47 protein-coding genes, 2 tRNA genes and 1 pseudogene (2 of these 50 cut by a window edge) are annotated in these 57,671 nt (G+C 72.4%); 11 read left to right on the top strand and 39 right to left on the bottom strand.

All coding sequences use genetic code 11. From position 1 onward, the window contains the following. Together ACFZAM_RS19355 and ACFZAM_RS19360 are read right to left on the bottom strand one after the other, a co-directional pair. Positions 1-254: the beginning of a ribonuclease Z gene (locus tag ACFZAM_RS19355; RefSeq protein WP_391047504.1), read on the bottom strand. The gene continues 652 nt to the left of window position 1, outside the view; the window shows 254 of its 906 coding nt (coding positions 1-254); the start codon lies at positions 252-254; its stop codon lies off the left edge, out of view. A gap of 10 nt (positions 255-264) precedes the next feature. Next, positions 265-621, bottom strand: coding sequence for a histidine triad nucleotide-binding protein (locus tag ACFZAM_RS19360; RefSeq protein WP_355344491.1), 357 nt, complete (start codon positions 619-621; stop codon positions 265-267). A 624-nt stretch (positions 622-1,245) separates the two neighbouring features. Between ACFZAM_RS19360 and ACFZAM_RS19365 the strand changes: the two genes are divergently transcribed. Both ACFZAM_RS19365 and ACFZAM_RS19370 read left to right on the top strand, forming a co-directional pair. Then, a complete protein-coding gene (locus tag ACFZAM_RS19365) occupies positions 1,246-2,271 on the top strand; it encodes a hypothetical protein (protein ID WP_391047508.1) in 1,026 nt (341 codons plus the stop codon). 74 nt (positions 2,272-2,345) lie between these two features. Next, positions 2,346-3,023, top strand: a complete 678-nt coding sequence (locus ACFZAM_RS19370; protein ID WP_391047510.1) for a hypothetical protein — start codon at positions 2,346-2,348, stop codon at positions 3,021-3,023. 6 nt (positions 3,024-3,029) lie between these two features. On the opposite strand, the pseudogene ACFZAM_RS19375 reads toward ACFZAM_RS19370, so the two are convergent. The 8 genes and pseudogenes from ACFZAM_RS19375 to hrcA form a co-directional block, all read right to left on the bottom strand. Continuing rightward, positions 3,030-3,797: pseudogene (locus ACFZAM_RS19375) on the bottom strand (transposase); the annotation flags it as partial. 192 nt (positions 3,798-3,989) lie between these two features. Then, on the bottom strand, positions 3,990-4,517 hold the full coding sequence (locus ACFZAM_RS19380) for an NUDIX domain-containing protein (protein WP_391047512.1): 528 nt from the start codon (positions 4,515-4,517) through the stop codon (positions 3,990-3,992). A 324-nt stretch (positions 4,518-4,841) separates the two neighbouring features. Beyond that, on the bottom strand, positions 4,842-8,180 hold the full coding sequence (locus ACFZAM_RS19385; RefSeq protein ID WP_391047515.1) for a S41 family peptidase: 3,339 nt from the start codon (positions 8,178-8,180) through the stop codon (positions 4,842-4,844). 22 nt (positions 8,181-8,202) lie between these two features. Continuing rightward, complete coding sequence (locus tag ACFZAM_RS19390; protein ID WP_355344473.1) at positions 8,203-8,547, bottom strand: hypothetical protein; 345 nt, start codon at positions 8,545-8,547, stop codon at positions 8,203-8,205. Positions 8,548-8,684: 137 nt separating this feature from the next. Then, the gene (locus tag ACFZAM_RS19395) at positions 8,685-9,419 is read right to left on the bottom strand and encodes a 16S rRNA (uracil(1498)-N(3))-methyltransferase (protein ID WP_391047518.1); all 735 of its coding nucleotides are present in this window, start codon (positions 9,417-9,419) and stop codon (positions 8,685-8,687) included. After that, positions 9,416-10,489 carry a nitronate monooxygenase gene (locus ACFZAM_RS19400; protein ID WP_391047520.1) on the bottom strand — a complete coding sequence of 358 codons (1,074 nt, stop codon included), beginning with the start codon at positions 10,487-10,489 and terminating at the stop codon, positions 9,416-9,418. The genes ACFZAM_RS19395 and ACFZAM_RS19400 overlap by 4 nt, the downstream gene beginning before the upstream one ends. A 271-nt stretch (positions 10,490-10,760) precedes the next feature. After that, positions 10,761-11,894: a molecular chaperone DnaJ gene (gene dnaJ / locus ACFZAM_RS19405; protein ID WP_355348854.1), complete on the bottom strand. Its 1,134-nt coding sequence runs from the start codon at positions 11,892-11,894 to the stop codon at positions 10,761-10,763. Beyond that, a complete protein-coding gene (hrcA, locus tag ACFZAM_RS19410) occupies positions 11,895-12,911 on the bottom strand; it encodes a heat-inducible transcriptional repressor HrcA (RefSeq protein ID WP_355348857.1) in 1,017 nt (338 codons plus the stop codon). Between the two features lie 263 nt (positions 12,912-13,174). On the opposite strand from hrcA, the gene ACFZAM_RS19415 reads away from it, so the two are divergent. Continuing rightward, the gene (locus ACFZAM_RS19415) at positions 13,175-13,927 is read left to right on the top strand and encodes an MBL fold metallo-hydrolase (protein ID WP_391047523.1); all 753 of its coding nucleotides are present in this window, start codon (positions 13,175-13,177) and stop codon (positions 13,925-13,927) included. Positions 13,928-13,950: 23 nt separating this feature from the next. Beyond that, positions 13,951-14,775, top strand: a complete 825-nt coding sequence (locus ACFZAM_RS19420; RefSeq protein ID WP_391047525.1) for a DUF3097 family protein — start codon at positions 13,951-13,953, stop codon at positions 14,773-14,775. 21 nt (positions 14,776-14,796) lie between these two features. On the opposite strand, the gene hemW is transcribed toward ACFZAM_RS19420, so the two are convergent. The 4 genes from hemW to lepA form a co-directional block, all read right to left on the bottom strand. Continuing rightward, positions 14,797-16,029: a radical SAM family heme chaperone HemW gene (gene hemW, locus ACFZAM_RS19425; RefSeq protein ID WP_355348866.1), complete on the bottom strand. Its 1,233-nt coding sequence runs from the start codon at positions 16,027-16,029 to the stop codon at positions 14,797-14,799. A 147-nt stretch (positions 16,030-16,176) separates the two neighbouring features. Further along, on the bottom strand, positions 16,177-18,093 hold the full coding sequence (locus tag ACFZAM_RS19430) for a SpoIIE family protein phosphatase (RefSeq protein ID WP_391047527.1): 1,917 nt from the start codon (positions 18,091-18,093) through the stop codon (positions 16,177-16,179). A gap of 161 nt (positions 18,094-18,254) precedes the next feature. Next, positions 18,255-20,138: an AMP-dependent synthetase/ligase gene (locus tag ACFZAM_RS19435; protein ID WP_355348869.1), complete on the bottom strand. Its 1,884-nt coding sequence runs from the start codon at positions 20,136-20,138 to the stop codon at positions 18,255-18,257. Between the two features lie 174 nt (positions 20,139-20,312). Continuing rightward, complete coding sequence (gene lepA / locus ACFZAM_RS19440; protein ID WP_355348872.1) at positions 20,313-22,184, bottom strand: translation elongation factor 4; 1,872 nt, start codon at positions 22,182-22,184, stop codon at positions 20,313-20,315. Between the two features lie 251 nt (positions 22,185-22,435). Between lepA and rpsT the strand changes: the two genes are divergently transcribed. Further along, positions 22,436-22,696, top strand: a complete 261-nt coding sequence (rpsT, locus tag ACFZAM_RS19445; RefSeq protein WP_188280821.1) for a 30S ribosomal protein S20 — start codon at positions 22,436-22,438, stop codon at positions 22,694-22,696. Positions 22,697-22,980: 284 nt separating this feature from the next. Here the strand turns inward: rpsT and holA are convergent, their stop codons facing one another. Further along, positions 22,981-23,967, bottom strand: coding sequence for a DNA polymerase III subunit delta (gene holA / locus ACFZAM_RS19450; RefSeq protein WP_391047531.1), 987 nt, complete (start codon positions 23,965-23,967; stop codon positions 22,981-22,983). Between the two features lie 60 nt (positions 23,968-24,027). Here holA and ACFZAM_RS19455 point away from each other — a divergent pair, with 60 nt between their 5' ends. Beyond that, entirely contained in the window at positions 24,028-24,267 is a 240-nt protein-coding gene (locus ACFZAM_RS19455) for a hypothetical protein (RefSeq protein WP_391047534.1), read from the top strand. A 75-nt stretch (positions 24,268-24,342) separates the two neighbouring features. Here ACFZAM_RS19455 and ACFZAM_RS19460 read toward each other — a convergent pair whose 3' ends face one another. The 10 genes from ACFZAM_RS19460 to ACFZAM_RS19505 all read right to left on the bottom strand — a co-directional run bounded on the left by ACFZAM_RS19460 (position 24,343) and on the right by ACFZAM_RS19505 (position 39,469). Next, positions 24,343-25,647, bottom strand: a complete 1,305-nt coding sequence (locus tag ACFZAM_RS19460; RefSeq protein ID WP_355348882.1) for an MFS transporter — start codon at positions 25,645-25,647, stop codon at positions 24,343-24,345. After that, positions 25,644-26,276, bottom strand: coding sequence for a helix-turn-helix domain-containing protein (locus ACFZAM_RS19465; protein ID WP_391047537.1), 633 nt, complete (start codon positions 26,274-26,276; stop codon positions 25,644-25,646). The genes ACFZAM_RS19460 and ACFZAM_RS19465 overlap by 4 nt, the downstream gene beginning before the upstream one ends. A 58-nt stretch (positions 26,277-26,334) precedes the next feature. Next, a complete protein-coding gene (locus tag ACFZAM_RS19470; RefSeq protein ID WP_391047539.1) occupies positions 26,335-28,848 on the bottom strand; it encodes a ComEC/Rec2 family competence protein in 2,514 nt (837 codons plus the stop codon). Next, positions 28,845-29,828, bottom strand: coding sequence for a helix-hairpin-helix domain-containing protein (locus ACFZAM_RS19475; protein WP_391047541.1), 984 nt, complete (start codon positions 29,826-29,828; stop codon positions 28,845-28,847). The genes ACFZAM_RS19470 and ACFZAM_RS19475 overlap by 4 nt, the downstream gene beginning before the upstream one ends. A 246-nt stretch (positions 29,829-30,074) precedes the next feature. Then, entirely contained in the window at positions 30,075-30,920 is an 846-nt protein-coding gene (locus ACFZAM_RS19480) for a DegV family protein (RefSeq protein ID WP_355348894.1), read from the bottom strand. Between the two features lie 328 nt (positions 30,921-31,248). After that, positions 31,249-31,815 carry a hypothetical protein gene (locus ACFZAM_RS19485; protein ID WP_391047544.1) on the bottom strand — a complete coding sequence of 189 codons (567 nt, stop codon included), beginning with the start codon at positions 31,813-31,815 and terminating at the stop codon, positions 31,249-31,251. Positions 31,816-31,976: 161 nt separating this feature from the next. Continuing rightward, positions 31,977-34,844, bottom strand: a complete 2,868-nt coding sequence (leuS, locus tag ACFZAM_RS19490) for a leucine--tRNA ligase (protein ID WP_391047546.1) — start codon at positions 34,842-34,844, stop codon at positions 31,977-31,979. A gap of 364 nt (positions 34,845-35,208) precedes the next feature. After that, a complete protein-coding gene (locus ACFZAM_RS19495; protein WP_355348903.1) occupies positions 35,209-37,176 on the bottom strand; it encodes a S53 family peptidase in 1,968 nt (655 codons plus the stop codon). A 217-nt stretch (positions 37,177-37,393) separates the two neighbouring features. Next, on the bottom strand, positions 37,394-39,181 hold the full coding sequence (locus ACFZAM_RS19500; RefSeq protein ID WP_391047549.1) for a hypothetical protein: 1,788 nt from the start codon (positions 39,179-39,181) through the stop codon (positions 37,394-37,396). A 215-nt stretch (positions 39,182-39,396) separates the two neighbouring features. After that, positions 39,397-39,469 (bottom strand) — tRNA-Ala (locus ACFZAM_RS19505). Between the two features lie 133 nt (positions 39,470-39,602). Between ACFZAM_RS19505 and ACFZAM_RS19510 the strand changes: the two genes are divergently transcribed. Both ACFZAM_RS19510 and ACFZAM_RS19515 read left to right on the top strand, forming a co-directional pair. Continuing rightward, the gene (locus tag ACFZAM_RS19510) at positions 39,603-40,973 is read left to right on the top strand and encodes a glycosyltransferase 87 family protein (RefSeq protein ID WP_391047550.1); all 1,371 of its coding nucleotides are present in this window, start codon (positions 39,603-39,605) and stop codon (positions 40,971-40,973) included. A gap of 87 nt (positions 40,974-41,060) precedes the next feature. After that, entirely contained in the window at positions 41,061-42,158 is a 1,098-nt protein-coding gene (locus tag ACFZAM_RS19515; RefSeq protein WP_391047552.1) for an alkene reductase, read from the top strand. Here the strand turns inward: ACFZAM_RS19515 and ACFZAM_RS19520 are convergent. Then, entirely contained in the window at positions 42,110-42,805 is a 696-nt protein-coding gene (locus ACFZAM_RS19520; protein WP_391047553.1) for a hypothetical protein, read from the bottom strand. The genes ACFZAM_RS19515 and ACFZAM_RS19520 overlap by 49 nt on opposite strands. Before the next feature lie 64 nt (positions 42,806-42,869). Between ACFZAM_RS19520 and ACFZAM_RS19525 the strand changes: the two genes are divergently transcribed. After that, the gene (locus tag ACFZAM_RS19525; protein WP_391047555.1) at positions 42,870-43,064 is read left to right on the top strand and encodes a hypothetical protein; all 195 of its coding nucleotides are present in this window, start codon (positions 42,870-42,872) and stop codon (positions 43,062-43,064) included. Positions 43,065-43,251: 187 nt separating this feature from the next. On the opposite strand, the gene ACFZAM_RS19530 is transcribed toward ACFZAM_RS19525, so the two are convergent. The 6 genes from ACFZAM_RS19530 to ACFZAM_RS19555 form a co-directional block, all read right to left on the bottom strand. Then, positions 43,252-43,324: transfer RNA gene (locus tag ACFZAM_RS19530), tRNA-Ala, on the bottom strand. A 148-nt stretch (positions 43,325-43,472) separates the two neighbouring features. Then, on the bottom strand, positions 43,473-44,126 hold the full coding sequence (locus ACFZAM_RS19535) for a histidine phosphatase family protein (RefSeq protein ID WP_355348981.1): 654 nt from the start codon (positions 44,124-44,126) through the stop codon (positions 43,473-43,475). After that, positions 44,123-44,557 (bottom strand): ribosome silencing factor, encoded by a 435-nt coding sequence (gene rsfS, locus ACFZAM_RS19540; RefSeq protein ID WP_355348921.1) that lies wholly within the window; start codon positions 44,555-44,557, stop codon positions 44,123-44,125. The genes ACFZAM_RS19535 and rsfS overlap by 4 nt, the downstream gene beginning before the upstream one ends. Positions 44,558-44,745: 188 nt before the next feature. Further along, complete coding sequence (locus tag ACFZAM_RS19545; RefSeq protein ID WP_391047558.1) at positions 44,746-46,746, bottom strand: LytR C-terminal domain-containing protein; 2,001 nt, start codon at positions 46,744-46,746, stop codon at positions 44,746-44,748. A gap of 31 nt (positions 46,747-46,777) precedes the next feature. Continuing rightward, a complete protein-coding gene (gene nadD / locus ACFZAM_RS19550; protein WP_355348927.1) occupies positions 46,778-47,380 on the bottom strand; it encodes a nicotinate-nucleotide adenylyltransferase in 603 nt (200 codons plus the stop codon). A gap of 2 nt (positions 47,381-47,382) precedes the next feature. Continuing rightward, on the bottom strand, positions 47,383-47,529 hold the full coding sequence (locus ACFZAM_RS19555) for a hypothetical protein (RefSeq protein WP_355348984.1): 147 nt from the start codon (positions 47,527-47,529) through the stop codon (positions 47,383-47,385). Between the two features lie 144 nt (positions 47,530-47,673). Between ACFZAM_RS19555 and ACFZAM_RS19560 the strand changes: the two genes are divergently transcribed. After that, a complete protein-coding gene (locus ACFZAM_RS19560) occupies positions 47,674-48,807 on the top strand; it encodes a M48 family metallopeptidase (RefSeq protein ID WP_355348930.1) in 1,134 nt (377 codons plus the stop codon). On the opposite strand, the gene ACFZAM_RS19565 is transcribed toward ACFZAM_RS19560, so the two are convergent. From ACFZAM_RS19565 to galE, 6 genes are all read right to left on the bottom strand, one after another. Next, positions 48,701-49,999: a hypothetical protein gene (locus ACFZAM_RS19565; protein WP_391047561.1), complete on the bottom strand. Its 1,299-nt coding sequence runs from the start codon at positions 49,997-49,999 to the stop codon at positions 48,701-48,703. The genes ACFZAM_RS19560 and ACFZAM_RS19565 overlap by 107 nt on opposite strands. Positions 50,000-50,065: 66 nt before the next feature. Further along, positions 50,066-50,500 carry a hypothetical protein gene (locus tag ACFZAM_RS19570; RefSeq protein ID WP_188283116.1) on the bottom strand — a complete coding sequence of 145 codons (435 nt, stop codon included), beginning with the start codon at positions 50,498-50,500 and terminating at the stop codon, positions 50,066-50,068. A gap of 93 nt (positions 50,501-50,593) precedes the next feature. After that, the gene (locus ACFZAM_RS19575) at positions 50,594-51,889 is read right to left on the bottom strand and encodes a glutamate-5-semialdehyde dehydrogenase (RefSeq protein ID WP_355348936.1); all 1,296 of its coding nucleotides are present in this window, start codon (positions 51,887-51,889) and stop codon (positions 50,594-50,596) included. Positions 51,890-51,958: 69 nt separating this feature from the next. Beyond that, the gene (locus ACFZAM_RS19580; protein ID WP_355348939.1) at positions 51,959-52,429 is read right to left on the bottom strand and encodes a hypothetical protein; all 471 of its coding nucleotides are present in this window, start codon (positions 52,427-52,429) and stop codon (positions 51,959-51,961) included. A gap of 183 nt (positions 52,430-52,612) precedes the next feature. After that, positions 52,613-53,773, bottom strand: a complete 1,161-nt coding sequence (gene proB, locus ACFZAM_RS19585) for a glutamate 5-kinase (protein WP_355348942.1) — start codon at positions 53,771-53,773, stop codon at positions 52,613-52,615. Between the two features lie 131 nt (positions 53,774-53,904). Further along, positions 53,905-54,879, bottom strand: coding sequence for a UDP-glucose 4-epimerase GalE (gene galE / locus ACFZAM_RS19590; RefSeq protein WP_355348945.1), 975 nt, complete (start codon positions 54,877-54,879; stop codon positions 53,905-53,907). Between the two features lie 160 nt (positions 54,880-55,039). Between galE and ACFZAM_RS19595 the strand changes: the two genes are divergently transcribed. Next, entirely contained in the window at positions 55,040-56,737 is a 1,698-nt protein-coding gene (locus ACFZAM_RS19595) for an FG-GAP-like repeat-containing protein (protein WP_391047564.1), read from the top strand. Between the two features lie 98 nt (positions 56,738-56,835). Here ACFZAM_RS19595 and ACFZAM_RS19600 read toward each other — a convergent pair whose 3' ends face one another. Next, positions 56,836-57,671 carry the 3' portion of a PIG-L family deacetylase gene (locus ACFZAM_RS19600; protein ID WP_391047566.1) on the bottom strand. Its footprint extends 1,327 nt past the window's final position, so the window shows 836 of its 2,163 coding nt (coding positions 1,328-2,163); its start codon lies beyond the right edge, outside the window — the gene reads right to left on this strand; its stop codon occupies positions 56,836-56,838.

Consider the following 57,671-nt stretch of genomic DNA (forward strand, 5'->3'; position numbering starts at 1 on the left):
GGGACGCGGTCGAGGCTGATCCGCTGGAGCACACCCGCCAGGCCCAGCGAGTGGTCGCCGTGGAAGTGCGTGACGCAGATCCTGGTGAGGTCGTGGGCCGCGACGCCCGCGTGCAGCATCTGCCGCTGGGTGCCCTCGCCGGGATCGAAGAGGATCGCCTCGCCGTCCCAGCGCAGGACGTACCCGTTGTGATTGCGGTGCCGGGTCGGCACCTGGCTGGCGGTGCCGAGGACGACCAGTTCGCGTACCGACAAAGGCCGGACCTCAGACCAGCCGCTGGAGGTCGCGCCCGCCGAGCACGTGGGCGTGCGCGTGGAAGACGGTCTGTCCGGCGCCGGGGCCGGTGTTGAAGACGATCCGGTAGCCCGTCGTGTCGACCTTCTCCTGCGCCGCGACCTCGCCCGCCTCGCGCAGCACGTCGGCGGCCACCAGGGGTTCGGCCGCCGCCAGGGCGGCGCCGTCCGGGTAGTGCACGCGGGGGATCACCAGGACGTGGGTCGGGGCCTGGGGGCTGATGTCGCGGAAGGCGACGGTGGTCTCGGTCTCACGCACGATCGTCGCGGGGATTTCGCCGGCCACGATCTTGCAGAACAGGCAGTTTGCCTGCGGCTCTCCCGCCATGGTGGCGGCCCCCTTTTCGTACGGATACGGGTCGTGTGCATGCTATCCGCCGCTTGCGGGTCGCCGCTGTGCGGCTTGTCTTTCCCGCCCGCCCGCCCACCCGTGCGGGTGCTTTCTTCGTCTGCGGGTGCCGCTTGTGCCTGGTCGGTCCCGGCCCGGGGCACCTCCTCGGGCGACGAACCTGCGGCCACCTGCGCCTGCTTCTGCCCCTGCCCGTTCGTCCCCCTGCGGGGGCACCCCGCACCGACCCCTCCGGTACGTCGGCGCCCGCCTGTCCGGTGGGGGTTGCCGGGGAGGGGGGTGGGCGGGCTCGGGCACGTCGGCGTCCAACGGTCCGGCGGGGGTGGGCCGAGGGGGTGGGTGGGATCCCGAGCTCTGTGGATGCAGCTCCCGGCCGGGTTTGCGGCGCGTCAAGGTTTCTCATAGCACCCGAATGGAAGTGGTACGTGGCGACGAATCACGCGCGCAAGACGGACATCCACGCGGCGATCGTGGACCTGTTCGCGGGCCATCTTCCGGCGGCGGACCGGCGGTAGGGCTTCTCCCAGGTGGCGCCCGTGCCGGAGCTCTTCGCGGGGCGGGCCACGAAGGCCGTTGTCAGAGGAGATTGGCAAGATTGCGGCCATGAATGTCACTCCCGTCACTCCGCCACGGCCGATCGACGTTGTCGCGGTCTTTCCCGAACTGGCCCCACTGGCCCGCACGGCGACCCGCCTGCACCCCCGTCCCGGTGCGCCGACGCGGCACGACAGCTCGATCGGCGGGCCGCTGCTGTGGCCCGCCGACGAGCCGTGGCCGTACTGCGAGGAACCGCATGTGGTGGACGGCGTCAACCCGGTCCGGTCCCCGGCGGATCTGCGGCAGGAACGCCGGATCTTCGCCGGCGCGTACGGCCGGGACCTGAACGCCGAGGAACGGGAAGCCCTTGAACGGATCCGGCCCCCTCGGACGCGTCCAGTGTGGCTGGCGGTCCAGTCGTACGACGGCCCCATAGAGATGCTGCCCGTCGCGCAACTGTACGCACGCGACGTGCCCGATCTGCGGCCGCCGGAGGGCAAGGACCTTCTGCAGGTGCTGTGGTGCCCCTTCGATCATCCGATCATGCCCAGGACCCTGCTCGTCTGGCGTTCGGCAGCCGCTGTCACCGACGTCCTCGACACGCCCCCCGAGCCGCCCGCAGTGCAGTTCGACGGCTATCTGCCGGAGCCGTGCGTGCTCGAACCGGAGCAGATCACCGAGTATCCCGACCATCTGGAGCTGAGCGAAGAACTGCGGGAGCGGATCAGGCAGTGGGACGTGCCGCAGGCGGCGGAGGAGGACATGGACCCGGACACGTACTACGACTGCGCGCTGTCCAACGCACCCGGCTGGAAGGTCGGCGGCTGGCCCGCCTGGGACTCCACCGACCCCGACCCGGAACGCTGCTCCGAGTGCGGTACCCGTATGGAGGTCCTGATGACCGTCGCCACGTTCGAGGAAGGGGACGACGCCGGGAACAGCTGGTCTCCGCACCCCCACCCCGGTGCCGGACCGTGCCCGGGCCACCGCGGCTACAACGCGACCGGGGTCCAGATAGGCAGCGGCTACCGGCAGCATCTGTTCGTCTGCACGGCGAATGCCGAGCATCCGCACATCGAGTTGATGACGTAGCCCGCCCGCAGTGTGCTGCCGGTGCGTCACAGTGGGGGCATACCAAGCGGGCCCCGTAATGGCAGGCTGCGGTCGTGAGAATCGCGAGAGACGACCAGCCAAGGCCGCTGTCGACATGCTGGCTCTACTGGATCGCCGTACCGACCGGGGACCAAGCGGGAGTCATTGCGTCCCTGGGCCTCACCCGGCCCGTACCCGTAACGTTCGCCGAGGCCGAGGCTGTCATCGACGAGGACGGCCACGGAGAGGCCGAGGACAATCCGGACGGACTGGCCCGGGTGTACGTGAGCCCCGAGATCGAGGGATGGACTCTGGTGATCGGCCCGTGGTGCGATCCGTGCAACACCGACAGAAGTGACGAGGTCCTGCGCCTGTGCGTCGACCTCAGCTCCCGCTACGGAGGGGCGCAGGCGTACTACTTCGGTATACAGAACGACGGCTCGGCCTGGCTGATCGCAGAGCACGGGGTGGTGGTGCGGCGCTACTGCGAGACCGGCCAGGTCGACGACGGACTCCTCACACTGGGGGAACCGCTTGTGCAGGAACGGGCGGAGCGGGAGCGGATGGGTCTGCCGCCCGTCTGGGAGGAGAGCGCGCGCAACGGTGATGCCGAGGAGGAGTGGAAGTGGCGTGCCTTCGACATGGCCGACGAGATCGCCTCGGCCCTGGGCGTCAATCCGCTCACGCTGACTGAGTCGATGCGCGTGCACGGCGTCGGTGTTCTTGCGGAGACACCTACTCCAGTGCGCTGAGCGAGTTCAGCATTTCGCCGCGGTCCTTCTCCGTTTGGTGCCCTTCTCGTGGTGGGCAGGGCGGGCGTACGCCTCGCCGGTGGCCAGGACTCTGCCCACCTCGTAGCGGGCGGCGGGCCGCTGGTTCTTCGATCCCAGAGACAGGCCGGGCCCGGGGCGGGTGGGTTTCGGCGCCCGCGCTGGCGAGGGGGACTTCGTGCGGAGGTTCGGAACCAGCGTCGGACGCGGGCGGGGGTGAGCTTGTTCGGTTCCGCCAGCTTCTCCCAGGGGTGGCGGAGGTCGGCGACGAGCGGGCGGGCGAGGCGGAGCTGGGTGTGGGCGGCGATCATCAGCCAGGTCCAGCGGTCGGCCGCCGCCGAGTCGCAGGCGCGGACGCGTCCAGCCGAGCGTCTGCTTGAGCAGGCGGAAGGTGTGCTCCAGGTCGAACCTCCGCAGGAACGACTGCCAGCAGCGGTCCACGTCGTTCGGGGCGGCGCCGGTGCGCGACCACCAGAGCCAGACCGGCCGGTTCACCCCGCCGCCGGGCAGCTCCTCGACGGCCAGCCGGATCACCGTGCCTTCGAGGAGCGGCAGCTCGCCGTCGTGGTCCAGCCAGGCCGCACGGCGGGTCAGGCGCGGGTGGAGGCGGTCCCAGGCCCGGGCGATGGCCGTGCCGTAGCGGCGGGTGGAGGTGGTGGTGACCGCTTGCTCATCACCCCAGGTGGCGGGGTTACCGAAGACGAACTCGCCACCGTGCTTGGGCGGCCGACCGCCGGCCGGGTTCGCCGCCGCGAACGCGTTCCTTCCACGACGGTCGGTAGACGAACGTGGGCACATCCTGAAGGTGCCCCACCGGCCCATGCCTGCGTTTCGTCACTCGGTAAGGCCCATTTCGTCGGTACCTCTGGGTGGGGTCCGGGCCCTGCGCGACTGGCCGTCCGCCCAGGGCAGGCGAGGGGTGCGGGCCGGGCGGGGAGGGGTGGAGGGTTATGAGGGAGGACGGGGAACGGGTGGGGGTGTCGGGGTCCAGCCGTGGAGGGAGATTGCCAGGCCGCCGTCGAGGTAGCAGCGGAGGGCGAGGTCGGTGGACGGGACCATGGGGGTGGGGAGGTCGGTGACGGGCCTCCAGCGGACCTGGCTGTGCTTGCCGGGCTCGCGGTTCTCCGGCTGGCCGTGCCAGGTGCGGGTGGCGAAGACCACGGTGAGGAATCCGGCCGGGGACTCCACGCCCCACGCGCCGTGCACGACGTGAGCGAGAGCCAGATCGCCGGGGTCGACGGTGAGGCCGGTCTCCTCGTACAGCTCGCGCACGGCCGTGGCGGTGACCGGCTCCCCCGGGTCGCTCTTGCCGACCGGGAGGTCCCACATGCCCTGGCCGAATTTGGACCGCTCACCGCGCTGGAGCAGCAGGACCCGGTCGGCAACGGTGTCGTGGACGATGACGGCCGCGACGAGCAACGTCATGGAGTCGACAGCGGGCGGCAGCGCCGGGGGTCGGTCTCCAGGCTGGGACATCGAGGTTCCCTTCGTACGGACCGGCACGAACAGATGAGGCGTACGGGGACCTCGGGTCCTCCACTCCTGGGCCCCCCTCCCCCGGCAACCCCCACCGGACAGGCGGACGCCGACGTACCGGAAGGGGACGGGCCGGGGTGCCCCCGCAGAAATGCGGTGACAAGAACGGCACCGGATACACGGGTACCAGGTAGCCGCATTTCGAGGAGGTGCCCCGGACCGGCACCGACCCAGGCACAAGCGGCACCCGCAGACGACAAAACACCCGCACGGGTGGGCGGGCGGGCACAACCAGGCCCGAAGGGCCAACCACCGCCGACCCGATCAACCGCCCATACCCGGCAGCGCCGGCGGCCTCTTGGCCGGAGACTCCTCCAGCGCGGCAAGCGCCATGCCCACGGCAGTGTCAAGCTGCGGATCCCGCCCGCCAACCGAATCCTGCGGAGCGTGAACGACCTCGACGTCCGGATCAACCCCATGGTTCTCGACGCCCCAGCCGTACCCCTCCAACCAGAAGGCGTACTTCGGCTGCGTGACAGCCGTCCCGTCGACCAGGTGGTACCGGTTGTCGATGCCGATGACCCCGCCCCAGGTGCGGGTACCGACCACAGGCCCGATGCCGAGAGCCCGAATCGCGGCGTTGACGATATCCCCGTCGGACCCGGAGAACTCGTTGGCGACAGCCACAATCGGCCCCCGCGGGGCATCCTGCGGATAGCTGACCGGGTGCGCGTCGCGCGGCAGGTCCCAGCCGACGACCCGACGCGCCAGCTTCTCCACGACGAGCTGCGACGTATGGCCGCCGCGGTTCTCGCGGACGTCCACGACCAGGCCCTCGCGGGCGACCTCGACGCGCAGGTCGCGGTGGAGCTGCGCCCAGCCGCTGCCGACCATGTCGGGCACGTGCAGATAGCCCAGCCGCCCGCCGGACGCGCGGTGGACGTGGGCGCGGCGGCCGGCGACCCAGTCGTGGTAGCGCAGCGGTTCCTCGTCGGCGAGCGGTACGGCCACGACATGGCGTACGGGGCCGCCCGCGGCGGGGGCGACGGTCAGTTCCACCGGCTTGCCCGCGGTGCCGACCAGCAGCGGTCCCGGTCCCGTCACCGGGTCGACGCGGTGGCCGTCCACCGCCAGCAGGAGGTCGCCCGCGCGGACGGCGACGCCCGGCGCGGCCAGCGGGGAGCGGGCGTACGGATCGGAGGACTCGCCGGGCAGCACCCGGTCGATCCGCCAACCGCCGTCCTCCGTACGGGAGATGTCCGCGCCGAGCAGACCCTGCCGGTGCAGCGGGTCGAAGTGGCCGCCGGACGGGATGACGTAGGCGTGCGAGGTGCCCAGCTCGCCGTGCAGCTCCCACAGCAGGTCGATCAGGTCGTCGTGGGTGGCGATCCGGTCGAGCAGCGGCCGGTAGCGCTCGCCCGCCGCCGCCCAGTCGACGCCGCCCATGTCGGCGCGCCAGAAGTTGTCGCGCATGAGCCGGTGCGTCTCGTCGTACATCTGCCGCCACTCGTCCTGCGGGCGGACGGTGACCCGGACCCGGGTCAGGTCGACGGTGACGGAGCCGCCGGACTCGTCGTCCGCGTCGGACTTGCTGTCGGCGGGCGTGATCCGCAGCCGCGATCCGTTGGTGAGCAGCACCTTGGCGCCGTCGCCGGTGACCGCGAAAGCGTCGGCGTCGTCGGCGATCTCCTCGATACGGAGCTGCGCCAGGTCGTACCGCTCCAGCACGGTGCTAGGCGGCTGGGCGTCCGGGGTGGCCAGGGCCGCGCCGAGCGCGCCGACCAGCGGGTGGCGCAGCCACAGCACACCGCCCTTGGCGGCGCGCAGCCCCGAGTAGTGCCCGGCCTCGACGGGGAAGGGCACGATCCGGTCGGCCAGGCCCTCCAGGTCGACGCGGGTGACGGGCGTACGCGGCCGGTCGTCCTTCTTGCCCTCGCCGCCGCTCTCCTTCCCCGCGCCGTCCTGCTCCTCCTTGGCCGGGCCGTCCTGGTCGTCCTCGTCGGCGTCGTACGGGCGGCCGTGGCGCTGCGGGCCGAACGGCGAGGGCGTCGTCGCGCACAGCGTGATCAGGTGCGGGCGGCAGGCGTTGGGGAAGGACAGGTCGAAAACGTGCGCGTCGTAGACCGGGTCGAAGGCGCGCTCGGACAGGAACGCCAGGTGGCGGCCGTCGGCGGTGAAGGCGGGCGCGAAGTCGTTGAACCGCAGCGGGGTCGCGTCGGCCACCGACAGGTCGGCGGTAGCGGCGATCTTCACCTGCCGCAGTTCGCCGGGGCCCGGCTGCGACCAGGCGAGCCAGGCCGAGTCGGGCGAGAAGGCGAGGCCGGACGCGTCGCCCGAGTCGCCCGCGATCACCTCGCGCACCTCGCCGGTCTGCGTCTCGACCAGCAGCACCCGGCCGTCGTGCGAGGCGACGGCGATGCGGTGCCCGTCCGGCGAGACCTCCATGTGCAGCACCCGGCCCAGGCGGCCCGCGGCGAGCCTGCGCGGCGCGGCGCCGGCCGGCAGGCCGACGGCGGGGGCGACCTCCAGGGCGTCCTCGCCGTCCGCGTCAGTGACCCACACCACCTGCTGCTCGCCGTCGGCGCCGCCCTGCCCGAACACCCGCGGCAGCCGGGTACGGACGCCGGGGTCGGCCGCCAACGCCCGCGCCGGGCCGCCGCGGTGGGTCAGCCAGTGCGTGGTGCCGCGGATCTCCAGGGCGCTGCCCCGGCCGGTGTGGTCGGGGCGCGCGTCCCCGAGGTACCGGGCGGCGCGTACGGGGTACGGCCGCAGGTCGGCGCGCTGGCCGCCGAGGCGTACCTCGATCTCGCGCGGTGCCGCGTCGGCGTCGGTCAGGTCGTCCAGCAGGTGGACGCGGCCCCCGGCCATGTACGCCACGCGGGCACCGTCGGTGGCGGCCTGCCGGGCGTAGAAGCCGTCGATGCCGTCCGCGGGGGTGTGGCGGCGCAGGCCGGTGCCGTCGGGCAGGCTCGAATAGAGCGCTCCGGCGCCCTCGTGGTCGGACAGGAACGCGATGCGGTCGCCGACCCACATCGGGCACTCGATGTTGCCGTCGAGGTCCTGGTGCACCCGCTCGAAGGCGCCGTCGCCCGCGCGGTCGATCCACAACTTGCCCGCCGTGCCACCGCGGTAGCGCTTCCAGTGCGCGGCCTCCCTGCTCATCGTCGGCGACTGGATCAGCACCGCGCCGTCCGGGCCGTACGCGAGATCGCCCACCGGACCGTACGGCAGGGTCCGCGCGGGCCCGCCGTCCAGCGGCACCGCCCGCGCCCATGTCCGCCGCGAGGACGCCTCGCCGTACGGCGTGACCGCGACCAGCTCGCCGTCCGGCGTCCACGTCCGCACGGCCGTCCGTACGTTGCCCCAGTACGTCAACCGGCTGGCCTGGCCGCCCTCCAGGGGCGCGGCGTGCACCTCGGGCGCCCCGTCCCTGGTCGACGTCCACGCCACCCACTCGCCGTCGGGCGAGACCCTGGGCCGTCCGACCGGCATGTTGTCCGCGCTCACCCGCCACGCCCGGCCGCCGTCCAGCGGCGCGACCCACACATCGTCCTCGGCGGCGAACGCGAGCAAGTCGCCGTGCGGGTGCGGGTGTCGGAGGTAGGAGGGCTGCGGCGCGCTCGGGCGCGGCTGCCGCGTCACGTGCTGGTCGTGGTCGGTCACCACGCCAGCCTAGCGACGGCGATCATGTCTTCGCCGAGCAGTTTCCGAGACCTCGTACGTCGAAGACGGTCTTCTTTCCGACCACCGCGGTCAGGTGGCCCTGGACGCACTTGTCGTCCAACTGCTTGGTCACCGTGCCCTTTACGGTGATCTTCTCGTCGTGGTCGGTCCGGCCGAGGCAGTCGACGTCGTCCTCGGTCCTGCCCGTCGTCGCGCTGCACGACAGCCAACTCACGTCAACGTTGTCCTTCTTGAGCGCCCGCGTCGCCAACTGGTCGGTCGTCGCCGACACCGCGCTCGCCCCCAGCCCGTCCGCCGGGTCGCATCCGCTGATCGTCATCGCCATGAGGGCTGCCGTCACGGCCATCCCCCCGGCTCCCCATGTCCCCATTCGTCCCATCCCCCCAACCTCCGCCCGCGACCGCCCTCCCGTAAATCCCCCGAAGGCAGGACCTTCCCCTTACGGGTGGCTGCCCCGCCCGTAAGGCCGGGTGGGTCGGAAGGTCAGGACCAGCGGCCGGTGCGGGCGAGGAGGACGGAGGCGGCGGCCACCCCGGCGGTGGAGGTGCGCAGGACGGTGGGGCCCAGGCGGTAGGCGGTGGCGGCGAGCGTGGCGATCTCCTCGGCGGAGACCCCGCCTTCCGGCCCGACGACGAGCACGACGGACCCGGACGCGGGCAGCGCGGCGGAGGCCAGCGCGGCCGAGCCCTCCTCATGGAGGACCCCGGCGAATTCGGCGCCGGCCAACAGCCCGGCGACCTGACGGGTCGTCATCAGGTCCGCCACGGAGGGAAATCGCAGGCGCCGCGCCTGCTTGGCGGCCTCCCGCGCGGTGGACCGCCACTTCGCCAGGGCCTTGGCGCCCCGGTCACCGCGCCACTGGGTGACACAGCGGGCCGCCGCCCAGGGAACGACGGCGTCGACCCCGGCCTCCGTCATGGTCTCGACGGCCAGCTCCCCGCGGTCCCCCTTGGGCAGCGCCTGGACGACGGTGATCCGCACGGCGGGCTCGGGTTCGACCCGCGTCTCGCGTACCTCGACGTCGAGCACGTCCTTGCCGGAGACGGCGGCGACCACCCCGTACGCACCGCGCCCGCCCCCGTCCGTGAGGACGATCGCCTCGCCGGGCGTGAGGCGGCGCACGGAGACCGCGTGCCGCCCCTCGGGCCCGGTGAGGGTGACGGTGGACGGGGAGCCGTCCAGCGCGGCGGGTTCGACCAGGAAGACGGGGGCCGTCATGCGAGCGCCTCCCGGGCGGCGTGGAGTTCTTCGACGAGGAGTTCGACCAGGCGCCCGGCGGAGACGTCACGGGCCAGCCGGTGACCCTGACCGGCCCACAGGGCCATGCCCTGCGGATCGCCCGCCGCGGCGGCGGCCTTGCGCAGCCCGGAGGTGAGGTGGTGGATCTGCGGGTATCCGGGCGGCGCGTACGGCCCGTGCTCGCGGATGAAGCGGTTGAGCAGTCCGCGCGCGGGCCGCCCGGAGAAGGCACGGGTCAGTTCGGTGCGGGCGAAGACCGGATCGGTGACGGCCCGCTTGTGCAGCGGACTCGCCCCGGACTCCGGGCAGACCAGGAACGCCGTGCCGAGCTGCGCCGCGTCCGCGCCCGCCGCGAGCACCGCCGCGACCTGCCCGCCGCGCATCAGCCCGCCCGCCGCGATCAGCGGCAGCTGCACGGCCTCGCGTACTTGCGGCACCAGCGACAGCAGCCCGAAACCCGCGCCGTCGAGCTGCGGGTCGTCGCGGTGGGTGCCCTGGTGGCCGCCCGCCTCCACGCCCTGGACGCACACCGCGTCCGCCCCCGACCACTGGGCGGCCAGCGCCTCGGACGGCGAGGTGACCGTCACGACGGTGTACGTACCGGCCTTCGCGAAGGCGTCGAGCACCGAGCGCTCCGGGCACCCGAAGGTGAAGCTCACCATCGGCACCGGGTCCTCCAGCAGGATCGCGACCTTCGCGTCGTACGCGTCGTCGGTCCCGCTGTCCGGGTCGCCCAGCGGCGTCCCGTACCAGGCGGACTCCCCCGCCAGCTGCTCGGCGTACACCGCGACCGCGGACGGATCGGCCGTCGCGGGCTGCGGCATGAAGAGATTCACCCCGAACGGGTGCGAGCTGAGATGCCGGACCTGCCGGATCTCCTCGTACATCGCCTCGGAGGTCTTGTACCCGGCGGCCAGAAAGCCCAGGCCGCCCGCCGCCCCCACGGCCGCGGCGAGCTGCGGATTCGACGCGCCTCCGGCCATCGGCGCCTGAATGATCGGATACGCCGAGAACGACGAGAGATCGGTCAACGCGGACATGACGTTCATCGTGCCATGCCACCTCCCGGCGAGGTGCGGTACCCCGTGCGGGGCGCGGCCCCCGCGTCCGCCTCACGTGAGGCGGTGCCTCGTTTTTCAGGGGCGCGGGGAACCGCGCGACAAGCCCCCGCCGGGCCGGTGGTCCGAGGACATACCGATCCGCCTCTCTGGGGCCGGTGGTGACCCGCGGGAGCCATTCGGCCGGTCCGCGGTTCCCCGCGCCCCTGAAAAGACCGGCTCACCCCCCGAAGGGAGCACCCTCGTGCGGAGCGCGGGCCCGCTACCGCCCGTTGAAGGCGTCCTTCAGCCGGGAGAAGAGGCCCTGCTGGCCCGGCGCGAACTGCCCCAGGGGCCGCTCCTCGCCGCGCAGCACGGCGAGCTGCCGCAGCAGATTCTCCTGCTCGGCGTCGAGCTTGCTGGGGGTGAGGACTTCGACGTGCACGACGAGGTCGCCGCGCCCGCCGCCGCGCAGGTGCGTGACACCGCGCTGGTGGAGCGGGATGGACTGGCCGGACTGCGTGCCGGGCCTGATGTCGATCTCCTCCAGGCCGTCCAGCGTCTCCAGCGGGCACTTGGTGCCGAGGGACGCGGCCGTCATCGGGATGGTGACCGTGCAGTGCAGGTCGTCGCCGCGCCGCTGGAAGACCGGGTGCGGGACCTCGCGGATCTCGACGTAGAGGTCACCGGCCGGGCCGCCGCCGGGGCCGACCTCGCCCTCGCCCGCGAGCTGGATACGTGTGCCGTTGTCGACACCCGCGGGGATCTTGACGGTGAGCGTACGGCGGGAGCGGACCCGGCCGTCGCCCGCGCACTCGGGGCAGGGGGTGGGCACGACGGTGCCGAAGCCCTGGCACTGCGGGCAGGGCCTGGACGTCATGACCTGGCCGAGGAAGGACCGGGTGACCTGGGAGACCTCGCCGCGACCGCGGCACATGTCGCAGGTCTGCGCGGCGGTGCCGGGCGCGGCCCCCTCGCCGTTGCAGGTGCCGCAGGTCACGGCGGTGTCGACCTGGATGTCCTTGGTGGTGCCGAACGCGGCCTCGTCCAGCTCGATCTCCAGCCGGATCATCGCGTCCTGGCCGCGCCGGGTGCGCGAGCGCGGCCCGCGCTGCTGCGACTGCCCGAAGAAGGCGTCCATGATGTCGCTGAAGTTGCCGAAGCCCGCGCCGAAGCCGCCCGCGCCGCCTCCGCCACCGGCGGCCAGCGGATCGCCGCCGAGGTCGTAGACCTGCTTCTTCTGCGGGTCGGAGAGCACCTCGTAGGCGGCGTTGATCTCCTTGAACCGCTCCTGCGTCTTGGGGTCCGGATTGACGTCCGGGTGCAGCTCGCGGGCGAGCCGGCGGAACGCCTTCTTGATCTCGTCCGGGCCTGCGTCGCGGCGCACGCCGAGAACGGCGTAGTAGTCCGTGGCCACTTACGACTCCGCCAGGATCTGTCCGACGTAACGTGCCACTGCGCGTACCGCTCCCATCGTTCCGGGGTAGTCCATGCGGGTCGGTCCGACCACGCCGAGTTTGGCGACTGCCTCGTCGCCCGAACCGTAGCCGACCGCCACCACCGAAGTGGAATTGAGCCCCTCGTGAAAATTCTCATGACCGATCCGTACGGTCATGCCCGAATCCTTGGCCTCGCCGAGCAGTTTGAGGAGCACCATCTGCTCTTCGAGGGCTTCGAGCACCGGCCGGATCGTCAGCGGGAAGTCGTGGTTGAACCGGGTGAGATTCGCCGCGCCGCCGAGCATGATCCGCTCCTCGGTCTCCTCGACGAGCGTTTCAAGGAGCGTGGCGAGCACGGCGGTGACCGCGGGGCGGTCGTCCGGGTCGAAGCCGTCCGGCAGGTCCTGGACCAGCGGGGGCACGTCCGCGAAGCGGCGGCCGACGACCCGGCTGTTGAGCCGGGCGCGCAGGTCGCCGAGCACGGTCTCGCCGATCGGCGCGGAGCAGTCGATGAGCCGCTGTTCGACGCGGCCGGTGTCGGTGATCAGCACGAGCATCACGCGGGCGGGCGCCAGCGGCAGCAGTTCCACGTGCCGGACCGACGAGCGGGTCAGCGACGGGTACTGCACGACGGCGACCTGCCGGGTGAGCTGCGCGAGCAGCCGTACCGTACGGCCCACGACGTCGTCGAGGTCGACCGCGCCGTCCAGGAAGTTCTGGATCGCGCGGCGCTCGGCCGACGACAGCGGTTTGACGCCCGCGAGCTTGTCGACGAAGAGCCGGTAGCCCTTGTCGGTGGGAATGCGGCCAGCGCTGGTGTGCGGCTGGGCGATGTATCCCTCGTCCTCCAGGACCGCCATGTCGTTGCGCACGGTGGCGGGCGAGACGCCCAGCCGGTGCCGTTCGGTGAGCGCCTTGGAGCCGACCGGCTCCTCGGTCCCGACATAGTCCTGGACGATGGCACGCAGCACTTCGAGCCTGCGTTCGCTCAGCATCGCGCACCTCCAGCCGTATGGCCTCGTCCGTCTACCGGTCCTTAAAACCGCCCTGGCCTGGCACTCCTGCGTTTCGAGTGCCAGCCGCCCCGCAGCAAGTGTACGGCGAGGTAGCGAGGGCGAGGCAAGGGCACCGTACGGGTGGGCGAAGTGTGGCGGGATGGGCGGCGGTACGAGGCGACGGAGCGGCGGTCGGCGACGGGCGGCAGGGGACGGCGGCGGACGACGGGCGGCGCGGGCGCGGCGGCGATAGCGTCGGTCACGTGAGATCTGCGGAACCGGCGGAGCCGGTGGAGGGCACGGGGTGGGAGCAGCTGGCTCCCGGTGTCGCGCGGCGGCGGCTGCCGCATCTGGATGTGACCATCGGACTGGTGGTCGGCGACGACGGTGTGCTGCTGGTCGACACCGGCTCCACGCTGCGGGAGGGCGCCGAGCTGCGGGCCCAGGTCGAGGCGCTGACCGGCAGGACCGTCACCCATGTCGCGCTCACCCACGGCCATTTCGACCACGTCTTCGGCACGGCGGCCTTCCCCGGCGCCGAGGTGTACGGGCAGACGTCGCTGGCCGCGCTGCTGCGGCGCGAGCGGGAGGCGCTGCGCGAGTCGGCGGTCGCCTTCGGCACCGACCCGGCGGAGGCGGCGCGGGCCGCCGAGGCCCTGGTGCTGCCCGGCCACCCGGTCAGCGGTGAGTACGCCCTGGACCTGGGCCGCGACCGTCCGGTGCTGCTGGTCCACCCCGGCCCCGGCCACACCCGCAACGACCTGGTGGTGGTCGTGCCGGGCGCCACCCCGAGCGATCCCGCCGTGGTCTTCTGCGGCGACCTGGTCGAGGAGTCGGGCGAGCCGCAGGCCGACGACGACGCGGCGCCCGACCGCTGGCCCGGCACCCTGGACGCGCTGCTCGCCCTCGGCGGCGAGACGGCCCGTTACGTGCCCGGCCACGGCGCGGTGGTCGACGCCCGCTTCGTACGGGCCCAGCGCGACGCGCTGGCGGCCCGCTTCGGGTCCGTCGCGTAGCCGCCCTGGTTACGATCTCCCTCATGCGCAGCAGGAGTTACGACGACCCCGACCTCACTCCCCCGTGGAAGCGGAGTACGCCCGCGCCCGAGGTGGCCGCGGAGCGGGATCTGGTGGTCGAGGAGGTCGGCACCGGTTTCTGCGGGGCCGTGGTGCGGGTGGAGAAGACCGCCGAGGGGCTGACGGTCACGCTGGAGGACCGCTTCGGCAAGCACCGCGTCTTCCCGATGGAGCCGCGCGGCTTCCTCATCGACGGCAAGCAGGTCACCCTCGTCCGCCCGCAGGCGCCGGGCCCGCGCGGGCCCCTGCTGTCCGCCTCCGGCTCGATCGCGGTCACCGGCGCGAAGGCGCGGGTGGCGCGCGCCGGACGGATCTACGTCGAGGGCCGGCACGACGCCGAGCTGGTCGAACGCGTCTGGGGGCACGACCTGCGCGTCGAGGGCGTCGTGGTCGAGTACCTGGAGGGGGTGGACGACCTCCCGGCCATCGTCGAGTCCTTCTCGCCGGGGCCCGACGCCCGCCTGGGCGTCCTGGTCGACCACCTGGTGCCGGGCTCCAAGGAGTCCCGTATCGCGGCGGCGGTCACCGGGGCGGACGTCCTGATCGTCGGCCACCCCTATATCGACGTGTGGGAGGCCGTGAAGCCGTCCTCCGTCGGCATCCGCGAGTGGCCGCGCGTCCCGCGCGGCGAGGACTGGAAGACGGGGGTCTGCCGCAGCCTCGGCTGGAACATGACGACGGGTGAGGCGTGGCAGCGGATCCTGGCCTCGGTCCACACCTACAAGGACCTCCAGCCGGAGCTGCTGGGCGCGGTGGAGCACTTGATCGACTTCGTGGCGGCGCCGTAAGGAGCCGCCCCGGGGCGGCTCCTAGTCGACCAGGTCCCTGACGACGGCGTCGGCCAGGAGTCGGCCGCGCAGGGTGAGGACGGCGCGGCCGTCCGCGTAAGGACCGGCCTCCAGGAGGCCGTCCGTTACCGCGCGGGCGGCGGCGCGGGCGCCCTCCTCGGCGAGGAGGTCGAGGGGGCAGCCGTCGGCGAGGCGCAGTTCCAGCAGGACGCGCTCGACGCGGCGGTCCTCCGCGGTGAGGATCTCCCGCCCGGCGCCGGGTGAGCGTCCTTCGCCGAGGGCCTGCGCGTAGGCGCCGGGGTGCTTGACGTTCCACCAGCGCACGCCGCCGACGTGGCTGTGGGCGCCGGGCCCCGCGCCCCACCAGTCGGCGCCGGTCCAGTACAGCTCGTTGTGGGTGCAGCGCCCGGCGGGGGTGGTGGCCCAGTTGGAGACCTCGTACCAGGTGAAGCCCGCGGCGGCCAGCCGCTCGTCCGCGATGAGGTAGCGGTCGGCGTGCACGTCGTCGTCGGTCATGGGCACCTCGCCGCGCCGGATCCGCCGGGCGAGCTGCGTGCCCTCCTCGACGATCAGCGCGTACGCGGACACGTGGTCGGGACCCGCGGCGACGGCCGCGTCCAGGGAGGCGCGCCAGTCGTCGTCGGACTCCCCCGGCGTGCCGTAGATCAGGTCGAGGTTGACGTGCTCGAATCCGGCGGCGCGCGCCTCGGCGACGCATGCCTCGGGCCGCCCAGGGGTATGGGTGCGGTCCAGCACCTTCAGTACGTGCTGCCGCGCGCTCTGCATCCCGAACGACACACGGTTGAAGCCGCCCGCGCGCAGTTCCGCGAGGTAGCCGGGGTCGACGGACTCCGGGTTGGCCTCCGTGGTGATCTCGGCGCCGTCAGCGAGGCCGAATTCGTCGCGGATCGCGGCCAGGGCGCGGACGAGGTCGGCGGCGGGCAGCAGCGTCGGGGTGCCGCCGCCGACGAAGACCGTCTCGACCGGGCGCGGGTCGTCGCCCAGGACCTTCCTGGCCAGCCGGATCTCGTCGGTGAGCACGTCCGCGTAGTTCTCGCGGGAGGCCAGGGCGCCGCCCGAGCCGCGCAATTCGGTGGCGGTGTAGGTGTTGAAGTCGCAGTAGCCGCAGCGCGTCGCGCAGTACGGCACGTGCAGGTAGAAGCCGAGCGGCCGGTCCGCCGCCCCGTCGAGCGCGTGCGCGGGCAGCGTCCCGTCCGCGGGCACGGGCTCACCATCAGGCAGTACGGAAGGCATCTGTCCAGTATCCGGTACGCGCGAGGTGCCCGAATCCGCGCGGTCGCCGGCCTCGCTCGGGTCGCGGTCCCGGCCTCGCTCGGGTCGCGGCCCCGGTCCCGCTCGGGTCCCGGTCCCGGTCCCGCTCGGATGCCGGTCCCGGCGCGCTCACCTCGCCTGGAGGACCAGCAGCGCCAGGTCGTCGGCGGGCGGCGCGTCGTCGTACTCGTGGACCGCGCGCCGGATGCGTTCCGCGACGGCGACGGCGTTCAGCCCCACACAGCCGCCGAGCGCCGCCGCCAGGCCGTCGTCGTCGTCGAACTGCCGGTGCCCGCGGCGGCGTTCGGTGACGCCGTCGGTGACGCACAGCAGTGTCTCGCCGGGGGTGAGGTCGAAGGACTCGCAGTCGTACCGTGTGTCGTCGCCGATGCCGAGCAGCATCTGCGGGCTCGCGGCCTCGCGTACCCGCCCGTCCGGGGTGAGGACCAGCGGCAGCGGGTGGCCTGCCGAGGCGAGCGTGCAGCGGGCGCCGCGGCCTGTGGCGTACGGCACGATCTCGCCGTAGAGCAGCGACAGGAAGCGGGCCTGGCCGCCCTCCCAGTCGCCGGTCTCGCCGATCAGGGCGGTGGCGGCCTCGTCGGCGAGCGCCTTGTTGAGGCGGTCGAGGACGTCGGGGACGCCGTAGCCCTCGCGGGCCAGCAGCCGCAGGACCGGGCGGGCGATGCCGGTCAGCGAGGCGGCCTCGGGGCCGTTGCCGCAGACGTCGCCGAGGGCGAAGCACCAGCGGCCGTCGCCCGCGGGGAACAGGTCGTAGAAGTCGCCGCCGACCCAGTCGCCGGCCGTGGGCTCGTACACCACGGCGTGGTCGACGCCGGGGATGCGGCCCGCGGCGGGCGGCAGCAGGCCGCGTTGCAGGACGGTGCTGATCATCGCCTGGCGGGCGTACTGCCGCGCGGTGTCCACGGCGAGCGCGACCCGGCGCCCGAAGTCCTCGACCAGGCCGACCACCTCGCCCGGCAGACCGAGCAGGCCGGTACGGCCGAGCAGCAGCGTGCCGTGCCAGCGCCCGGCGGCGACCAGCGGTACGGCCAGCGCGCCGCCGTGCTCCCACATGTCGTCGGTGGCCGGCCAGGGCCACGGCATGGCGCCGCCGAGGCGGGTGCCGGAGCGCAGGCCCGGCGGGGGCGGGGTTTTCTCCAGTACGGCGCGCAGGCCGTCGATACGGTGCTCCGCGCCGTGCCAGACGCTGGACAGCCGTGGCCGGCCGCCGGTCCCGTAGAGCCAGACCGCGCACCAGTCCGCGAGCCGCGGCACGAGGAGCTGGGTCGCCAGCACGGCCACGTTGTCCTCGTCGAGCTGGCCCGCGAGCAGGTCGGACGCCTCGGCGAGGAAGGACAGGGAGCCGCGGTTGATCCAGTCGGAGTCCGCTTTCCGGGCGGAGCCGGAGGGCGCGGGCGCCAGGATCTCGGCGGCCCGCAGGCCGCGCCGTAGCGGCTCCTCGCTCTCGTCTTCGCTCTCTTCACTTCCTGCGGCCGGGGGCGGGCCGGTGAGGTCGAGGCGGCACCAGACGGTTTTACGGTCGCGGCGGTAGCTGATGCCCCAGGCGTCGGACAGGGCGGCGACAAGTTGCAGGCCGCGACCGCCTTCCCTGTGGTCGCCGGGGTCCGGCCGGTCGTCGCCGCGCAGCACCCGTGCCGGGTACTGGTCGGACACCTCGATCACCAGACCGGGCTCCCGCGCCCCGCTGTCCCCGAACGCCTCCGCCGCCGCCTGCGCTCTCGTCTCCAGTCGGCACAGGACGTCGACGGTGGTGCCCGCGTGGATCACCGCGTTGGTCACCAGCTCGCTGACCAGCAGGATCGCGTCGTCCACGACCTGTTCGGTGAACGCGGCGGCCTCCGGCAGGCCCTGGCTCGTCCAGTCGGCGAGCGCGGCCCGCAGGAAGCGCCGGGCGGCGCCCGCCGCGAGCTGATTGCCGGGCAGCGTGGTGCCGGAAGCGGTGCAGGTGCTGATAGCGGCGCCGGTACGGGTGCTGGCGGTACGGGTGCCGGTGCCCTCGCGGGGGCGTGGCGGGTCGAGCCTCACAGGCGGCTCCCGAGGATGCGGCGACAACGCACACACCGTGACACACCGAACCCGTCCGAACGCGCCGCGTGACCCCCGGGGTCCCCCGAATCGGTCCCCGCCCGGCCAACTCCGGGCGCGGCGCGCCCGCGAGGGGTACCCTGCGCGCCGCTCGCGGGGGCTTACGCCTCGCGCGCTCCGGCGTACATCTCCTCGATCAGCGGGGCGAATTCGCGCTCGACGACCGGGCGCTTGAGCTTCAGGCTCGGGGTGAGGTCGCCGTGCTCGATGTCGAGGTCGCGGGGCAGGACGCGGAATTCGCGGATCTGCTGCCAGCGCTGGAGGTTGTCGTTGACGCGCTGGACGTAGCCGGCGATGAGTTCGCGGACCTCGTCGGTGCCGACGACATCGGCGTAGGAGCGGCCTTCGAGGCCGTGCTCCGCGGCCCAGACGAGGATGGTGGGCTCGTCGAGGGCGAGCAGCGCCGTACAGAAATTCCGGCCGCCGCCGACGACCAGGACGTTGCTGACGAAGGGGCACACCGCCTTGAACTGTCCCTCGACCTCGGCGGGCGCGATGTACTTGCCGCCCGAGGTCTTGATCAGGTCCTTCTTGCGGTCGGTGATCTTCAAGAAGCCGTCGGGCGACAGTTCGCCGATGTCGCCGGTGTGGAACCAGCCGTCGGACTCCAGCACCTCGGCGGTCTTCTCGGGCAGCCCGTGGTAGCCCTGCATGATGCCGGGGCCGCGCAGCAGGATCTCGCCGTCCTCGGCGATCCGGACCTCCAGGCCGGGCAGCGCCTTGCCGACGGTGCCGGTGCGGTAGGACTCGCCGGGGTTGACGAAGCTGGCGGCGCTGGACTCGGTGAGGCCGTAGCCCTCCAGGATGTGGATTCCGGCGCCGGAGAAGAAGTAGCCGATCTCGGGGGCGAGCGCGGCCGAGCCGGACACGCAGGCGCGCAGCTTCCCGCCGAACGCCTCGCGGATCTTGGCGTAGACGAGCTTGTCGGCGATCGCGTGCTTGGTGCGCAGGCCGACCGGCACGGTCGGGACGCCGGTCAGCCGCATGCTGTTCTGCGCGGCCTTGGCGTACTCGCGGGCGACCTCGGCCGCCCACAGGAAGATCTTGTACTTGGCGCCGCCGCCCGCCCTGGCCTTGGCGGCGACCCCGTTGTAGACCTTCTCGAAGATCCTCGGCACGGCGGCCATGTAGGTCGGCTGGACGACCGGCAGATTCTCGATGATCTTGTCGACGCGGCCGTCGACGGCGGTGACGTGGCCGACGGTGATGTGCCCGGCGGTCAGCACCTTGCCGAAGACGTGCGCGAGGGGCAGCCACAGGTACTGCACGTCGTTCTCGTCGAGCAGCCCGATCGCCTCGATGGCGCGCGCCATGTACGCCCAGCAGTCCTGCGGCAGCCGGACGCCCTTGGGGCGGCCCGTGGTGCCGGAGGTGTAGATGAGGGTGGCGAGCTGGTCCTTGGTGATGGCGGCGACGGCGTCGGTGACGGCGGCCGGGTGCCGCTCCAGGTAGGCGGCACCGCGCTTGATCAGCTCGTCGAGCGACAGCACCCAGCCGTCGCCGTCCGTGTCGGCCGCCCCGGCCGCGTCCATGACCACGACATGCGTCAGCTCGGGCAGCTCGGCGCGGCGCTCGCGGGCCTTGGCGAGCTGCGCCGCGTTCTCCGCGATCAGGACGCGGCTGCCGGAGTCGGCGAGGATGAACGCGGTCTCGTCGGCGTTGGTGCTCGGGTAGACGGTGGTGGTGGCCGCGCCCGCGCACAGGATGCCCAGGTCGGCGAGGATCCAGTCGACCGAGGTGTTGGACGAGATCGCCACCCGCTCCTCGGGCCGGATGCCGAGGTCCATCAGGCCGGCGGCGATGGCGTAGACCCGCTCGGCGGCGGCGCCCCAGGTGAGCGCCTGCCAGGTGTCGGGGCCCTGGCCGCTCTCGGACGGGACGGGGAAGCGGTACGCCTCCGCGTCGGGGGTCGCCGTCACGCGCTCCAGAAAGAGCGTCGCCACGGAGGGCGGCCGATTCTCGATCAACGTCTGTGTGTCGGTCACGACAACCTCCGGGCCCGCGCCTGTGTTCTTAACTCACCAGTAACCTACGTCGGATCAGGGTAGAGGGCCGACGCCCGGCGCGTAAGAGGGGAAGGCCCGCCGGTTGCCCCGGATGCCCCGTTCGCCTCATCCCCTGCCGCTTCGGCCCCGGACCCCGCCCCTCACCTGCTTCTTCTACTTCTTCGCCTTCGACTCGCCCTCGGAGTCGGTCGACAGGACGGCGATGAACGCCTCCTGCGGCACCTCCACGTTGCCGACCATCTTCATCCGCTTCTTGCCTTCCTTCTGCTTCTCCAGCAGCTTGCGCTTACGCGAGATGTCACCGCCGTAGCACTTGGCCAGCACGTCCTTGCGGATGGCGCGGACGGTCTCGCGGGCGATCACGCGGGCGCCGATGGCGGCCTGGATCGGCACCTCGAAGTTCTGCCGCGGGATCAGCTCGCGCAGCTTGGCCACCAGCCGGACGCCGTACGCGTACGCCTTGTCCTTGTGGGTGATCGCGGAGAAGGCGTCCACCTTGTCGCCGTGGAGCAGGATGTCGACCTTGACCAGGTCGGCGCTCTGCTCGCCGGTGGGCTCGTAGTCGAGCGAGGCGTAGCCGCGGGTCTTGGACTTCAGGTTGTCGAAGAAGTCGAAGACGATCTCGGCCAGCGGCAGGGTGTAGCGGATCTCGACCCGGTCCTCGGAGAGGTAGTCCATGCCGAGCAGCGAGCCGCGCCGGTTCTGGCACAGCTCCATGATCGCGCCGATGAACTCGGTGGGCGCCAGCACCGTCGCCCTGACCACCGGCTCGTAGACCTCGGCGATCTTGCCCTCGGGGAACTCGCTGGGGTTGGTGACCGTGTGCTCGGTGCGGTCCTCCATGACGACGCGGTAGACCACGTTGGGCGCGGTCGCGATCAGGTCGAGGCCGAATTCGCGCTCCAGGCGCTCGCGGATCACGTCGAGGTGCAGCAGGCCGAGGAAGCCGACGCGGAAGCCGAAGCCGAGGGCGGCGGACGTCTCCGGCTCGTAGACCAGCGCCGCGTCGTTGAGCTGGAGCTTGTCCAGCGCCTCGCGCAGCTCGGGGTAGTCGGAGCCGTCCAGCGGGTAGAGGCCGGAGAACACCATGGGCTTGGGGTCCTTGTAGCCGCCCAGCGCCTCGGTCGCGCCGCGGTTCAAGGTGGTGATGGTGTCACCGACCTTGGACTGCCGTACGTCCTTCACACCCGTGATCAGATAGCCGACCTCGCCGACGCCGAGGCCGTCGTGCGGCTTCATCTCGGGCGACGAGACACCGATCTCCAGCAGCTCGTGGGTGGCGCCGGTGGACATCATCTTGATCCGCTCACGCTTGGTGAGCTGGCCGTCGATGACACGGACGTAGGTGACCACGCCCCGGTAGGAGTCGTAGACCGAGTCGAAGATCATCGCGCGGGCGGGCGCGTCGGCGACGCCGACCGGCGGCGGCACGTCCTGGACCACCCGGTCGAGCAGCGCGTCCACGCCGACGCCGGTCTTCGCCGAGACCTTGAGCACATCGGAGGGGTCGCAGCCGATGAGGTTGGCCAGCTCCTCGGAGAACTTCTCCGGCTGGGCGGCCGGCAGGTCGATCTTGTTCAGCACGGGAACGATCGTCAGGTCGTTCTCCATCGCCAGGTAGAGGTTGGCGAGGGTCTGCGCCTCGATGCCCTGCGCCGCGTCGACCAGCAGGACCGTGCCCTCGCAGGCGGCCAGCGACCGCGAGACCTCGTAGGTGAAGTCGACGTGGCCCGGGGTGTCGATCATGTTCAGGATGTGCGTGCTGCCGGTGCCGTCGCCCGTGGTCGGCGCCCAGGGCAGCCGGACGGCCTGCGACTTGATCGTGATGCCCCGCTCGCGCTCGATGTCCATCCGGTCGAGGTACTGGGCGCGCATCTGGCGTGCGTCGACGACGCCGGTGAGCTGGAGCATCCGGTCGGCGAGGGTGGACTTGCCGTGGTCGATGTGCGCGATGATGCAGAAGTTGCGGATCAACGCCGGGTCGGTACGGCTCGGCTCCGGCACATGGGAAGGGGTCGCGGGCACGCAGGGTCCATTTTCTCGGGTCGGGCGGGCTGGTTGCTCGGGGCGAGCGGGGCTGGCGTAAGGGCTATCGTCCCATGGTTGCGGCACCGGCACCGGTTTGGGCCGTCCTGTGAACGGCTGGTAGCCTGGAGCACTGTGCCTCGTGCCCTCTAACCCGAGGCATCTGCTCGTTTCAGTACCAAGCGGCAAACCCCGAGCAGCACACCCCAAGCAGCAACCCAAGTATCAATCGAACCTGAGAAGGCTCTTTCGTGGCGAACATCAAGTCCCAGATCAAGCGGAACAAGACCAACGAGAAGGCGCGCCTGCGCAACAAGGCCGTCAAGTCCGAGCTGAAGACCGCGATCCGTCGCACCCGCGAGGCCGTGGCCGCCGGTGACGCCGAGAAGGCCACCGAGGCCGCTCGTCTCGCCGCCAAGAAGCTCGACAAGGCCGTCAGCAAGGGCGTCATCCACAAGAACCAGGCCGCCAACAAGAAGTCGGCGCTGGCTCAGTCGGTCTCCGCTCTCTGATCTCCGCTCTTTCGATTCATCGCGGGCAACCGGACCCAGCGGCCCCTCTACCGCCCGGACCCGCACTTCGCACCACCGCGGTCGCGCACGATCTGCGTTCGCCACGCGGGCGCGACCGCACCCAGTGAGAGCACTGACGTGAACCGCCCGTCCGGGAGTCCCGGACGGGCGGTTCTGTTGTCCGAGGGCCGCTGTCGGAGGGGTGCTGTCGGAGGGGTGCTGCCGCTCCACGAGGGTCGCTGTCCGAGGGCCGCTGTCCGAGGGGCGCGCGGTCCGGTCTCCGGTCAGGAGCGGGCGCGGGACGCCTGGGCGATGGTGACGACGGCCTTCTCCAGGGCGTAGGCGGGGTCGGCGCTGCCGCCCTTGACGGCGGCGTCGGCCTCGGCGACGGCCCGCAGGGCGGTCGAGACGCCGTCCGCGGACCAGCCGCGGATCTGCTGCCTGACCCGGTCGATCTTCCACGGCGGCATGCCGAGGTCCCTGGCGAGCTGGCCGGGGTTGGCGCCGCGCGGCGCGGAGGCGAGCTTGCCGATGGCGCGGACGCCGGAAGCCAGCGCGAAGGTGATGCCGGGCAGCGGCTGGCCGACGGACAGCGCCCAGCGCAGCCGCTCCAGCGCCTCCGCGGTACGGCCGGTGACGGCGAGGTCGGCGACCTCGAAGCCGGTGGCCTCGGCGCGGCCGGTGTAGTAGCGGGCGACCACGGCCGCGTCGATGGTGCCTTCGATGTCGGCGACGAGCTGCGCGCAGGCGCTCGCCAGCTCCCGCAGGTCGCTGCCGATCGAGTCGACCAGGGCCTGGGTGGCCTCGGGCGTCGCGGAGCGGCCCAGCGTACGGAACTCGCCGCGCACGAACGCCAGCCGGTCCGCGGGCTTCGTCATCTTCGGGCAGGCCACCTCGCGCGCCCCGGCCTTGCGCGCCGCGTCCAGCAGCGCCTTGCCCTTGGCGCCGCCCGCGTGCAGCAGGACCAGCGTGATCTCCTCGACGGGCGCGGCCAGATACGCCTTGACGTCCTTGACCGTGTCCGCCGACAGGTCCTGCGCGTTGCGCACCACCACGACCTTGCGCTCGGCGAACAGCGACGGGCTGGTCAGCTCCGCCAGCGTGCCCGGCTGGAGCGCCTCGGGGGCCAGGTCCCGCACATCGGTGTCCGCGTCGGCCGCGCGGGCCGCCATGATCACCTCGCGCACGGCGCGGTCGAGCAGCAGGTCCTCCTGGCCCACGGCGAGCGTGAGCGGAGCGAGCGGGTCGTCTGAAGCAGTCTTCCTGGCCATCGCCGCCCAGCATCCCACGGGGGTCGGACATCGCCGCACCGCGTCGGGGACACTGGTGCGGTGAGCGACGTACGACATGTGCTGGTGCTGCCCGACCGCGACGCCGCGGAGGAGGTCGCCGAGCTGCTGACCGCGCGCTTCGCCCTGCGCGAGGAACCGCACCTGGTCCGGGACGCCCTCGCGGGCGAGGACGACGCCGAGGACGCCCAGTGGCTGGTGGTCGTCGAGGACAGCGACGCCCGTCTCGACACGTCGGCGCTGGACGCGCTGGCCGCGCAGTTCGAGGGCTGGCTGGAGTAGCGGGGCGGGGTACGCGGGGCGGGGTACGCGGGGCGGCGTGCGCGGGACGGCCTGCGCGGGGCGGCCTGCGCGGGCCTACGTCGCTGCCGCCGTCTTCCGATCCGCCGCCGCTTCCGTCTCCGCTTGCGCTTCCGCCGCCGGGTCGGGCTCCTCGTCGGGGAGTTCGCGTATGCGCGGTATCGGCGAGGGCAGCAGCCACAGCACGCTGAGCAGGCCGCCGACGGTGGCGATCCACAGCGTCGGGCGCAGTCCGATCGCGCTGCCGAGGGTGCCGCCGACGAGCGCGCCGAGCGGGCGGACACCGTAGTTGACGGTGCGGAAGGCGCCGCTGACCCGTGAGCGCAGGGCGTCGGGTATGACGGCGCTCTGCAAGGAGCCGCTGGCGATGTCGAGCAGCATCAGGCCGAAGCCGGAGGCGAATTCAGCGGCGAAGAAGGCGGCGAGCAGCATCGGTGTCGGCCCGGTCGCCAACGGGATCAGGATCAGCGGCGCGGGGAACCCTATGAATCCCAGGACCAGGGTCGGCCCGACCCCGATCGACCGGGCGATCCGTCCGGTGAGCACCGCGCCGATCACGCTGCCGACCGCACCGGCCCCGATGGCCATGCCCAACAGCCCCGCGTTCAGGCCGAGCTGTTCGACGGCGTAGAGGATCACCAGGGTGTGGAAGACGAAGTTGAAGAAGTTCACTGTCGCAGCCGCCGCCGCGAGCGGGCGCAGCACGCGGGAGCGGACGATGAAGCGCAGCCCCGCCGTGAAGTGCCCTTTGCGCGGCGGCGCGGCCGGTGGTTCCACCGGGTCTATCCGCGCGAGCAGCACGGCCGAGACCAGATACGAGCAGGCGTCGGCGAGCAGCGCGAGCGGTGCGGCGAGCACCTGCACGAGCAGGCCGCCGACACTGGGGCCCGCCACGAACGAGAAGGCCCGGCTGCCGCTGGTCAGCGAATTGCCCCGCACATACTCCTCGGGGCGCACCAGCGACACGAACAGCGTGGCGTTGCAGACGTCGAAGACGACGGCGAGCGTGCCGACGGCGAAGGCGACCGCGTAGAGCTGCGCCAGGGTGAGCACCCCGAGGGCGTAACCCACCGGGAGCGAGACCATCAGGGCCGCCCTCAGCAGGTCGACGGCGATCATGGTCTGCCTGCGGCGACCGCGTCGGTCGGCCCAGGCCCCGGCCGGGAGCGAGAACAGCAGCGCAGGCAGCAGACCCGCCATCGACAGCCAGCCCATCTGAGCCGCGTCGGCGTGCAGCACGAGGACGGCGGCGAGCGGAATGGCCAAAAAGGTGATCTGGTCACCGAGCAGCGAGACGGTCTGGCCCGTCCAGTACCGCCGGAAGGGGCGCTGCCTGAGCAGTTCCGGCACCACGGCGCTCACCTCTCCTCGGGGTCGGGTTCCGGAGGGCGGCCGTCCTCGGGGTGCTCGGGGTGCTCGGGGTCGACGTAGCCAATCTGGAGGTAGGGCACCCGCCGGGCGCCCTCGGGGCGGCGGGCCGGGTCGTTGATCCGCTCGGCGTACCGGGCCAGGAGCGCGTCGATCTCCTCGCCGAGCGCGGTCAGTTCGTCGGGCGTCACATACAGGGACGTGTCCGTGAAGCGCTCGGCCTCCTGCCATTTCCGGGGCAGTGCGCCGCGCGTCTCGATGGCCCGCGTCATCCGGTGGAAGTAGTTCTCGGCGACGGCTACCGTCAGCGCCTCGGCCGCCGACGCGACCGCCGTGTCCTCGGAGTAGCCGGGCCAACTCGTGAACTCGGCCGTCGCCCGCCACGGCTTCTCCCGCCCGGGTCCTGGCGGTGCCTCCTCCACCAGGCCGTATTTGGCGAGTATCCGCAGGTGGTACGAGCAACTGGCGACGGATTCGCCGGTCAGCTCCGCCGCCCGCGTCGCCGTGAACGGCCCCTCGCGGCGGAGCAGCCCGACGAGCGACATCCGCGTGGGGTGCGCGTAGGCGCGCAGGGCGCGCGGGTCGGTGAGCTGGACCTTGGACTCCATCGGCTTGTCCTCCATGTATCTAAAGCTATCTTTAGAAAGCTTCCCTTACAAGCACTCCTTTACAAAGAATCCTTTACATCCCTGCCCCCTTCCCGGCCACGGTCGTCCGCAGCTCCCCCCGCCCGTCCTCGGCCACCGCGATCGACCCGTCGGTGTCCGTCCGCAGCACCACCGCCCCCAGCGCCCGCAGCGCCGCGACCGTCCGGGCCGCCGGATGACCGTAGGGGTTGTCCGCGCCGACCGAGATCACCGCGAGCCGCGGCCGCACCCGGTCGAACAGCTCCTTGTCCTGATACGCCGAACCGTGGTGCGCCACCTTCAGGACATCGACCCGCGGCAGATCCGGCGCCTGCGCCAACAGCCGCTCCTGCGCGGCCGGTTCCAGGTCGCCCATCAGCAGCAGCGTCAGACCGCCGGTGCGGACCAGCAGCGCCACACTGGCGTCGTTCGGCCCGTTGTCGGGCAGCGCCGCCGCACTGGGCGGCGGCCACAGCACCCGCCACTCCAGCGGGCCGAGACCGCGCCGCTCCCCCGCCGCCGCGAGCACCATCGGCACCCCGGCCGCCGCCGCTTCCCGCCGTACGGCCACGGCCTGCCGCGGCGGCTCGCCCAGCACCGTCGTCTCGATCGCGCCCACCCTGCGGCCCCGCAGCACCCCCGGCAGACCGTCCACGTGGTCGGCGTGGAAGTGCGTCAGGATCAGCAGCGGCACGGAGGTGACGCGCAGGTCGCGCAGGCAGCGGTCGACCTTGTCCGGCTCTGGCCCCGCGTCCACCACGACCGCCGCGCCCGGACCCGCCGACAGCGCCAGGGCGTCGCCCTGCCCGACGTCGCACATCGCGAACCGCCAGCCGCCCGGCGGCCAGCCCGCCACGAACCTCGGCAGCTCCACCGGCCGCACCAGCGCGAGCAGCAGCAGGAACGCGCACACCACGCACAGCCACGGCCTGCGCCGCAGCACCCCGCCGCCGACCACGACGGCCGCCGTCAGCACCGCCAGCAGCGCCGCGCCCGCCCAGCCGCCCGGCCAGGCGACCTCGGCGCCCGGCAGCGCGGCGCCGTGCCGGGCCACCGCCGCGATCCAGCCGGTCGGCCAGCCCGCGAGCCACGCCAGCGCGCGGGCGGCGGGCAACGCGACTGGGGCGAGCGCCAGTGCCCCGAACCCGAGGACCGTGGCCGGACCCACCGCCGGTTCCGCCAGCAGATTGCACGGCACCGCGACCAGGCTGAGGCGAGCCGACAGCAGCACGATCACCGGGCCGCACACCGCCTGCGCGGCCCCCGCCGCCGCCAGCGCCTCCGCCAGCCTCGGCGGCACCCCCCTGGCCCGTAACGCCTCGCTCCAGCGGGGCGCCAGCGTCAACAGCGCGCCCGTGGCGAGCACCGACAGCGCGAAGCCGTAGGAGCGGGCCAGCTCCGGCTCGTACAGCACCAGCAGCAGCACCGCCGCGGCCAGCGCCGGGAGCAGGGACCGGCGGCGGCCGGTGCCGATGGCCAGCAGCGTGATCAGCCCGCAGGCGGCGGCCCGCAACACGCTCGGGTCCGGTCGGCAGACCAGTACGAATCCGAGCGTCAGGCCCGTGCCGAGCAGCGCCGTCAGCCGGAGCGGCAGCCCCAAGGAGGCGGCCAGGCCGCGTCGTTCGGCCCTGATCGCCACACCCGGCGGTCCGATCAGCAGGATCAGGACGATCGTGAGGTTGCCTCCGGAGACGGCCGTGAGGTGGGTGAGGTCGGTGGCCCGGAAGGCGGCCTTCAGGTCGGGTGTGAGGCCCGTGGTGTCGCCCACGACCAGCCCCGGCAGCAGCGCTCTGGCGTCCGCGGGCAGTGGGCGGCTCGCCTCCCGCAGGCCCGCGCGGAGTCGGCCCGCGACGCGCTGCGGCAGGCTCGGCGGTGCCAGGACGCGGGGCGGTCCCTGCGCCTTGAGCAGGGCGGCGGCCCTGTCCCCCGGCCGGTCCGCCGGGGCCAGCCGGGCCGTGACCGCGATCGTCGTGGACGGCAGCAGCTTCAGCCACCGCCCGACGTCCCCCTCGGCCAGCACCACCACCGGCGTCCGGACGCGCGTGCCGCCGACCCGTAACGCCTCTCCCCCGACGACGGCCGTCCGTGGCGCCTGTGCGGCTCCCCGGACCCGTGGGCGGGCCTCCGTCGGGTCGCCTGTCACCCGCAGCTCGACCTCCGCCACCGCCCCGCGCTCGGCCATCCCCGCCACCGGCCCCCGATACCGGTCCGCCTCCCCGAGCACGGCCGCGCCCGCCCCCACCGCCCCGCACAGCACCACCGCCGCCAGCGCCGCCCCCAACTCCCGCCGCCCGCCGCCCCTCACGCCTGCCGCCACCAACAGCGCCGCGCCCGCGAGGAGCGCCGCCAGCACCACCCCGATCCCGACGCGCGTCCCCAGCCCCGGCCCGACCGCCGCCCCGCCCCACGCCGCGACCGCGGGGCCCACCAACCGCCAGTCCGGCGGCCCCTCCTGCCGTGGGTTCGCGGCCCCGAGCCGCGAAGCCGCCGCCGCGTGCACAGCGGCCCGCTCGCTCGCCGCGGGTCCAGCGCCCTCCGGGTCGTCGCTGCCGGGCACGGGGCGGGTCATGGGTGGACCAGGGGCTTGAGGGTGGTGAATTTGCGGTCACCGATGCCGGGGACTTGGCGCAGTTGGTCGACGGAGGTGAAGGAGCCGTGCTGGGTGCGGAAGTCGAGGATGTGCTGGGCGAGGACGGGGCCGACGCCGGGCAGGGCGTCGAGTTGGGCGGCGGTGGCGGAGTTGAGGCTGACCGGGGAGCCGGGGGCGGCGGCGGGGTCGCCGGGATCGGCCGGGGCACCGGGGGCCGGGGCGATGCCGACCAGGATCTGTTCGCCGTCGGTGAGGGGGCGGGCGAGGTTGAGGGTGCCGGTGTCCGTGCCGGGGAGGGCGCCGCCGGCGGCGGAGAGGGCGTCGGCGACGCGCGAGCCGGAAGGAAGCCGCCGTAGCCCCGGCTTGGCGACCTTGCCCGCGATGTCCACGGTGAGCTTCGGCGCGGGGGTGGTCGTGGCCGCCGACGCCATGGCCGAGGCGCCCATGGCCGTCAGCGGCCTCCCCGACGACGACAGCGGCGGCGGCACCGCGATCGTCCGGGGGCGGCCCGCCACGAAGTGCTGCACCGCGAGGCCACCCGCGATGACCAGTACGGCCACCAACGCCAGCACCGTCTTGAACTCCAGCCCGCAGCGGACGAAGAGCCAGGTGCGCAGGCGTCGTACCCGACCGGTCGGTTCCTCGGCCGCCGCGGGCCGCTCGGACAGAGGCAGCGGCAGCGGCAGCGGCAGCGGCTCAGGCGAGGACTTGGCCGAGGGCTCAAGCGTGGACTCAGGCGTGGGCTTAGGCGTGGACTCAGGCGTGGGCGCAGGCGTGGACTCAGGCGACGGCCCCGACCGTTCCGGTGGTTCCGACCGCGCCCCCGGCGGCCCTTCCCGCGCGCCGCGCTCCACCGCCGTACCGAACAGCGCGGCGGCGCGTTCGCGCACCTCGGCCGGGTCGGGGCCGGACTTTCGTCGCGGACGGATGGCGGTGCGGATCGGTTCCAGAGAGTTCATGGGTCCGATGCTGGACCCGATCACCGCCGATAGATGATCTTGGTCTGAATCTGTGGACAACTCGGCGATTGTGGATAACTCCGTCACCCGTGAGGGTGATTCAGGCCCCCGGCCGACGGCCCCGCCGACCGCTCACACCGCGCGCACCTCGCAGGCCACGCACCTCGCAGGCCGCGCACAGCGCTCACACCGCGCAGGTCGCCCACGCCGCCGAAGCCCCATGCCCCCAACGGGCACCCACCCCGCTCAGTGCGGCGAGATGACGACCCCGAGCAGCCCCGGCCCGGTGTGCGCGCCGATCACCGCGCCCACCTCGCTGACCACCAGGTCGTCGAGGCCCGGCACCCGCTCCCGCAGCCGGTCCGCGAGGGCCGCCGCGCGGTCGGCGGAGGCGAGGTGGTGGACGGCGAGGGTCACCCGGCGGGTGCCCGCCTGCTCGACGACGATCTCCTCCAGCCGGGTGATCGCCTTGGAGGCCGTCCTGACCTTCTCCATCAGCTCGATCCGGCCGTCGACGAGGCGCAGCAGCGGCTTCACGGCGAGAGCGGAACCGAACAGCGCCTGGGCGGCGCCGATCCGGCCGCCCCGGCGCAGATAGTCGAGCGTGTCGACGTAGAAGTACGCGGAGGTGGCGTCGGCCCGCTTCTCGGCGGCGGCGACGATGTCGTCCGGGGTGCCGCCCGCTTCCGCCGTCTCGGCCGCCGCGAGGACGGTGAAGCCGAGCGCCATCGCGACCATTCCGGTGTCGACCACCCGCACCGGTACCGCCGCCTCCTTCGCCGCGAGCAGCGCCGCGTCGTAGGTGCCGGAGAACTCGCCGGACAGGTGGAGCGAGACGATCGCCTCCGCGCCCGCGTCCGCGACGGCCTCGTAGACGGCGGCGAATTCGGCCGGGGACGGGCGGGAGGTGGTGACCGGATGTCGCCGCTGGAGGGCTCGTGCCACGGCGGGGGCGGAGATTTCGGTGCCCTCTTCGAGGGCTTCGTCGCCGATGACCACGGTGAGCGGCACGACGGAGATGTTGTGCCGGCGCACGGCCTCGGGGTGGAGGTAGGCCGTGGAATCCGTGACGATGGCGACATGCGGGGACATGACGGGGAGGTTACCGGTGCGCAGGTCGGGGCGGTACTCGGGCCCTCACTGCCGGGCGGGCCGGTCTCCCCCGGCTGCCGCCGGGAAGTGCCCCACAAACGCCTGACGGGCTGATGGTTCGCTTCTGGTACCCAGCCCCAGCCCCGCCCCAGCCCCGGGGCCCGCCCGCACACGCCGGACGGGCTGACACGTCGCCTCTGGCACCCCCGCCAGGCTCGGGCTCGGTCGCACACGCCGAACGGGCCGCATTCGGCTTCTGGCGGCCCGCCAAAAAGGCTCACCCCTGACACCCCGCCAACAGCTCACCCCTCGCACCCCGCCAAAGGGCCTACTCCGCAGTCGGGCTCAGCTTCGGCGGAGCCGCAGGCTCCCAGTGGCGGAGGGCGGCCGATTCGATGTCGATCTGGTGGCGGAGGGCGGTGAGGTCGTCGGAGGCGAACTGGTGGGCGCGGTCCTGGGCGGCCCAGCGCAGGGAGTCCGCGGAGTGGGTGATGCGGTGGGCGCGGGTGGAGAGGTCGGGGAGGAGCGCGGCGAGGCGGGCGCGGTCGGGCTCGCGCTCCAGGAGGGCCAGCTCGCGGTCGAGGGTGCGGGCGTGGTCGTTGAGGCGGGCCATGAGACCGGCGGCCTCCGTCAGCGACGGGTCGTGTTCGAGGGCGCGGAAGGTGCTGTCGATGGCGGTGCGCAGGTCGAGACGGAGCTGCGCGACCTGGCCCGCGGGGCCGGTGGTGGTGTAGCGGCGGGCCTTGAGCTGGGTGTCCTCGATGGCGCGGCGCGCCTGGGCCGAGGCGCGGGCGACACCGCGGCGCGCGGCGCGCACGGTCTTGACGGTGGCCACGACCCCGAGCGTGACGAAGGCGAGGAAGAGCACCAGGACGACGAAGCCTGCGATTTCCACGGGCGCTCTCCTCCAACCTCGAACGGCGGACACTCCACCATCCACCGTAGACGTCTCCACCGTAAACGGGAGGGGCAGGCCGCGGGATCCGGCCGATCCCCCAACCTGCCCCTTAAGGGTCGCGCTCCGCGAGGCGGCGCCCCTGCGAAGAAGCCGCGGCCTCACACCACGATGTTGACCAGCTTCGGCGCCCGCACGATCACCTTGCGCACCGCCGCACCGCCCAGCGCCGCGACGACGGCCGGGTCGGCCAGCGCCCGGGCCTCCAGCTCGGTGTCGGAAATGGTCGGAGGAACCTCCAACCGTGCCCTGACCTTGCCCTTGATCTGGACGACGCACACGACGGCCTCGTCCTGCGCCAGGGCGGGGTCGGCGACCGGGAAGGGCTCGTGCACCAGGGAGGAGGTGTGGCCCAGCCTGCTCCACAGCTCCTCGGCGATGTGCGGCGCCAGGGGCGCGATCAGCAGCACCAGGGGCTCGGCGATGGCGCGCGGCACGGGGCCGCCCGTCTTCGTCAGGTGGTTGTTCAGTTCGGTGATCTTGGCGATGGCGGTGTTGAAGCGCAGGCCCGCCATGTCGCCGGTGACACCGTCGATCGCCTTGTGCAGCGCGCGCAGCGTGGCCTCGTCGGGCTCGGCCTCGGAGACGGTCACCGCGCCGGTGGCCTCGTCCACGACATTGCGCCACAGGCGCTGCAACAGCCGGTACTGGCCGACGACCGCGCGGGTGTCCCAGGGGCGGGAGACGTCCAGCGGGCCCATCGCCATCTCGTACAGGCGCAGGGTGTCGGCGCCGTATTCGGCGCAGATCTCGTCGGGCGTCACGGCGTTCTTCAGGGACTTGCCCATCTTGCCCAGCACACGGCTGACGGGCTCGCCCTGGTAGAACCAGCCGCCGTCCCGCTCCTCGACCTCGACAGCGGGCACCGCGATGCCGCGCGCGTCACGGTAGACGAACGCCTGGATCATGCCCTGGTTGAACAGCCGGTGGAACGGCTCCACGGACGAGACGTGGCCCAGGTCGTGCAGCACCTTGTGCCAGAAACGGGCGTACAGCAGGTGCAGCACCGCGTGCTCGGCGCCGCCGACGTACAGGTCGACGCCGCCCGCGGGCTGCCCCTCGCGCGGGCCCATCCAGTACTGCTCGATGGCCGGGTCGACCAGCCGCTCGCTGTTGTGCGGGTCCAGGTAGCGCAGCTCGTACCAGCAGGAACCGGCCCAGTTGGGCATGGTGTTGGTCTCGCGGCGGTACGTGCGGACGCCGTCGCCCAGGTCCAGCTCGACCGTCACCCAGTCCTCGTTGCGCGACAGCGGCGGCTCCGGGGAGGTGTCCGCGTCGTCGGGGTCGAAGGTGCGGGGGCTGTAGTCGTCGACCTCGGGCAGGGCGACGGGCAGCATCGAGTCGGGCAGCGCGTGCACGACGCCGTCCTCGTCGTAGACGACGGGGAAGGGCTCGCCCCAGTAGCGCTGACGGCTGAACAGCCAGTCGCGCAGCCGGTAGTTGACGGTGCCCTCGCCGATGCCGCGCTCGGCCAGCCAGGCGGTGATCACGGCCTTCGCCTCGACCACGCCCAGGCCGTCCAGGGACACCCCGGACCCGGCCGAGTTGACGATCGTCGCGTCGTACGACCCGAAGGCGTCGTCCCACTGGGCAGGGTCGGTGCCGCGGCCGTCGGTGGGGGCCACGACACAGCGCATCGGCAGTTCGAAGGCGCGGGCGAAGGCGAAGTCGCGGGCGTCGTGGGCGGGCACGGCCATGATGGCGCCGGTGCCGTAGCCCATCAGCACGTAGTCCGCGATGAAGACGGGGACATTTTCACCGCTGACGGGGTTTACGGCGAAGGCGCCGGTAAAGACGCCGGTCTTCTCCTTGGCGTCGGCCTGCCGCTCCACGTCGGACTTCGAGGAGGCGAATTTGCGGTAGGCGGCGACGGCCTCCGCGGGCGTGGCGTGGCCGCCGGTCCACACCTGGTGGGTGCCCTCGGGCCAGGCGTCGGGGACGATCGCGTCCACCAGGTCGTGCTCGGGGGCCAGCACCATATAGGTGGCGCCGAACAGCGTGTCCTGACGGGTGGTGAAGACCGTGATCGGGCGGTCGGCGCCGGCCACGGGGAAGTCGACGCGCGCGCCTTCGCTGCGCCCGATCCAGTTGCGCTGCTGCTGCTTGATGGCCTCGGGCCAGTCCAGCAGGTCCAGGTCGTCCAGCAGCCGGTCGGCGTACGCGGTGATGCGCATCATCCACTGGCGCAGATTGGCCTTGAAGACGGGGAAGTTGCCGCGCTCGGAACGGCCGTCGGCGGTGACCTCCTCATTGGCCAGCACGGTGCCCAGTCCGGGGCACCAGTTGACCGGCGACTGGGCGACGTACGCCAGCCGGTGGCCGTCCAGGACACCGGCGCGCTCGGCGACGGTCAGCTCCGCCCACGCGCGGCCGTCGGGGGTCGCGCGGACGCCGCCCTCGTACTGCTCGACCAGCTCGCTGATCGGGCGGGCGCGGGCGGCCTCCTCGTCGTACCAGGAGTTGAAGATCCGCAGGAAGATCCACTGGGTCCAGCGGTAGTACTCGGGGTCGATCGTGGCGAAGGAGCGGCGCTTGTCGTGGCCCAGGCCCAGCCGCCGCAGTTGCGCCGTCATCGTGACGATGTTGGCCTCGGTGGTGACCCGCGGGTGGGTGCCGGTCTGTACGGCGTACTGCTCGGCGGGCAGGCCGAAGGCGTCGAAGCCCAGGGTGTGCAGCACATTGTGGCCGGTCATCCGCTGGTGGCGGGCGTAGACGTCGGTCGCGATGTAGCCCAGCGGGTGGCCGACGTGCAGTCCCGCACCCGAGGGGTACGGGAACATGTCCATGATGAATTTCTTGGGGCGCGCGGCCGTCTCGGGGTCGCCGTCCAGGTCGCCGCTGGGGTTCGGCGCCTCGTAGGTGCCGTGGGCCTGCCAGAAGTCCTGCCAGCGGCCCTCGATGTCCGCGGCCAGTTCGGCCGTGTAGCGGTGGGGCGCAGCCGTCTCGGCGGCCGGGGTGATCTCGCTCATCGTCCTCGGTACTCCATCGATGTCTTGACGGCTGCGGCCCGGAAGCCTGCTGCCCGTCGCTGCCTGCGGAAACAAAAAAGCCCCTCGCGCAGGAGGGGTGCCGCACTGACGGGGTTCTCGGTCAGCGCGGCTCGCTAAGCAGGAGGCTCACAGCTCGCATGGCATCAGGTTACCGCAGCGGGGGCGGGGCCCGCACTGAGGATCGCTCCCCGGTACGGGCCCCGCTTCACCGCGTCCGAAACGCTTCCGAAGCGCGTCCGCACGCCTCGGATCCGCGCCGGATCGGCGTAGAACCATGTCCGAAACGCGGAGGCGCGTCGGACCAGAACCGCGTCACACCGTTCTCAGAACCGCGTCACACCGTTCAGTGCTTGCCGTTCTTCTTCGGCGGCAGGTACGACTTCACGTAGTCGGCACCCGGGGTGCCGACGCCGGTGACATCGTCGTAGCCGACCGTGGCGTGCAGCGACGCGTCCGCACCGAGGGTACGGAGCGAGGTGATCGTGCCGTCCGAGGCGTCGAAGGCGTTCGCGAAGTCGACACGCACGACGGCGAGACCCTGGCCCTGGCCCAGCGGGTGGTCGGTCACGTCGTGGTACGCGGACGTGCCGTACTTGTTGTAGATGAGCGGGTTGGCGAAGCCGATCGCGATGCCGTTACGGGCCTGCTGCGACAGCGCCTGGACGCCCGCGATCACCGGCGCGGCGAGCGAGGTGCCGCCGATCCGGTACTCGCTGTACTGGAGCGACCCGTCGGGGAAGGTCTGGGTCTGACCGACGAGGAAGCCGGTGTTCGGGTCGGCGACCGCGGCGATGTCGGGCTCGACACGCTGCTTGACGGTGCCGCCGTTGGCGAGCGCCAGCGAGTCGGGGACGACGCCGCGCTGGTAGTACGGCTGCGCGTACAGCTTGCTGGTGCCGCCGCCCGCGCCCGAGGTGTACGGGCCGGGGAAGCCCACCCAGGACTTGCCGTCGGCCGACAGCGGGGCGCGCTCGGTGCCCCAGCCGGTCTCCCACTTGTACTTGTCGTTCTTGCCGACCGCCAGCGAGGTGCCGCCGACGGAGGTGGCCCAGTCGGAGTTTCCGGGGGTGTCGGCCTGCTTCACACCGGTGGAGGCGACGTTGTCGCCGTTGTCACCGGAGGAGAAGTAGAAGCCGATGCCCTCGACAGCGCCCTGCTGGAAGACCTGGTCGTAGGCCGCGGCCACGTCCGGGGTCTCGTTGGCCTCGACGTCGCCCCACGAGTTGGAGACGATGTCGGCCAGGTGGCCGTCCACGACCTTGTTGAGCGTGTCGAGGAAGTCGTCGTCGTAGCAGGAGGCCGCGCCGAGGTAGACGATGTTCGCGTCGGGGGCGACCGCGTGCACGGCCTCGACGTCGAGCGTCTCCTCGCCGTACCAGCCGGACGCGCCGCACTCGTCGGTGTTGGTGAACTCGCTCGGCAGGACCTGCGAGAGCTGGCCCTTCTTGTACTTCTGGTCGCCGTTGCGCTTGGCGTACTGCGAGGCGTCGGCGGCGATGGTCGGCGAGGCGTACGCGTCGGTGATGGCCACCGTCACGCCCTTGCCGGTGTACTTGCCGGCGCCGTACGCGGCACGGAGCTGCTCACCGGTGTAGCCCTTGATCGCGTAAGGCGCCTTGGTGCCGTACGCGTTGGGGAGCTTGTTGTTGGTGTTCGAGCCGAAGTACGTGGAGAAGGGTCCGGCGTTCTTGAAGACCGCGTCCGGAGGCGGCAGCGTGTCGTCGTGGCTGGACTTCTTGGGTGCGTTGTCCAGGCCGGTGACGGTCAGCACCGCGCCCTTGAGCGAGGCGGGCGCGGACGCCGTGGTCGCCGGGGCGTGGTAAGTGTGGCCCGCCTTGGAGTAGTTGTGGAGCTGGGTGCCGAAAGCCTTCTCCGCGGCGGCCACGTCACCGGTCACGGCGATGTAGTGCTGGGAGGTCGCGGTCACCTTCAGGCCGGAGGACTTCAGCCAGTCGGTGACCTCGGCTATCTGGGCCTTCGTCGCACCGTAGCGCGACTGGGTCTGCGCGGTGGTCAGATAGTGACCGTAGTCAGCCGAGTTCGGATCCGAGACGGACTTGGCGTAGGCCGCGAGGCCCTTCGCGTCCCGTCCGGCCAGATAGACGCGGACGGACACCTTGCCGGTGTTCGCGGTCGCGCCCTTGTCTGCCTGGGTGGTGGCCCACTGCGGCTTGGTGCCGGAGAGGAGTTGGCGTCCGCTGGGCTGGTCGGCCGTGGCGGACTGGGTGCCAAGCGCGAGCGCGCCGGCGACCAGGGGCAGCGCGGCGGCCGCCACCAGTCCCACACGCGTTCTCTTGCGCTCAAATCTCATGAAACCCCCATGCGAAGCGAGTTGTCGCGAAGTGCGGTGTCGCCGCTATCCGTACGGCTCGTACCGCAGAGCGACACTCTTTCGCTGATCGGTTCATGTCAGGGGCATGGTTTTCCCAAGAGCGGGTCAAGGAACGGTAGCCACCGCCCGTCGTGCGTATGGCCGTTCAGGTCCCGTGCCCGATCGGGCGCGGGGCCCGTCGGGGCCGCCCGCCCGGTCAGGCGGGGTGCTCGTCCAGCTTCTGGAACAGCCGGTGGAAGCGCAAGGTCGATCCCGCGGGAACGTCGGGAAGTTCACGCGACCGCAATCGCCAGGCGGCCACGACCGCGGCCGTCAACTCCGTACGGCAGGTGTCGCGGTCCATCTCCGGCACGCCCTGACTCTTGGCGTAGGAGCGGTACATGACCATGTCCCGCTCGGTACGCGGGCTGACCGGCCAGCCGCGCAGCAGCGTCTCGACCGCGCGCACCCCGCGCGCGAACCGCTCGTCCACGGTGCGCGCGGCCAGCGCCTTGAACCCCGGTACGAAACCGGCCATCCGCCACTCGACGTCCCGCTCGTCGCGCAGCGGATCGGCCCACGCCAGATCGGCCAGCGACACCGCGGTGAGCCAGCAGGCGATCTCGGGACGGCCGGACTTGCCCTCCGCGATCGACCACTCGTAGAAGAACCGCCGGGCCGCCTCACGGGAGTTGACCATCGTACGGATCCGGCCGACATGCTCCTGCGCGACCGCCGTCAGCTCGTCGTTCATGGCGTTGTGCCGCAGCACCACGACGAGGTTGACCACCCGGCGCAGGTCGTCGGGCTCCTCCTCCACGGCCGCGCGGGCGGAGCCGATCGCGTACTCGGGCGAGCTGCTCAGCTTCTGCGACATGTACCGGAACTCCTTGGCGTCCAGGCCGCTTCCGGGCCGGGTCGCCACGCGGATGCCGACGCGGGTCAGGCGCGCGTAGATGTCCTTCATGTCGACGCCGAGGCTGCGGGCGACGCGCAGCGCCGACTCGGCGACCGCGCGGTGCCTGACGAGCAGCCGGTCGCCCGCGCGGGCCGCCGCCGCCTCCTCGCCGAGCGGGATGACGATCTCCTCCTCGACCCGGCTCACGTCGATGTTGAGCGCCTCGGCGAGCAGCCGCGGCGACATCTCCCGCACATTGATGCCGTGCAGGGCGGCGATCATGAAGAAGGCGTACGCGAGCGTGCGGCCGTTGCTCAACGGGTAGTGGACCAGGCGTCCGAGCATCTGCTGCACATGGCCGTCCAGCCGGTCGCCGACGCGGACCCGGAGCATGCCGCCGAGCAGCGCGCCGTCCTCCAGGCTGGCCTCCTCGCCGCGGACCGCCGCGAGCAGCGCCGCCACGCGGTCCTCGACCTGGTTGTACGAGGCGAGCTGGCCGAGCGCCTGCGACCGCGTCCACGCCTCGACGATCTCCCGCGCGTCCACGCCGTCCTTGCCGAGGCCGCGCAGGGCGATCCGCTTCGGCGTGACGTTCAGCGTGTTCCACGGCAGCGAGTCGGCCCTGACGGCCCGCCAGTCGGTGTCCCGCGCGGCCAGCAGGAAGTGCAGGTCCGAGCGGCCCTCAAGCCGCCGCAGGACGTCGAAGCAGCCGGTCGCGATCTTCTCCGCGTCGTCCGAGACGAAGAGCGTGTTGCGGTCCGGGTCCAGCTCCGCGATCCACTTCAGGTCCAGGGTGTCGCCGGAGTCCCGCCAGTACACCCGCCAGTCCTCGTGGCTGCTCGCGAGATCGACGGCGACCTGCCGGATCAGCGTCGACTTGCCCTCGCCGCTGGGGCCCACCACCAGGTGCACGGTGCTCGCCGAGCCGCGCTCGTACAGCAGATTCCCGGTGATACGCGAGACCGCCTCGCGGCGCGGCACGTCCGCCAGCACCGTCTCCCAGGTCGGCAGGGCACCGTCGAAGTAGCGGACCAGACTCTCCCGCGAGGCCTCGCGCCGACCGGCGAGGAACTCACGGTCGATCAACTGCCAGTCCAGCTGGTCCAAGAGGTCTCTCCCCCGTCGCTTCCGCCCTGTGCGCCCAGGGTAGTTGACCAGCCGTCAGGCCGGTCGGGTGACGGATTCCGCGGCCGGCCAGAGCAGACCGGGCCCGCGGCCGGTCCGAAGCCGCGCCCCGCGGGGGCCGCAGAAGCCGGCCGCCGCGCAACGGAAAAGAGCGAGATCCGTCCGCCATCTGCGGACAGGTCTCGCTCTCTCACTCGTGGAGCTACGGGGAATTGAACCCCGGACCTCTTGCATGCCATGCAAGCGCTCTACCAACTGAGCTACAGCCCCGCGTGGTGTCGGGCGGTGGGCCCGGCGACTCGGGATACATTACACGGCCGCGGGCCGGGACCGCCAACTCGTTTCCGGCCGGTGGCGGGCCTCCGACCTCGGAGTTCTGTGACGGCGGGAGGAGCGTGGTGGCGTGGGCGCGGTACGGCGGCGGGCGGCGGTGACCGCGGCCGGGGTCGGCTGCCTCGCGTCCTTCGCCGGATTCTGGACGGCGCAGCGCGGCGCGCACGTGTCGATGATCGACCTCATGGTGTACCGGGCCGAGGGCCTGACGGTACGCGGCGGCGGTGACCTGTACGCGATGCGGGCGACGTACGCGCGGCTGCCGACGACGTATCCGCCGTTCGCCGCGCTGCTGTTCGTGCCGCTGACGTGGCTGCGGCCCGGAGCGATGCGGACGGCGGCGACGGCCGGGAATCTGCTGCTGCTGGTGGCGCTGGTCGCGCTGTCGCTGCGGCTGGCCGGCCGTCCGGTACGCGCGCCGCGGGCCGCGGTGGTGCTCGCCGTGGCCGCGGCGGCGGTGTGGTGCGAGCCGGTGTGGACGACCCTGCGCTACGGGCAGGTCAATCTGCTGCTCGCGGTGCTGGTGCTGTGGGACCTGACCCGCCCTGCCGCGCACCGCTGGGCGGGGGCCGGGATCGGGATCGCCGCCGGGATCAAGCTGACGCCCGCGCTCTTCGCCGTCTTCCTGGCCGTGGCGGGGGCGGCGGCGCTGCGCCGGGAGGGAAGCGGCGCGCCCTATGTGCGGCGCGCGCTGGTGGCGGGCGGCACCTTCGCCGGTACGGTCGCGGTCGCGGCGCTCGCGCTGCCGTACGACTCGCGGCGGTTCTGGACGGGGGTGGTGCTCGCGCCGGACCGGGTCGGCTTCGGCGAGGACACCGCCAATCAGTCGCTGCGCGGGGTGGTCGCCCGGTTCCAGCACACCGGGGACCCGGGGACGGTCTGGCTGGCGGGCGCCGCCGTGGCGGGTCTGGCCGGGCTCGCGGTGGCCGTCGCGGCGCTGCTGGCCGGGGACCGGCTGCCGTACGGGCCCGCGTGGGCGGCGGTGGCCTGCGCCATGACGGCGCTGCTGGTCAGTCCGGTGTCGTGGTCGCACCACTGGGTGTGGGCGGTGCCGATACTGGTGCTGCTCGGCTCCGAGGCGCTGCGCCGCGGGGACTGGCGGTGGGCGGCCGGGACGGCCGCGGCCTGCGGTCTCTTCTGCTCCTTCGCGCTGTGGGCGGTGCCGCACGGCCCCGGACGGCTGGAGCTGCGGCAGAGCGGCCCGCAGATACTGCTGTCGGCCGGTTATCCGCTGGCGGCCGTGGCGTTCCTGGCGCTGGCGGGCACGCTGGCCGTCCGCGCGCTGTACACCATGCCCTCCAGGCGCGTGTCAACCGCCGAAAGCCGTCGTCCGGCGCCGATTCCGGAGGCGGCTCCCGACCCCGCGCCGCCCCTGGTCACGGCGCCCGCCCCCGCTCCGGCCGCCCCGGCCGCCCCGGCCGCTCCGGCCGGAAGTTCATGAATCCTCAACATTTCCGGGGCGGATCCGCGGTTACGGTGGCTTTCGGCCGACTACGAGCCCCGCCGCCGGACGAGCCTGGAGACCGCTTTGACCACCGCGTTCGACCCCCTCGACCTCGGCGGTGTGCGGCTGCCGAACCGTATCGTCATGGCACCGATGACCCGCAGCAGGGCGTACGGTCCCGGACTCGCCCCGACCGACGCCGCCGTGCGCTACTACGCGCAGCGCGCCTCCGCCGGGCTGATCGTCACCGAGGGCGCCCAGCCCTCCCCCGTCGGCCAGGGCTATCCCGACACTCCCGGTCTGCACAGCGACGAGCAGATCGCCGCCTGGCGCCGGGTCACCGACGCCGTGCACGCGGCGGGCGGCCGGATCTTCGCGCAGCTCATGCACACCGGCCGGATCGGCCACCCCTCCCTGCTGCCCGACGGCCTCATACCGGTCGGCGCCTCGGCCGTCGCCGCCCAGGGCACGGTCTACACGCGGGACGGGCCGAAGGAGTTCGTCGTCCCCGAGGAGCTGACCGAGGACGGCATCCGGCAGACCGTGGCCGACCACGCCGCCGCGGCCCGCAACGCGATCACGGCGGGCTTCGACGGTGTCGAGGTGCACGCGGCCAACGGCTATCTCGCGCACCAGTTCCTCGCGCCCAACTCCAATGTCCGCACCGACGACTGGGGCGGCTCCCCCGAGCGCCGGATACGGTTCGCGGTCGAGCTGGTCACGGCGGTGGCCGGGGCGATCGGCGCCGACCGTACGGGCCTGCGCGTCTCGCCCGGCAATCCGCTCGGCGACCTCCACGAGCCGGAGCCGGGACCGACGTATGTCGCGCTGGTCCAGGCGATCGAAGCGGTCGGCCCCGCGTATCTGCACCTCATCGAGAACGACGACCGGGCGCTCACCCTGGAGCTGCGCAAACGCTTCTCCGGCGCCCTCATCCTCAACGCCCGTACGGTCGGCCGCCCTTCGGGCCCGGAGGAGCTGGCGCTGATCGAGGACGGCACCGCCGACATGCTCTCGTACGGCGCCCTCTTCCTCGCCAACCCCGACCTGCCGCGCAGGCTCCGCGCGGGCGGACCGTTCAACACCCCGGACAGGGCCACGTATTACGGCGGCGACGAGCGCGGCTACACCGACTACCCGTTCCTGGACGCGGAGGACGCGGAGGCCGCGCAGGACGCGTAGGACGCACCGGCACAGGCCCCGTGCCTCAGGCCCGGCGCCGCCCGCTCCGCCGCCACTCGACCGCGACCACGGCGCCGACCGACGACACCGCCGCCATGGCCGCCGCCGCGCAGCGCGAGCCCGAGGCCCGCGAAGGACCCGGCCGCGACCAGCAGGCCCGCCGGGGCGAGCCACGGCCGCCAGGACACCGGCAGCCGACGCCAGTTGAGGCCGACGGCGCCGAAGGCGACCGCGCAGGTCGCGAAGGTCAGACCGGTGCGCAGCGCGCTGTCGCCGAGGCCCGACTGGAGGTGCAGGGCGATGGCGAAGAGGAAACCCGCGTTGGCCGCCATCGTCAGCGAGATCACCGTCACCGCGCGCGGCATGCCCGGCGCCCGCAGCACACGCGCGGACACCAGCGGGGCGCCGCCGCGCCGGGCGAGCCGCGCTTCGAGCACCGTGAAGAGCGCGAAGAGCAGCACGCTCAGGCCCAGCGAGAACCAGCCCCACAGCGGCCAGCCCTCCTCCTGCCCGAGGACGAGCGGCACGGTGAGCAGCGTCACCGCGGCGCCGAGCACGACCAAGCCCGGCAGGTCGAGACCGCGCCGCACCGCGCCCGCCGCCCCCGGGGTCCCGGCGGCCGCGGCCGCGCCGGGCAGGCGGGTCAAGGTCTTCCGGCACCACGCTGTCGGCACCGTCAATCTGTCGTCCAGCTAGCTGAGCATCGACGGCATGGCCGAGCACCGCATCGTCGTCTACACCCCGCTCGGCGCGCAGGACACCCGCCGGATCGAGCGCCTGCGGGCCATCCCCGACCCGGTCGTCGGCTGCCCCGAGCACGGCCGCCCGCTCTCCGAGATCCTGCGCGAGAAGGCCGAGCAGGCCACGCGGGAGGGCCGGAACGGAGAGATCCCGCTCCCCCGGTGAGGGAACGGGACCTTCGTACGTCGCGTGTGGACCCTGTTCCCGGGTACTCCCGCCTCGGCGTCCGGCCCGGCCGACCTCACGGGGCTCCAGGTGGCGAAGCCCCAGCGGCGCGAGGCGCAGCCGGGCAGAAACGACAGAGGGCGGGGTGACTCGCGTTATCCGCGAGCACACTCCGCCCTCGACCTTGTGGAGCTACGGGGAATTGAACCCCGGACCTCTTGCATGCCATGCAAGCGCTCTACCAACTGAGCTACAGCCCCGCGTCAGCGCGGGTTTCCCCGGCGACGAGAAGAAGCATAGCCGGTGAGCGCGCCGGAAACGAAATCCGCTGCACCGCCGCGCGCGGACGCGTCCCGGACCCGGTCGAGGGCCGTCCGGAGGCCGCCGCGAGCACGGTCCGGCGCGCGCTCAGGTGTCGTCGCCGAGGACCGGCTCCGGCAGGGTGCCCGCGTTGTGCTCAAGCAGCCGCCAGCCGCGGGCGCCCTCGCCGAGGACGGACCAGCAGCAGTTCGTCAGGCCGCCGAGCGACTCCCAGCTCGTGGACTCCAGGCCGAGCAGCCGTCCGATGGTGGTGCGGATGGTGCCGCCGTGGCTGACGACGACGAGGACGCCGTCGTCGGCGAGCTTGTCGGCGGCGGTCAGCACCACGGGGGCGGCCCGGTCGGCGACCTCGGTCTCCAGCTCGCCGCCGCCGCGCCGCACCGGCTCGCCGCGCTTCCAGGCCGCGTACTGCTCGCCGTAGCGCTCGACGATCTCGGTGTGGGTCAGGCCCTGCCAGGCTCCGGCGAAGGTCTCGCGCAGGCCCTCGTAGTGCGTGACCGGCAGGTGGGTCACCGCGGCAAGCTCCGCGGCGGTGCCCGCGGCCCGGCGCAGGTCGGAGGCGATGATCGCGTCCGGCCGCAGCGCCGCGAGCAGCCGGGCGGCGCGGCGCGCCTGCGCCGTGCCCTCGGCGGTCAGCTCGATGTCGGTGTTGCCCTGGAAGCGCTGTTCGAGATTCCAGGCCGTCTGGCCGTGCCGCCAGAGCACGATCCGGCGGCCACGGCCGCCCTTGTTCCCGTTCAGTTCAGGTCTCCCTCGTCCTGCGCCTCCTGCGCCTGGGCGTGCTCGGCGCCCTTGCCGCGAGTCGCGACCGCGTCCTGCGGCAGCTCGATCTCCGGGCAGTCCTTCCACAGCCGCTCCAGGGCGTAGAAGACCCGCTCCTCGGAGTGCTGCACGTGCACCACGATGTCGATGTAGTCGAGCAGCACCCAGCGGCCGTCCCGCTCGCCCTCGCGCCGTACCGGCTTGGCGTCCAGCTCCTTGGCCAGGGTCTCCTCGATGCCGTCGACGATGGCCTTGACCTGTCGGTCGTTGGGCGCGGAGGCCACCAGGAAGGTGTCGGTGATGGAGAGGACGTCGCTGACGTCGTAGGCGATGATGTCGTGCGCGAGCTTGTCGGCCGCGGCCTGGGCGGCGGTACGGGTCAGCTCGATGGAACGGTCCGTGGCGGTCACTGAGGAGACTTTCGGGTCGGGGGCTGGTCACCCAAGGGTCTCACGACCCTCGGACAGCCCCCGACCCCTTTTCGATCACCGCGCGCCGGTCACCACGGGCCGGAGCCCGCGCGCCGGTCACCATGCGCCGATCGCCGCGGACCGGTCACCATGCTCGGTCACCGGCAGCCGGAGCCCGCGGCGGGCGCTCACTGGCCCGTCTGCTTGTAGTCCTTGCCGAGCACCACCGAGATGTCCGCGGTCGCCGGCACCGTGCCCTTCTTCACCGCGCTCGCGGGCAGCCCCAGGGTGGACGCGACGTCCTTGGCCGCGGCCAGCCGCGCGTCGTCGCCGTAGACGATCTGCGAGAGGGCCTGGGACTTGTCCGCCGTGCCGCCCGGCACATAGGTGTACGTGCCGCCGTTGACGATCGCGGCCTGCGCCATCGGGCCCGACTTCTTGTCGCCGGTGGCGTCCTTGATCTGCACGCGGGCCTGCGCGGTCGCGTCGGAGGTCTTGACCGTGCCGCCGAGGATGTCCTTGACGACGCTGTCGCTGGTCTTCGCGGTGAGCGTGCCGTCCTTCTGCACCGGCAGCATCGCCGTGTCGTACGCGCCGGTCTTGGCCAGCTCCGCGAGCTGCGCGAGCGACGCGCCGAGCTGCTGGTCGGTCAGTGACGGGTCGAGGATCTGGGCCAGCGACTGGACGGTCTTGGTCGCGGACGCCGCGTCGCTGGGCATCTTCTTCAGCAGCGCCTGCATGACCTGCCCGAAGCGGCTGAGCTGCTTGGTCTGCGGCTCGCCCGGCGCGAGGTAGGTGGCGTACGCGACGGCCGCCTGGCCGGTCAGCTCGGTCTGCTTGCCCTGCCGGACGAGCGTCTTGTCCTTGTCCTTGCCGGTGCCCTTCACCTCGGCGTCGGTGTCGACGTAGACGTCGCCGAGCGAGTCGACCAGCAGTTCCAGATACGGGGTGTCCAGCCGCCAGGTGCCCTTGATGTCGGAGCCGAGCAGCGAGTTGAGGGCGTCCCTGGTCGGGCCGACGCCGTCGCCGACCGCCTTGTCCAGGGTGGTCGACGTGCCGTCCTCCGTGGTGACGTTGAGGGAGTTGGGCAGCAGGACCGTCGTACCGCGGCCCTTGGTCTCGTTGTCCACCAGGAGCGCGGTGGCGGGCGCGCCCTTGTCGACCGGCATCAGGTGCACGACTATGACGTCGCGCTTCTGCGCGCCGCCCGCCGCCGCGGCCGGGCCCTTCGAGTCGCCGAGGCCGGGCAGCTTGCCCGCCTGCCACAGATAGCCGACGCCGCCGAGCATCGCGAGCACGACCAGCAGGATCAGGCCGACCTTGCGGTTCTTGCCGCGCCGCTTGGCCTCCTCGCGGCGCTCGGTGCGCGACTCGGAGAACTTCAGCCAGTCGATGACCTCTTCCGACTCCTCCGAGTCCTCGTCGATGAAGGCGAACTGCTCGGTCAGATACTGCCCGTCGGGCCCCTTCGCCCCGCCCGCGGCGGCCGGCGCCTGCCGCGTCCCGGGCTCCTCGGGGAAGACCGGCTGTTGCCCGGTGTCGTACACGGGCGGCTGCTGCCCTGTCTCGTACACCGGCGGCTGCTGCACTGTCTCGTACACGGCGTGCCGGCCGGTGTCGTAGACCGGTTGCTGGCCGGTGTCGTAGACGGGCTGCTGTTGACCGGTGTCGTAGACCGGCTGCTGCCGGCCCGTGTCGTGGACCGCGTGCTGGCCGGTGTCGTACACGGGGGGCTGCTGGCCGGTCTCGTAGACGGTGTGCTGCCCGGTGTCGTACGCCTGCGGCTGCCCCGCGCCGTAACCCTGGCCCTGTCCCTGGCTCTGGCCCGGCGCGTGGCCCTGGCCCTGGCCCTGGCCGTAGCCGCCGGGGCCCGGTCCCTGTTCGTAGTACGGCTGTTGGGGCTGCTGCGGGATCCAGCCCTGCTGCTGGCCGGCGTAGGTCTGCGAGGGGTCGCCGTAGTACGGGTCCTGGTAACCGGGGTGCGGCTGCTGCTGGGGGACGTGCGGCGGCGCCTGCTGAGCGGCCTGCTGCTGCGGCTGCTGCCCCTGTTGCTGCTGCGCGGGATGGGGCTGTGCGTACGGGTCGTAACCGTAGGGCTGCTGCTGGTAGTAGGGGTCTTGCGCGTAAGGGTCTCTCTCGTTCTCAGGACCGCCCTCGGCTTGCTGCCAACGGGGGTTTGCGTCGTTCACGAGGAACCCCTTCACGTGGTTCGTTGCGGAGCTACCCGGTCGCGTCCCGGTACAGCGCGCGTTTGTCGATGTAGCGCACTACACCGTCCGGAACCAAGTACCAGACAGGATCCCCCTTGGCCACCCGCTGGCGGCAGTCCGTGGAGGAGATCGCCAGCGCCGGGACCTCCACGAGCGAGACACCGCCCTCGGGGAAGCCCGGGTCCGACAGCGTATGCCCGGGGCGTGTGACCCCGATGAAGTGCGCGAGAGAGAACAGTTCCTCCGCGTCCCGCCAGGAGAAGATCTGGGAGAGCGCGTCGGCACCGGTGATGAAGAACAGCTCGGCGCCCGGGTGCTCGGCGCGCAGATCGCGCAGGGTGTCGATGGTGTACGTCTTGCCCGCGCGGTCGATGTCGCTGCGGCTCACCGAGAACTGCGGGTTGGACGCGGTGGCGATCACCGTCATCAGGTAGCGGTCCTCGGCGGCCGACACCTTCTGGTCGCTCTTCTGCCACGGCTGGCCGGTCGGCACGAAGACCACCTCGTCGAGGTGGAAGAGGCTGACGACCTCGCTGGCGGCGACCAGGTGACCGTGGTGGATGGGGTCGAAGGTGCCGCCCATCACCCCGATGCGGTGCTTCGCGTCCGGCATGGTCAGTCCCGGTTGAAGCGGGTCACGATCCACAGCAGGAGCAGCAGGGCGGCCAGTGCGCCGAAGCCGGTCACGTACGGGCTGAGGCTGTTGTGGTTGCCGCCCCCCTCGGCGAGTGTGGTCAGGGCGGAGGCTGCGTTGGACGACATGATCAGCGGGACCCTTTGCGATATCGGGGACGGGGGAGAAGACTCTCGGCACATCGTACGGGCGGGCGGAAGGGAACTTCGCGCAGGCTCCGCGCGTCCAGAGTATGTACCGGTTGGCTATCAGGGGGTTGGGCCAGTATGTCCGTGCCGAATGGACCGAACGACACGCAGGACGGTCAGAAGAACCTGCCGGGGCGCAACCGCAAGCGCTTCCCCGGCATCTCGTCGCGGGCGTATGAGCACCCGGCCGACAAGTCCGCGCTGGTGGCGCTCCGCAAGCTCAGCGGCTTCGACACGGTCTTCAAGGCGCTCAGCGGTCTGCTGCCCGAGCGGTCGCTGCGGCTGCTGTTCCTGTCGGACTCGGTGCGGGTCAGCGACGAGCAGTTCGCGCATCTCAACGCGATGCTGCGGGACGCCTGTTACATCCTGGACATGGAAAAGGTCCCGGCGATGTACGTGACGCAGGACCCGCAGCCCAACGCGATGTGCATCGGCATGGACGAGCCGATCATCGTGGTCACCACCGGCCTGGTCGAGCTGCTCGACGAGGAGGAGATGCGGGCGGTCGTCGGCCACGAGGTGGGCCACGCGCTGTCCGGCCACTCGGTGTACCGGACGATACTGCTCTTCCTCACCAGCCTGGCGCTGCGCGTGGCGTGGATCCCGCTGGGCAATCTGGCGATCCTGGCGATCGTCACCGCGCTGCGCGAGTGGTTCCGCAAGTCGGAACTGTCCGCGGACCGCGCCGGTCTGCTGGTCGGTCAGGACGTGCAGGCGTCGATGCGCGGTCTGATGAAGATCGCGGGCGGCAACCATCTGCACGAGATGAACGTGGACGCGTTCTTGAAGCAGGCCGACGAGTTCGAGGCGGCGGGCGATCTGCGCGACTCGGTGCTGAAGATCCTCAATGTGCTGCCGCGCAGTCACCCGTTCACCACGGTGCGCGCCGCCGAGCTGCGCAAGTGGGCGGGCAGCCGGGACTACCAGCGGCTGATGGACGGCCACTACCCGCGGCGCGAGGAGGACAAGGACACCTCGGTGTACGACTCCTTCAAGGAGTCCGCGACGCATTACGCCGATACGGTGAAGAGCAGCAAGGACCCGCTGATGGGGCTGATCCGGGACATCTCGTCCGGGGCGGGCGACATCGGCGGCAAGCTGCGCGACCGCTTCACAGGCTCGGGCTCGACGAACGGGGCGGCGGGGGCGTCAGAAGGCTCGGGCGACTCGCCCGAGGACTCGGGGCCGCCGTCCGAGCCGCAGCCGGGGATGGGCTGACCGAGGGGCTTCCCGGCCCGCCGGGCGCGCCCGCGGCGCCCCGCGGCAGCCATGTGGCGTTCGGCAGCACGCCCGGCGCCGTCGTGCTGCTCGGCCGCACGCCCTGCGCCGTCGTGCTCGCGGTGGCCGGCGGCTGCCCGGTGGTGGCGTCGGTCAGCGGGGCGCAGACCGCGCCGACCGGCCGGTCGTGGCGGTACGGATCGGCTCCGGCGACCGCGCCGGGCGCCGACTGGCCGGCCAGTATCGGCCGGAAGTAGTTCTGTACGGCCGCGCCGCAGGCCAGCGGTCCCGCCGCCACATCGGCCTGGACGACCTGGATCTGGCGCTGGCGCAGGTCGGCGTGGCTGAAGCGGAATCGCATCTGGCGGCGCACGGTGAACAGCGACACGGCGTTGTCGGCGAATCCCGGCCGGTACAGCGCGTAGACGAAGGTGTGGTCCGCGGCGATCTCCAGCTCGTCGTCGCCGGTCTCGGTGGCGTCCAGGGTGCCCTGCACGCGGATGCCGTCCCGGACCAGCCGCACCCGCGCCGCCGGGTCGAAGCGGACCAGCCAGCCGGTCGCCTCGTGGGTGCCGTCGGTGTACGGCCGGGTCAGGCTGCTGTCGAACTGGTCGAGCTGTCCGGGGTCGAGCAGGGCGCGGACACTGCTCACATCGCCGCCGGTGACCGTCTCCTGATTGATCGACGAGTCGGTCAGATAGAGCTTCGCGGTGCTGAAGGCCTGCGTCACCTCGCCCACGCCGTAGTCGCCGATCCGGTGGATCGCGGGCATCGTGATGCCCTCGGCGCCGACCCGGTACGCCTCCGCGCGCTGTCCGCGGAAGGGCTCGGTCGCGGAGACCGAGGCGACCTTGCCGGACGGGACCAGCGGGATCACGGTGGCCCTGAGCTGTTCCGTGGCGTCCTGGCCGCGGCCCTTGTAGGGGTGCCTGACGCCCATGTAGATGGCGAAGCCGAAGGCGACGACGATGAGCGTGATGAGGGCGACCGCCTGCCGGGCGAGGCCGCGCGGCAGCGCGTGCCGGACGCGGACCGCCCGGTCGGCGTCGTCCAGCCGCTCCTGGGCGGAGAACTCCTGGATCCGGGCAGCCCGGACGAACGACTCGTCGAACACGACGGATCGGTACTCGTCCTCACCGCCTCCGGGGACGCCCTCGGGCGTGCCCTCAGGAGGATTTCCAGGCCCGCTCATATCACAAGGTTAAGTCTCTGGGCGTGCGAATAAACGCCCTGGTACCGGTCAACTTATGACAGGAGATCAGGGAAGCCGGTTCGCGGCGACCGGAGGCAGACTGCTCTGTGTGCCGACCGGGCCGCTGGACGGCGGGGGGACCACCGGTGGTCGGGTCGCGCCGCCCGCGCCGCGGTAGACCGCGGCGAAGGTCAGGGCGACCACCCCTATGCCCATGACCACGGCCAGGGCCCAGGCCACCGGACGGTGCCAGCGGGTACTGCTCCCGCGGTACGGCCGTCCGGCCGGGTAGAGGTCGTCGGAATCCGGTACTCCCGCTTCGTCCAGTTCGGGGACAGCGGCGTGAGCACCGGCTCGATTCCGACCCGGCCAGCCGGGCGGTAGCGCGGGACCTTCGGCGACGGCAAGCATCCGTTCCTTGGCCGAGGGCTCATGGAACAGAGCGGACCGTACGAATTCTTCGTCGAGGACTACGGAGGCGAACTCGTCATCGTCCGGCATCTGTCCAGAGTAATGCGGAAGTTGGTCCTTTGGGCAGGGGAATCCGGACTGTCTGTGGGCCGTCCGGAGGACACTTCCGCGTGTCGGCGGGTGTCAGCGGATGTGTCCGTCACCCGTGACGACGTACTTGGTGGAGGTCAGTTCCGGCAGTCCCATGGGGCCGCGGGCGTGCAGTTTCTGGGTCGAGATGCCGATTTCGGCGCCGAAGCCGAACTGGCCGCCGTCCGTGAACCGGGTCGAGGCGTTGACCAGCACCGCGGCGGCGTCCACCCGCTGGGTGAAGCGGCGCGCGGCGGCCTGCGAGGACGTCACGATCGCCTCGGTGTGGCCGGAGGACCACAGCCGGATGTGCTCGACGGCCGCGTCCAGGCTCTCCACGACCCCGGCGGCGATGTCGTAGGACAGATACTCCGTCTCCCAGTCCTCCGCGGTGGCGGGCACGACGGTGGCCTTGCTGCCACTGCTCTCGGCCAGCGCCTGCACCCGCGGGTCGCCGTGCACGGTGACCCCGGCCTCGGCGAGCGCGTCCAGCGCGCGCGGCAGGAAGCGGTCGGCGATGTCGCGGTGCACCAGCAGGGTCTCCGCCGAGTTGCAGACGCTGGGGCGCTGTGCCTTGGAGTTGATCAGCACCTCCACGGCCATGTCGATGTCGGCCTCGGCGTCCACGTACACATGGCAGTTGCCGGTGCCGGTCTCGATCACCGGAACGGTCGAACCCTCGACGACGGTACGGATCAGGGCGGCGCCGCCGCGCGGGATCAGCACGTCGACCATGCCGCGGGCGCGCATCAGCTCGGTGACGGAATCGCGGCTCTCGCCGGGCACGAGCTGGACGGCGTCGGCGGGCAGTCCCGCGCCGCCGACCGCGTCGCGCAGCACGGTGATGAGAGCGGTGTTGGAGGCGTACGCGGAGGAGGAGCCGCGCAGCAGCACCGCGTTCCCCGACTTCAGGCAGAGCGCGGCGGCGTCGACCGTCACGTTGGGCCTGGCCTCGTAGATGATGCCGACGACGCCGAGCGGGACGCGGACCTGCCGCAGCTCCAGCCCGTTGGGCAGGGTGGAGCCGCGCAGCACCTCGCCGACCGGGTCGGGCAGCCCCGCCACGTGCCGGACGTCGGCGGCGATGGCCGCGACCCGCTCACGGGTGAGGGTGAGCCGGTCCACGACGGTGTCGCCGGTCCCGGCCGCGCGGGCCCGCGCCACGTCCTCGGCGTTGGCCGCGACGATCTCCTGGGTGCGGACGATCAGCGCGTCCGCGATGGCCAGCAGGGCGTCGTCCTTGACGGACCGCGGCAGCGGGGCCAGGTCCGCGGCGGCGGCCCGCGCGCGGTACGCGGCGAGCAGCACGGGGGACTTGGGCAGCGGCGAGGGCAGCGGCGGGTGGGTCATGGAAGCAGGGTACCGGCCCGCCACCGGCCGGTTGGCAGGTCCCGCGACAGTGCTCCGCGGGGACGGGCCCTAGAACGGGTGTACGCCCACCGGGACGGCCGGCGGCGGTCCGTAGCCCTCCGCGACGCGCTGGTGGTAGGTCGCGCGGTCGATGACTTCCAGGCCGACGGTCTCCCAGGGCGGCAGGCCCGCCGTCGAGCGGTGCTCGCCCCACAGCCGCAGCGCGATGGCGGCGGCGTCGTGCAGGTCGCGGGCCTCCTCCCAGTAGCGGATCTCCGCGTGGTCGGTGGCGTACCGGCTGGTGAGCAGGAAGGGGTGGTCGTGGGCGAGCTGCTCAAGACCGCGTCTGACCTCGGTCAGCGGGGTCTCGGGGCCCGAGACGCTGAGCGTGACGTGCCACAGCCGGGATATCGCTCGTTCGGCGGGAAGCGCTTCCCGCTCGGGGTCCCCGTCGATGTCGTCACTGATGTCGTTGCCGACGCTGACCAGCGTGCGTTCCCCCGTACCCCTGGTCAATGGCCCTGGGCGCCCTCGTCTCACCGGCGGCCTCCCTGTGGGTTGCGTTCCGCGAGCGCCGTCCGCACCGGTAGGCGCTGACGACTCCTCCGCATCAAAGTTGACCAGGCTCCGGCGGGCCGCGGGGGCGTTTTCGGCAAGAAGGCCCGAACCAAGGTCCTGAGGAGATCCCCGGACATTGACCGGGGAGTCGAGGGTTCCGGGGGCTCAGGGGCGCAGAAGTACCAGGTCGTCACGGTGGACGACCTCGCGTTCGTAGGCGGGGCCGAGTTCGACGGCGAGGTCGCGGGTGGAGCGGCCGAGCAGCCGGGGCAGTTCGCGGGCGTCGAAGTTGACCAGTCCGCGGGCGACCGCGTGCCCCGCCTCGTCGAGCAGGTCGACGGGGTCGCCCGCGACGAAGTCGCCGTCCACGGCGGTGACCCCGGCGGGCAGCAGCGAGCTGTGCCGCTCGGTGACCGCGCGGACCGCCCCGGCGTCCAGCCGCAGCGCGCCGCGCGGGGTGGAGGCGTGCGCGAGCCACAGCAGCCGGTCGGCGGAGCGTTTGCCGGTGCGGTGGAAGTGGGTGCCGGTGGGGCGCCCGGCCAGCGCGTCGGCGGCGTGCACGGCGGAGGTGAGGACGACGGGGATGCCCGCCTCGGCGGCGATCCTGGCGGCCTCGACCTTGGTGACCATGCCGCCGGTGCCGACCCCGGCCTTGCCCGCGCTGCCGATGGTGACGCCCGCCAGGTCCTCGGGTCCGGCGACCTCGGTGAGCAGGGTCGCGCCCGGCGTACGCGGGTCGCCGTCGTAGAGGCCGTCGACGTCGGAGAGCAGGACCAGCAGGTCGGCGCGGACGAGGTGGGCGACGAGGGCGGCGAGCCGGTCGTTGTCGCCGAAGCGGATCTCGTCGGTGGCGACGGTGTCGTTCTCGTTGACCACCGGGAGCGCGCCCATGGCCAGCAGCTGGTCGAGGGTGCGGTAGGCGTTGCGGTAGTGGGCGCGGCGGCTGACGTCGTCCGAGGTGAGGAGCACCTGGCCGACGCGGACGCCGTACCGGGCGAAGGAGGCGGTGTAGCGGGCGACGAGCAGGCCCTGGCCGACGCTGGCGGCGGCCTGCTGCCTGGCCAGGTCGCGGGGGCGGCTGGCCAGGCCGAGCGGGGCGAGTCCCGCGGCGATGGCGCCGGAGGAGACCAGGACAATCTCCTTGTCCGGCCGGCCGCCCGGTCCCGCGCTCGCGCCGGTGCCCGAGCCGCGGACCGAGGCCAGGACGTCGACGAGCGCGTCCACCCGGTCGGCGTCCAGTCCCCCGGCGGCCGTGGTCAGCGACGACGAGCCGACCTTGACCACGACCCTGCGGGCCTCCACCACGTCCTGCCGTGCCGTTGTCACGTACGTCCCTCGTATCGCCGCTGTCACGCCTGTCCCGAACCGGCGCTCCGGCCGGTGCCGTCGCGCGCCCCGGCCCCCGGCCGCCTCCGGTCCCTCTCCGGCCCGTTTCCGGATCGCGTCCGGAGGACCGGCTACCGCGGCGGGTGCTGGAGCTGCCAGGCCGCCCAGGCCGAGGTGACCATCGCGCGCACGTCGTACTGGGCGGTCCAGCCCAGCTCCCTGCCGATCGCCTCGGCGGAGGCCACGACACGGGCCGGGTCGCCCGCGCGGCGCGGGGCCAGTTCGGGTTCCAGCTCAGTGTGACCGGAGACCTCGCGGATCAGGTCGACCATCTCGGCCACCGAGACGCCCTGGCCGCTGCCGATGTTCAGCACCAGCGACGCCTCGGGGTCGCGGGTCAGGCGGCGGGCGGCGGCCAGGTGCGCGCCGGCCACGTCCTGGACGTGGACGTAGTCGCGCACGCAGGTGCCGTCGGGCGTCGGGTAGTCGGTGCCGAAGATCAGCGGGCGGCGGCCCTGCGAGATCCGCTGGAAGACCAGCGGGACGATGTTGGCGGCGCCGCGGTCGCCCAGTTCGGGCGCGGCGGTGCCCGCCACGTTGAAGTAGCGCAGCGACGCGGTGGCCATGCCGTGCGCCCGGCCGGCCGCGGCGATCAGCCACTCCCCCGCGAGCTTGCTCTCGCCGTACGGGCTCATCGGCGCGCAGGGCGTGTCCTCGGTGACCAGTTCGACGTCCGGCATGCCGTACACCGCGGCGGAGGAGGAGAAGACGAAGCGCCGCACGCGCGCGTCGACCGCCGCCTCCAGCAGGGTCTGAAGGCCGGTCAGATTCTCCCGGTAGTAGAAGAGCGGTCGCTCGACGGACTCGGCGACCTGCTTGCGGGCGGCGATGTGCACGATGCCCTCGACCGCGTGCGCGGCCAGCACCCGGTCGAGCGCGGCCCGGTCCAGGACGCTGGCGCGCTCCACCGGAACTCCGGACGGCAGCCGTTCGGTGTCACCGGCGGTGAGGTCGTCGAGGACGACCACCTTTTCTCCGCCGTCCACCATCGATTTGACGACATGCGATCCGATGTATCCGGCTCCGCCGGTGATCAGCCAGGTCATCGCCCCAGTCTAGTCGGCGTTGCCGCGGTGAATTCAGGGGCGCTCGATCGGCACGCGGTCTAAGGTCTGTCGGACCCCTCACCTAGACTCGCCGCGTCCGAACCGGACGGGTCTTCGCATCGGGTTCGGCATTCATCACACTCACATCCCAGGGGGGATTGTGTCCGAAGCACAGCCGGTGCGCTTTTCCAAGCGCCGCCGCCTCGTCGCGGTGTGCACCACCGGCGTCCTCGCTCTCGGCGCTCTGGCGCTGAGCACGAACGCGCAGGCCGACAGCGGCCCGCAGCACAGGATCACCCGGCCGACGGCGCCCAGCGGGCCCGCGCCGACGCTCACGCTGCCCAAGCAGGCCAAGCAGTACTCCACGAAGGCGGCGGCGGGGCCGCTGCGGTACGACCCGGACGGGGACGGCTACGCCGACCAGCTCTACCGGGGCAACAACCGGCACTACTACAACTTGCTCACCAAGGACAACGACGACGACGGCGACCTCGGCGCCAGCAGCGACGGCACCCTGTACAAGGACGTCCTCACCCCGGGCAGCCTGGACGGGCAGGGCACCGGCATCCTCGCGCTGACCAACTCGGGCCGCCTGTCGTACTTCGGGGCGGGGAGCTTCCCCAACGGCGCCGCGCGGTGGACCGGCACCGGCTGGTACGTCTACAACAAGCTGGTCGCGACCGACGACATCACGGGGGACGGCAAGCCCGACATCGTCGCGCGCACGCCGGCCGGTCAGCTCTATCTTTACGAGGGCACCGGCAACGCTTCCGCTCCGTTCAAGGGCAAGGTGCTCGTCGGTTCCGGCTGGAACCAGTACGACCAGCTCACCAGCCCCGGTGACATGAACGGCGACGGCATCAGCGACCTGATCGCCCGTAAGACGGACGGCACGCTGTACTTCTACGCCGGTACGGGCAACGCCACCGGTCCGTACGCGGCACGCGTCGCCATCGGCACGGGCTGGAACGCGTACAACCAGCTCGTCGGCACCGGTGACGGCTCGGTCCTGGCGAGGGCCACGAATGGCACTCTCTACATCTACCGGCAGAACGGCGCGGGCGGTTTCGCGCCCAAGCAGGGCGGCTACAAAGACTGGAACGTGGAGCTGTTCGCGGGCGCGGGTTCCAACCCGGCCTACGGCAAGAAGGAGCTCTACGGTCTGTCGACCGGCGGCACCTTCTACTGGTACTACACCAACAACAACGGGACGCTCGCCGCGCGCCAGCAGGTGGCGGGCGGCTCGGGGGGGTACAGCACCTTCGCACTGGCCTCGTCGCTGGGCGACTACGGGTACGCCGACCTGCTGTTCCGGGACGGCACCAACCTGTGGAACCTGGATTCCGACGTGAGCAGCCCGCTGGCCACCGGCTGGGGCGGCTACAACCTCTTCGTCGGCCCCGGTGACCTCAGCGGTGACGGCAAGGGCGACCTGCTGGCCCGTGACACCTCGGGCAACCTGTACCTCTACCGGGGCCAGGGCACCGGCGCGGCGCTGACCGGCCGCCTGCTGGTCGGTCCCGGCTGGGGTGCGTACAACGCCATCGTGGGCGCCGGTGACTTCACCGGTGACGGCCTGGCGGACATCGTCGCGCGCACCGGCGACGGCACGCTCTACCTGTACAAGGGGACGGGCGTCAGCTCCCGCCCGTTCGAGACCCGCGTCAAGATCGGCACGGGCTGGAACCGCTACAACAAGCTGGCGTCGCCGGGCGACATGGACGGTGACGGCCGCGCCGACCTGCTCGGTGTGGACGCCAGCGGCAATCTGTTCAGCTACAGCTCCACCGGCACGGGCCAGTTCAAGGCTCCGGTGAAGCAGGGCGGCGGCTGGAACGGCTACAGCCGTCTGTTCTGAGACGTCCTGTGGTGTCCGCCGCCTGTTGAGTGGACGGACGAGGGCGCCCGCACCTTCCCGGTGCGGGCGCCCTCGCGCGTCCCGGCCGACAACCCGTGCTATCTCGTGGCCAGTTGGGTGAACGTGCCGGTGCCGTGGACGCGGGTGACGCCCGGGGTGGCGTTCACGGTGAAGGAGACCAGGGCCGTACGGTCGGTGCCCGCGACGAGCACGTCGGGGCGGCCGACCGCGAAGGGCTCCGTCGGGGTACTGGCTGTGGCGGCGGCCGGTCCCCTGCCGTATTCACCGTGCACCAGCAGCGCGTTGCCGAAGTCGGCGCGTACGGCCAGCAGCGGGTTGGTCTCCGCGCCCCGGCCGCTGAGCAGGGCGACCGGGCCGAAGCCCGCGTCGCGCACGGCGGAGGCCGGAATCCAGCGACCATGCCGTCCCGCGGTGAGACGTTCGACCGCGATCTCGGCGGTCTCCGGCCTGCGGAAGGCCAGCAGCAGCGAACCGTCCGCCGCGGTCACCGCTTCGGGCACCTCGCCGGGCACGCCGGTGTGCCGCAGGGGACGGCCGACCAGTTCGGCGCTCGGGGTGGACTGAGTCCACTGGTGGACCCCTTGGTGGCCCGCGGCGAAGACGTGGATCCGGCCGTCGTGGTCGACGGTCGCGGTCAGCCCCTCCTGGACCTGGCCGCCGGCGAGTTGCTGCCACGGCGACCACTGACCGGAGGCGTCGCGGACCCGCGTGCTCAGACCCTTGGAGGCGTTGCGGACGAAGACGTGGATCCGGCCGTCCTTGCCGATCACAGCGGTCGGCGGCCCGACCCTGCGGCCGCGGACCGGATTCGCCTCGGGGCTGCCGAGGCTGCGCCAGCCCCGGATCGCCCGGTCGCCGTCTTCGCCGGCGGACTTGCCCGAGGCACCCACCTGCTGGTCGAGCACCACGACCT

This window comes from Streptomyces sp. NPDC008079 (assembly GCF_042957385.1).
In the GTDB taxonomy this organism is placed as follows: Bacteria; Actinomycetota; Actinomycetes; order Streptomycetales; family Streptomycetaceae; genus Actinacidiphila.

What these genes read in the sequence shown, in the direction of transcription:
- ACFZAM_RS19390 (WP_355344473.1), bottom strand. Translation starts at nt 8,547, where the DNA reads ATGGCCGTGACGGCAGCCCTCATGGCGATGACGATCAGCGGATGCGAC.
- nadD (WP_355348927.1), bottom strand. Translation starts at nt 47,380, where the DNA reads ATGCCGGACGCGAAGCACCGCATCGGGGTGATGGGCGGCACCTTCGAC.
- ACFZAM_RS19470 (WP_391047539.1), bottom strand. Translation starts at nt 28,848, where the DNA reads ATGACCCGCCCCGTGCCCGGCAGCGACGACCCGGAGGGCGCTGGACCC.
- ACFZAM_RS19420 (WP_391047525.1), top strand. Translation starts at nt 13,951, where the DNA reads ATGCGCAGCAGGAGTTACGACGACCCCGACCTCACTCCCCCGTGGAAG.
- ACFZAM_RS19360 (WP_355344491.1), bottom strand. Translation starts at nt 621, where the DNA reads ATGGCGGGAGAGCCGCAGGCAAACTGCCTGTTCTGCAAGATCGTGGCC.
- ACFZAM_RS19525 (WP_391047555.1), top strand. Translation starts at nt 42,870, where the DNA reads ATGGCCGAGCACCGCATCGTCGTCTACACCCCGCTCGGCGCGCAGGAC.
- hrcA (WP_355348857.1), bottom strand. Translation starts at nt 12,911, where the DNA reads ATGCTGAGCGAACGCAGGCTCGAAGTGCTGCGTGCCATCGTCCAGGAC.
- ACFZAM_RS19565 (WP_391047561.1), bottom strand. Translation starts at nt 49,999, where the DNA reads ATGAGCGGGCCTGGAAATCCTCCTGAGGGCACGCCCGAGGGCGTCCCC.
- ACFZAM_RS19395 (WP_391047518.1), bottom strand. Translation starts at nt 9,419, where the DNA reads ATGACGGCCCCCGTCTTCCTGGTCGAACCCGCCGCGCTGGACGGCTCC.
- ACFZAM_RS19495 (WP_355348903.1), bottom strand. Translation starts at nt 37,176, where the DNA reads ATGAGATTTGAGCGCAAGAGAACGCGTGTGGGACTGGTGGCGGCCGCC.
- ACFZAM_RS19570 (WP_188283116.1), bottom strand. Translation starts at nt 50,500, where the DNA reads ATGCCGGACGATGACGAGTTCGCCTCCGTAGTCCTCGACGAAGAATTC.
- ACFZAM_RS19475 (WP_391047541.1), bottom strand. Translation starts at nt 29,828, where the DNA reads ATGAACTCTCTGGAACCGATCCGCACCGCCATCCGTCCGCGACGAAAG.
- ACFZAM_RS19480 (WP_355348894.1), bottom strand. Translation starts at nt 30,920, where the DNA reads ATGTCCCCGCATGTCGCCATCGTCACGGATTCCACGGCCTACCTCCAC.
- ACFZAM_RS19365 (WP_391047508.1), top strand. Translation starts at nt 1,246, where the DNA reads ATGAATGTCACTCCCGTCACTCCGCCACGGCCGATCGACGTTGTCGCG.
- leuS (WP_391047546.1), bottom strand. Translation starts at nt 34,844, where the DNA reads ATGAGCGAGATCACCCCGGCCGCCGAGACGGCTGCGCCCCACCGCTAC.
- ACFZAM_RS19575 (WP_355348936.1), bottom strand. Translation starts at nt 51,889, where the DNA reads ATGACCCACCCGCCGCTGCCCTCGCCGCTGCCCAAGTCCCCCGTGCTG.
- galE (WP_355348945.1), bottom strand. Translation starts at nt 54,879, where the DNA reads ATGACCTGGCTGATCACCGGCGGAGCCGGATACATCGGATCGCATGTC.
- hemW (WP_355348866.1), bottom strand. Translation starts at nt 16,029, where the DNA reads ATGCCTTCCGTACTGCCTGATGGTGAGCCCGTGCCCGCGGACGGGACG.
- holA (WP_391047531.1), bottom strand. Translation starts at nt 23,967, where the DNA reads ATGGCCAGGAAGACTGCTTCAGACGACCCGCTCGCTCCGCTCACGCTC.
- ACFZAM_RS19400 (WP_391047520.1), bottom strand. Translation starts at nt 10,489, where the DNA reads ATGAACGTCATGTCCGCGTTGACCGATCTCTCGTCGTTCTCGGCGTAT.
- ACFZAM_RS19465 (WP_391047537.1), bottom strand. Translation starts at nt 26,276, where the DNA reads ATGGAGGACAAGCCGATGGAGTCCAAGGTCCAGCTCACCGACCCGCGC.
- ACFZAM_RS19380 (WP_391047512.1), bottom strand. Translation starts at nt 4,517, where the DNA reads ATGTCCCAGCCTGGAGACCGACCCCCGGCGCTGCCGCCCGCTGTCGAC.
- ACFZAM_RS19555 (WP_355348984.1), bottom strand. Translation starts at nt 47,529, where the DNA reads ATGTCGTCCAACGCAGCCTCCGCCCTGACCACACTCGCCGAGGGGGGC.